At 72.3% G+C, this 57,671-nt stretch carries 46 protein-coding genes, 1 tRNA gene and 1 riboswitch (1 of these 48 running past the window's edge); of the genes, 19 read left to right on the forward strand and 28 right to left on the reverse strand.

Features of this window, described 5'->3' with window-relative positions; genetic code table 11:
* Positions 1-218, forward strand: the 3' portion of a protein-coding gene (locus DEJ51_RS12820) for a diaminopimelate decarboxylase (protein ID WP_411757306.1). It extends 1,138 nt beyond the left edge of the window; 218 of the gene's 1,356 nt are visible here — the last part of the coding sequence; its start codon lies off the left edge, out of view; the stop codon is at positions 216-218.
* 139 nt (positions 219-357) lie between these two features.
* On the opposite strand, the gene DEJ51_RS12825 is transcribed toward DEJ51_RS12820, so the two are convergent.
* Both DEJ51_RS12825 and DEJ51_RS12830 read right to left on the reverse strand, forming a co-directional pair.
* Positions 358-885 (reverse strand): hypothetical protein, encoded by a 528-nt coding sequence (locus DEJ51_RS12825; RefSeq protein ID WP_190620345.1) that lies wholly within the window; start codon positions 883-885, stop codon positions 358-360.
* 143 nt (positions 886-1,028) lie between these two features.
* The gene (locus tag DEJ51_RS12830) at positions 1,029-1,871 is read right to left on the reverse strand and encodes a MurR/RpiR family transcriptional regulator (RefSeq protein ID WP_150257708.1); all 843 of its coding nucleotides are present in this window, start codon (positions 1,869-1,871) and stop codon (positions 1,029-1,031) included.
* Between the two features lie 140 nt (positions 1,872-2,011).
* On the opposite strand from DEJ51_RS12830, the gene DEJ51_RS12835 reads away from it, so the two are divergent.
* Positions 2,012-2,395: a hypothetical protein gene (locus DEJ51_RS12835; protein WP_150257709.1), complete on the forward strand. Its 384-nt coding sequence runs from the start codon at positions 2,012-2,014 to the stop codon at positions 2,393-2,395.
* Between the two features lie 512 nt (positions 2,396-2,907).
* Here the strand turns inward: DEJ51_RS12835 and DEJ51_RS12840 are convergent.
* Positions 2,908-4,290, reverse strand: a complete 1,383-nt coding sequence (locus DEJ51_RS12840) for a cystathionine beta-synthase (RefSeq protein WP_150261873.1) — start codon at positions 4,288-4,290, stop codon at positions 2,908-2,910.
* A gap of 128 nt (positions 4,291-4,418) precedes the next feature.
* On the opposite strand from DEJ51_RS12840, the gene DEJ51_RS12845 reads away from it, so the two are divergent.
* The 3 genes from DEJ51_RS12845 to DEJ51_RS12855 all read left to right on the forward strand — a co-directional run bounded on the left by DEJ51_RS12845 (position 4,419) and on the right by DEJ51_RS12855 (position 8,074).
* A complete protein-coding gene (locus DEJ51_RS12845; protein ID WP_150257710.1) occupies positions 4,419-5,417 on the forward strand; it encodes an SGNH/GDSL hydrolase family protein in 999 nt (332 codons plus the stop codon).
* Between the two features lie 121 nt (positions 5,418-5,538).
* Entirely contained in the window at positions 5,539-6,759 is a 1,221-nt protein-coding gene (locus DEJ51_RS12850) for an acetyl-CoA C-acetyltransferase (protein WP_150257711.1), read from the forward strand.
* 499 nt (positions 6,760-7,258) lie between these two features.
* The gene (locus DEJ51_RS12855) at positions 7,259-8,074 is read left to right on the forward strand and encodes a hypothetical protein (protein WP_150261874.1); all 816 of its coding nucleotides are present in this window, start codon (positions 7,259-7,261) and stop codon (positions 8,072-8,074) included.
* Here DEJ51_RS12855 and DEJ51_RS12860 read toward each other — a convergent pair.
* The gene (locus DEJ51_RS12860; RefSeq protein WP_150257712.1) at positions 8,058-8,396 is read right to left on the reverse strand and encodes a hypothetical protein; all 339 of its coding nucleotides are present in this window, start codon (positions 8,394-8,396) and stop codon (positions 8,058-8,060) included. The two genes, DEJ51_RS12855 and DEJ51_RS12860, sit on opposite strands and share 17 nt — an antisense overlap.
* A gap of 101 nt (positions 8,397-8,497) precedes the next feature.
* Here DEJ51_RS12860 and DEJ51_RS12865 point away from each other — a divergent pair, with 101 nt between their 5' ends.
* Positions 8,498-8,728, forward strand: coding sequence for a DUF4287 domain-containing protein (locus tag DEJ51_RS12865; RefSeq protein WP_030010339.1), 231 nt, complete (start codon positions 8,498-8,500; stop codon positions 8,726-8,728).
* Positions 8,729-8,850: 122 nt separating this feature from the next.
* Here the strand turns inward: DEJ51_RS12865 and DEJ51_RS12870 are convergent, their stop codons facing one another.
* Together DEJ51_RS12870 and DEJ51_RS12875 are read right to left on the reverse strand one after the other, a co-directional pair.
* A complete protein-coding gene (locus tag DEJ51_RS12870) occupies positions 8,851-9,699 on the reverse strand; it encodes a Bax inhibitor-1/YccA family membrane protein (RefSeq protein WP_030724672.1) in 849 nt (282 codons plus the stop codon).
* 394 nt (positions 9,700-10,093) lie between these two features.
* Positions 10,094-10,178: transfer RNA gene (locus DEJ51_RS12875), tRNA-Leu, on the reverse strand.
* Between the two features lie 395 nt (positions 10,179-10,573).
* Here DEJ51_RS12875 and DEJ51_RS12880 point away from each other — a divergent pair.
* Positions 10,574-11,338 carry an ABC transporter ATP-binding protein gene (locus DEJ51_RS12880; protein ID WP_150261875.1) on the forward strand — a complete coding sequence of 255 codons (765 nt, stop codon included), beginning with the start codon at positions 10,574-10,576 and terminating at the stop codon, positions 11,336-11,338.
* Between the two features lie 55 nt (positions 11,339-11,393).
* A complete protein-coding gene (locus DEJ51_RS12885; RefSeq protein ID WP_150257713.1) occupies positions 11,394-13,949 on the forward strand; it encodes an ABC transporter permease in 2,556 nt (851 codons plus the stop codon).
* 65 nt (positions 13,950-14,014) lie between these two features.
* Here the strand turns inward: DEJ51_RS12885 and DEJ51_RS12890 are convergent, their stop codons facing one another.
* From DEJ51_RS12890 to DEJ51_RS12930, 9 genes are all read right to left on the reverse strand, one after another.
* The gene (locus DEJ51_RS12890; RefSeq protein WP_150257714.1) at positions 14,015-15,415 is read right to left on the reverse strand and encodes an SAM-dependent methyltransferase; all 1,401 of its coding nucleotides are present in this window, start codon (positions 15,413-15,415) and stop codon (positions 14,015-14,017) included.
* Positions 15,416-15,593: 178 nt separating this feature from the next.
* Positions 15,594-16,976: an NAD(P)/FAD-dependent oxidoreductase gene (locus tag DEJ51_RS12895; protein ID WP_150257715.1), complete on the reverse strand. Its 1,383-nt coding sequence runs from the start codon at positions 16,974-16,976 to the stop codon at positions 15,594-15,596.
* Positions 16,977-17,366: 390 nt separating this feature from the next.
* A complete protein-coding gene (locus DEJ51_RS12900) occupies positions 17,367-18,308 on the reverse strand; it encodes a Ppx/GppA phosphatase family protein (protein WP_150257716.1) in 942 nt (313 codons plus the stop codon).
* Positions 18,305-18,847 (reverse strand): DUF501 domain-containing protein, encoded by a 543-nt coding sequence (locus DEJ51_RS12905; protein ID WP_150257717.1) that lies wholly within the window; start codon positions 18,845-18,847, stop codon positions 18,305-18,307. The genes DEJ51_RS12900 and DEJ51_RS12905 overlap by 4 nt, the downstream gene beginning before the upstream one ends.
* Positions 18,848-18,919: 72 nt before the next feature.
* Complete coding sequence (locus DEJ51_RS12910) at positions 18,920-19,408, reverse strand: FtsB family cell division protein (protein WP_150257718.1); 489 nt, start codon at positions 19,406-19,408, stop codon at positions 18,920-18,922.
* Positions 19,409-19,507: 99 nt separating this feature from the next.
* Complete coding sequence (gene eno / locus DEJ51_RS12915) at positions 19,508-20,788, reverse strand: phosphopyruvate hydratase (protein WP_150257719.1); 1,281 nt, start codon at positions 20,786-20,788, stop codon at positions 19,508-19,510.
* 292 nt (positions 20,789-21,080) lie between these two features.
* Complete coding sequence (locus tag DEJ51_RS12920) at positions 21,081-21,806, reverse strand: transglycosylase family protein (RefSeq protein WP_150257720.1); 726 nt, start codon at positions 21,804-21,806, stop codon at positions 21,081-21,083.
* A gap of 3 nt (positions 21,807-21,809) precedes the next feature.
* A riboswitch (cyclic di-AMP (ydaO/yuaA leader) is annotated at positions 21,810-21,982 on the reverse strand.
* Between the two features lie 276 nt (positions 21,983-22,258).
* Positions 22,259-23,293: a transglycosylase family protein gene (locus DEJ51_RS12925; RefSeq protein WP_150257721.1), complete on the reverse strand. Its 1,035-nt coding sequence runs from the start codon at positions 23,291-23,293 to the stop codon at positions 22,259-22,261.
* 88 nt (positions 23,294-23,381) lie between these two features.
* Entirely contained in the window at positions 23,382-24,683 is a 1,302-nt protein-coding gene (locus DEJ51_RS12930) for a cytochrome P450 family protein (protein ID WP_190620347.1), read from the reverse strand.
* Positions 24,684-24,798: 115 nt separating this feature from the next.
* On the opposite strand from DEJ51_RS12930, the gene DEJ51_RS12935 reads away from it, so the two are divergent.
* Positions 24,799-26,010, forward strand: a complete 1,212-nt coding sequence (locus DEJ51_RS12935) for a globin domain-containing protein (protein ID WP_150257723.1) — start codon at positions 24,799-24,801, stop codon at positions 26,008-26,010.
* 74 nt (positions 26,011-26,084) lie between these two features.
* Here DEJ51_RS12935 and DEJ51_RS12940 read toward each other — a convergent pair whose 3' ends face one another.
* Complete coding sequence (locus DEJ51_RS12940; protein ID WP_150257724.1) at positions 26,085-27,128, reverse strand: nucleoside triphosphate pyrophosphohydrolase; 1,044 nt, start codon at positions 27,126-27,128, stop codon at positions 26,085-26,087.
* A 54-nt stretch (positions 27,129-27,182) separates the two neighbouring features.
* On the reverse strand, positions 27,183-27,806 hold the full coding sequence (locus tag DEJ51_RS12945; protein ID WP_150257725.1) for a SurA N-terminal domain-containing protein: 624 nt from the start codon (positions 27,804-27,806) through the stop codon (positions 27,183-27,185).
* Positions 27,807-28,096: 290 nt separating this feature from the next.
* Here DEJ51_RS12945 and DEJ51_RS12950 point away from each other — a divergent pair, with 290 nt between their 5' ends.
* Positions 28,097-30,532 (forward strand): YfhO family protein, encoded by a 2,436-nt coding sequence (locus DEJ51_RS12950; protein WP_150257726.1) that lies wholly within the window; start codon positions 28,097-28,099, stop codon positions 30,530-30,532.
* Here the strand turns inward: DEJ51_RS12950 and DEJ51_RS12955 are convergent.
* The 3 genes from DEJ51_RS12955 to DEJ51_RS12965 form a co-directional block, all read right to left on the reverse strand.
* Positions 30,516-32,024 (reverse strand): serine/threonine-protein kinase, encoded by a 1,509-nt coding sequence (locus DEJ51_RS12955; protein WP_150257727.1) that lies wholly within the window; start codon positions 32,022-32,024, stop codon positions 30,516-30,518. The two genes, DEJ51_RS12950 and DEJ51_RS12955, sit on opposite strands and share 17 nt — an antisense overlap.
* Positions 32,021-32,668 carry a hypothetical protein gene (locus tag DEJ51_RS12960; protein WP_150257728.1) on the reverse strand — a complete coding sequence of 216 codons (648 nt, stop codon included), beginning with the start codon at positions 32,666-32,668 and terminating at the stop codon, positions 32,021-32,023. Before DEJ51_RS12960 ends, DEJ51_RS12955 begins: the two co-directional genes overlap by 4 nt.
* Positions 32,669-32,779: 111 nt before the next feature.
* Positions 32,780-34,870 (reverse strand): N-6 DNA methylase, encoded by a 2,091-nt coding sequence (locus DEJ51_RS12965; protein WP_150257729.1) that lies wholly within the window; start codon positions 34,868-34,870, stop codon positions 32,780-32,782.
* A 215-nt stretch (positions 34,871-35,085) separates the two neighbouring features.
* On the opposite strand from DEJ51_RS12965, the gene DEJ51_RS12970 reads away from it, so the two are divergent.
* Positions 35,086-35,799 carry a hypothetical protein gene (locus DEJ51_RS12970; protein WP_150257730.1) on the forward strand — a complete coding sequence of 238 codons (714 nt, stop codon included), beginning with the start codon at positions 35,086-35,088 and terminating at the stop codon, positions 35,797-35,799.
* An 87-nt stretch (positions 35,800-35,886) separates the two neighbouring features.
* Here DEJ51_RS12970 and mfd read toward each other — a convergent pair whose 3' ends face one another.
* The gene (gene mfd / locus DEJ51_RS12975) at positions 35,887-39,420 is read right to left on the reverse strand and encodes a transcription-repair coupling factor (protein ID WP_150257731.1); all 3,534 of its coding nucleotides are present in this window, start codon (positions 39,418-39,420) and stop codon (positions 35,887-35,889) included.
* A 208-nt stretch (positions 39,421-39,628) separates the two neighbouring features.
* Between mfd and DEJ51_RS12980 the strand changes: the two genes are divergently transcribed.
* Positions 39,629-41,071 carry a DUF2079 domain-containing protein gene (locus tag DEJ51_RS12980; RefSeq protein WP_150257732.1) on the forward strand — a complete coding sequence of 481 codons (1,443 nt, stop codon included), beginning with the start codon at positions 39,629-39,631 and terminating at the stop codon, positions 41,069-41,071.
* A 112-nt stretch (positions 41,072-41,183) separates the two neighbouring features.
* On the opposite strand, the gene DEJ51_RS12985 is transcribed toward DEJ51_RS12980, so the two are convergent.
* Positions 41,184-43,778, reverse strand: a complete 2,595-nt coding sequence (locus DEJ51_RS12985) for an ABC transporter permease (protein ID WP_150257733.1) — start codon at positions 43,776-43,778, stop codon at positions 41,184-41,186.
* Positions 43,775-44,551 carry an ABC transporter ATP-binding protein gene (locus DEJ51_RS12990; RefSeq protein WP_245385273.1) on the reverse strand — a complete coding sequence of 259 codons (777 nt, stop codon included), beginning with the start codon at positions 44,549-44,551 and terminating at the stop codon, positions 43,775-43,777. The genes DEJ51_RS12985 and DEJ51_RS12990 overlap by 4 nt, the downstream gene beginning before the upstream one ends.
* 342 nt (positions 44,552-44,893) lie before the next feature.
* On the opposite strand from DEJ51_RS12990, the gene DEJ51_RS12995 reads away from it, so the two are divergent.
* Together DEJ51_RS12995 and DEJ51_RS13000 are read left to right on the forward strand one after the other, a co-directional pair.
* Complete coding sequence (locus tag DEJ51_RS12995; RefSeq protein WP_223835779.1) at positions 44,894-46,519, forward strand: MFS transporter; 1,626 nt, start codon at positions 44,894-44,896, stop codon at positions 46,517-46,519.
* A gap of 80 nt (positions 46,520-46,599) precedes the next feature.
* The gene (locus DEJ51_RS13000; protein ID WP_223835780.1) at positions 46,600-47,469 is read left to right on the forward strand and encodes a hypothetical protein; all 870 of its coding nucleotides are present in this window, start codon (positions 46,600-46,602) and stop codon (positions 47,467-47,469) included.
* A gap of 110 nt (positions 47,470-47,579) precedes the next feature.
* Here DEJ51_RS13000 and DEJ51_RS13005 read toward each other — a convergent pair whose 3' ends face one another.
* Entirely contained in the window at positions 47,580-48,134 is a 555-nt protein-coding gene (locus DEJ51_RS13005; RefSeq protein WP_150257734.1) for a CGNR zinc finger domain-containing protein, read from the reverse strand.
* Positions 48,135-48,215: 81 nt separating this feature from the next.
* Here DEJ51_RS13005 and DEJ51_RS13010 point away from each other — a divergent pair, with 81 nt between their 5' ends.
* The 3 genes from DEJ51_RS13010 (at position 48,216) to DEJ51_RS34995 (ending at position 50,270) form a co-directional block, all read left to right on the forward strand.
* Entirely contained in the window at positions 48,216-49,091 is an 876-nt protein-coding gene (locus DEJ51_RS13010) for an alpha/beta fold hydrolase (protein ID WP_150257735.1), read from the forward strand.
* Positions 49,092-49,167: 76 nt separating this feature from the next.
* A complete protein-coding gene (locus tag DEJ51_RS34990; protein ID WP_223835781.1) occupies positions 49,168-49,872 on the forward strand; it encodes an alpha/beta fold hydrolase in 705 nt (234 codons plus the stop codon).
* Positions 49,873-49,892: 20 nt separating this feature from the next.
* A complete protein-coding gene (locus tag DEJ51_RS34995; protein WP_223835782.1) occupies positions 49,893-50,270 on the forward strand; it encodes an alpha/beta fold hydrolase in 378 nt (125 codons plus the stop codon).
* 137 nt (positions 50,271-50,407) lie between these two features.
* Here DEJ51_RS34995 and DEJ51_RS13020 read toward each other — a convergent pair whose 3' ends face one another.
* The 4 genes from DEJ51_RS13020 to DEJ51_RS13035 form a co-directional block, all read right to left on the reverse strand.
* Complete coding sequence (locus DEJ51_RS13020; RefSeq protein ID WP_150257736.1) at positions 50,408-51,418, reverse strand: quinone oxidoreductase family protein; 1,011 nt, start codon at positions 51,416-51,418, stop codon at positions 50,408-50,410.
* Between the two features lie 173 nt (positions 51,419-51,591).
* A complete protein-coding gene (locus DEJ51_RS13025; RefSeq protein WP_150257737.1) occupies positions 51,592-52,464 on the reverse strand; it encodes a cellulose-binding protein in 873 nt (290 codons plus the stop codon).
* Between the two features lie 139 nt (positions 52,465-52,603).
* Entirely contained in the window at positions 52,604-55,153 is a 2,550-nt protein-coding gene (locus DEJ51_RS13030; RefSeq protein ID WP_150257738.1) for an SUKH-4 family immunity protein, read from the reverse strand.
* Positions 55,154-55,160: 7 nt separating this feature from the next.
* Entirely contained in the window at positions 55,161-56,156 is a 996-nt protein-coding gene (locus tag DEJ51_RS13035; RefSeq protein ID WP_150257739.1) for an SMI1/KNR4 family protein, read from the reverse strand.
* Between the two features lie 230 nt (positions 56,157-56,386).
* On the opposite strand from DEJ51_RS13035, the gene DEJ51_RS13040 reads away from it, so the two are divergent.
* Positions 56,387-56,965 carry a YwqJ-related putative deaminase gene (locus DEJ51_RS13040; protein ID WP_223835783.1) on the forward strand — a complete coding sequence of 193 codons (579 nt, stop codon included), beginning with the start codon at positions 56,387-56,389 and terminating at the stop codon, positions 56,963-56,965.
* Positions 56,966-56,967: 2 nt separating this feature from the next.
* On the forward strand, positions 56,968-57,474 hold the full coding sequence (locus DEJ51_RS13045; RefSeq protein WP_150257740.1) for an SUKH-3 domain-containing protein: 507 nt from the start codon (positions 56,968-56,970) through the stop codon (positions 57,472-57,474).
* Positions 57,475-57,671 lie beyond the last annotated feature (197 nt).

A 57,671-nucleotide genomic window follows, 5' to 3' on the forward strand; every position in this document is an offset into this window, starting at 1 on the left:
CGCTCGCCCCCGGCGACCTGATCGGCGTCCCGGACACCGGCGCGTACTTCTTCACGGCCCACTACGGCTACAACAGCCTGCCCCGCCCGGCGGTCCACGGGTTCACCCTCACGGCGTCGGGCGGGGTCCGCTTCAGCCTCGCCAGGCCTGCGCAGCACGTCCCGGCCATCGTCGCGGAGGCGGGGGGCGCCCTGCGGGACGCCTTGCTCGACCCTTGAACCCCCGCCGCCGGGCCAACGGGGGCGGGGACGGGGCGATGCGTCGCCCGTGAGCCGGCCGGTCCGTCGGTCTGCTCGCGCAGGGGTGGGGCCGTCGCTCCGGCGGACCCGCGCCTCGTGCCCGACCGCCTCGGCCTCCCTACAGCCGGTCCCCGTTGCCGGGTGACTTTGGAGGATGCGTCCCGCCACCGTCCTTGGTGTCCACGTCGCAGGTGCGTCGGTCGTAGGCCTGGTTGTTGGGTATCAACAACACTGCGGCAACCCGTCCGGGGTCCTCGACGGCGAGCCAGTCGTCACCCGTGTGCGGGTCGTCGGCCGGCCCGAACGCCTGGGACGAGCGAACCGTCCGACACCCCAACGCCACCCGCTCCTTGTCGACCGCGCAGGCGTCCACCGCGGGGCCGGAATACGTGGAAGCGCCGTCGAAGCGGAAGCGGAAGTGGACCCGGTCACCTTCGGAGGGCACCTGCGGGTGGGGCTCCAGGCGCCAGTCGACGACCTCGGCGGTGACGCCGAGAGGCCGCCCGCCCGTGTCCACGACCTGCACCCTGGCATCCGCCCTGCCGCGCTCCGCCGTCGTGTCGGTGCAGCTCCAGGAAGAGCAGCCGGACAGGGCGAGAACCACCAGAGCCAGCGGGGCGACGGCGAGTACCCGTGCGGGAAACACTGAGAAGACCTCCGGTCGGGGTGTGGTGCGGCAGGCCATCCGGGGCCTGCAGCTGCGGGTGACGGCGGCGAGCGCCTGCGGCGGGCCGGGCGCAGCTGCGCCGGACCGTCCGCGGTCCGGCGCTGCGCGACCACCGCCGGGGCTCACTCGACGAACAGGCCCCGGGCGGCCGCCCGCGCGTCGAAGGCCTCCAGCCGGGCCTGCGCGTCCGGCAGGGCGTCCGCCATCGACTCCAGCAGCACCCGGCCCAGCAGCATCGGCGCGCACGCCGTGTCGAAGGCCAGGCCGGTGCCGACCTGCGCCGGGATCAGCAGGTCCGAATGGCGGGCCACCGGGGCGAAGGCCGAGTCGGCGACCGTGACCACGGTCAGGCCGGCCCGCCGCGAGCGTTCCAGGGTGTCCACGACCTCCCTGGGGTGGCGGGGCAGCGCGAAGCAGAGCAGCGCCGTGGCCCCCTCGTAACGCGCCGCGTCGATCCGGTCCTCCATCATCGAGCCGCCCTCGTCGATGAGCCGTACGTCCGGGTGGACCTTCGACGCGAAGTACGCGAACCCGCGCGCCTGGGAGGACGCCGCCCGCAGACCGAGCACCAGCAGCGGGGTCGAGGCCGCGAGGAGCCGGCCCGCCTCCTGGACCGGCGCCGGATCGGCGAGCATCGCGGCCAGCTGCCGCAGGTTCTCGATCTCCCCCAGGACGGCCTGCTGGTACTCGTTGTACGAGTCCTCGTGCGCGGCCTCGGGCCGCTCGGCGGGGGCCACCTCGCGCAGGTGGCGGCGGAGCGCGGGATATCCGTCGAAGCCCAGCGCCACGGCGAACCGGGTCACCGAGGGCTGGCTCACCCCGGCCAGTTCCGCGAGCTCGACGCTCGACAGGAAGGGCACCTCCGCCGCCCCGCGCACCATGCAGTGCGCGATCCGCCGCTGGGTCGGCGTCAGCCGGTGCCCCTCGAACAGCTTCTGCAGCCGCGCGGCCGGGCTGTCACTCATCCCGTCCCCTCCGTCCCGGTGAGATATTCAGTCACGGAGCACTCTGCATGCGCTTATGCAGCGGAGCAAGCCGTGCCCGCGATCCGGATAGGGGTGCTAGCCCCAGTGCCGGGGCCCGCCGGGGTTCCTACGGTGAGGGCATGGACGCGCACACCCGAGAGCTGAAGAAGGAATTCGACGCGACGATGGACGCCCGGCGCGAGCTGGGTCCGGAGTACGAGGCCGCGCTCGTGGACTCGTTCGTCGAGAAGGTCGACACGCAGGTCCGGCGCCGGCTCGCGGAGGAGCGCCTGTCCGCCGCCCGCGGTGACGGCCGGGCGGCGTCCGCCGCCCCGGGGGACGGGAACTTCGGCGAACGCTTCGGCTTCGCGGTCATCACCCTGGTGCTGGCGATCCCGCTGTCGGCCATCGCCGCCACACAGGCGCGGCTGCCGGGGCTGATCGTCACCTGGGTGGGGATCGTCGGCGTGAACTTCATCCACGCCGCCCGCCTCCGGCGCGGTCGGCAGGCTCCCCGGGACTGATGCCCGTACGCCGGTGCGGCGCCGCCGCGGGGGCGAGTGAGCCGAAGGGGCGCGCCGGGGAGCGAGGGCGAGCGCGCGGAGGAAACCGTGAGGCACGAGCGGTTTCCGAGCACGTACGCCGCGTCACGAGCCGGCACGAGGCGCCACGGAGGCGTACCGAGCCCGCAAAAACGGGAACGCGCGGGGACCGCCGCACCCTCGGTCGCCCGAGGGGCGGGACGACGGCGGTCCCCGCGAAGGACACGGCCGGGTCAGGGCCGTCCGCGTCCGTGGCGTACGCGAGGTCCGGGAGCCGCTCCGGAGGTACGCACACGCCGTTCCGTGGTGCCGGCCGGGTCCCGGTCTCCCGGAGCTCCCTGCCGACGAGAACCACTGTGCCGGAGCCGTGTTAAGCGGGTGCTGCCGTCACGTGTCATGCCCGTACCGATTGCGCGAAGGCCGCGCCATCGGACGGGTACCCGGGGTGGAGGCGGGCGGTGGGTCCGCGCCTCCTCCCCCGAGCGGGCCGCGGGCTACTTCGGGGACTTGGCCAGGAAGGCCAGCAGGTCCTGACGGCTCACCACACCGGTGGGCTTGCCCTCGACCAGCACGATCGCCGCGTCCGCCTCGCCGAGCACCGACATCAGCTCGGACACCGGCTCGCCGGAGCCGACCTGCGGCAGCGGGGAGCTCATGTGCTTCTCCAGCGGGTCGGTCAGGGAGGCGCGCTGGGCGAACAGCGCCGCCAGGAGCTCCTTCTCGACCACGGAACCGATGACCTCGGCGGCCATCACGTCCGGGTGACCCGCGCCCGGCTTGACGATCGGCATCTGCGAGACGCCGTACTCGCGCAGGACCTCGATGGCCTCGCCGACGGTCTCCTCGGGGTGCATGTGGACGAGGGAGGGGATGCCGCCCTCCTTGTCGTTCAGCACGTCGCCGATGCGTGCGGCGGGGCCCGCCTCCTCCAGGAAGCCGTGTCCCGCCATCCACTCGTCGCTGAAGATCTTGCTGAGGTAGCCGCGGCCGCTGTCCGGCAGCAGGACGACGACCACGTCGTCCGGGCCGAGGCCCTCGGCGGCCTTCAGCGCCGCGACGACCGCCATGCCGCAGGAGCCGCCGACGAGCAGGCCCTCCTCCTTGGCGAGGCGGCGGGTCATCTGGAAGGAGTCCTTGTCGGACACCGCGATGATCTCGTCGGTCACGTCCGGGTCGTAGGCCGTCGGCCAGAAGTCCTCACCGACGCCCTCGACCAGGTACGGCCGGCCGGAGCCGCCCGAGTAGACCGAGCCCTCGGGGTCGGCGCCGATGACCTTGACCTTCCCGCCGCTGACCTGCTTGAGGTAGTTGCCGGTACCGGAGATCGTGCCGCCCGTGCCGACACCCGCGACGAAATGGGTGATCTTGCCGTCCGTCTGGTCCCACAGCTCGGGGCCGGTGGTCTCGTAGTGCGAACGGGGGTTGTTCGGGTTGCTGTACTGGTCGGGCTTCCAGGCGCCGGGCTCGCGCGCGAGGCGGTCGGACACGTTGTAGTACGAGTCCGGGTGCTCGGGGTCGACGGCGGTCGGGCAGACCACGACCTCGGCGCCGTACGCGCGCATCACGTTGATCTTGTCCATGGACACCTTGTCAGGGCAGACGAAGATGCACTTGTAGCCCTTCTGCTGGGCCACGATGGCGAGTCCTACACCCGTGTTGCCGCTGGTCGGCTCCACGATGGTGCCACCGGGCTTGAGGGCTCCGCTCTGCTCGGCGGCCTCGATCATCCGTACGGCGATCCGGTCCTTCACGGATCCACCGGGATTGAAGTACTCGACCTTCGCAAGGACGGTGGCCTGCAGGCCTTCGGTCACACGGTTGAGCTTCACCAGCGGGGTGTTGCCGACGAGGCTGATCATCGAGTCGTGGAATTGCACCATGTTCTCCAAGGAGGGGACTCCACGGGTTCTCCGGGAGGTCCGGCCAGAGTATGCCGAAAGGGATTGGCCGACCGTCCGTACGGGGCAGGTAGGGGTCAACGAGGACCGAGGAGGTGGCCTGAAGGATGTCCAGGGCGAGAACAGCCCGCCGGATCGCGGCGGGGGCAGCGTACGGCGGAGGCGGGATCGGACTGGTCGGGGCCGCCGCGGTCGGGCTGGTGGTGGCCGAGATGCAGTTCGCGAGGCGGGCGGTCGGGTCCGGACTGCCCGAGCCACCGCGTGCCGACGGGCTGTACGGGAGCGAGTTCGGCGGGCCGGAGCAGAGCCCGGGCCCGCTGCGCCTGGGCATGCTGGGTGATTCCACGGCCGCGGGACTGGGCGTGCGGCGGGCCCGGCAGACCCCGGCGGCCCTGATGGCCTCCGGGCTGGCCGCGGTGGCGGAGCGGCCGGTGGAGCTGCGCAACGTGGCCCTTTCGGGGGCCATGTCGGACGATCTGGACCGGCAGGTCGGTCTGCTGCTGGACGGCGCCGGCCCGCCCCCGGACGTCTGCGTGATCATGATCGGCGCGAACGACGTGACCCGCCGGATGCCGCCGACCCAGTCGGTGCGCCTGCTCACCTCGGCCGTGCGCAGGCTGCGCATGGCCGGTTCCGAGGTCGTCGTGGGCACCTGCCCGGACCTGGGCACGATCGAGCCGGTCTACCAGCCGCTGCGCTGGCTGGCGCGCCGGGTCTCACGCCAGCTGGCCGCCGCGCAGACCATAGGAGTGGTCGCGCTGGGCGCCCGTACGGTCTCCATGGGGGACCTGCTGGGCCCGGAGTTCGCCGCGAACCCGCGCGAGATGTTCGGCCCGGACTCCTACCACCCGTCGGCCGAGGGGTACGCGACCGCCGCCATGGCCGTGCTGCCGACCCTGTGCGCGACACTGGGCCTGTGGCCTGAGTCGGACCGGCTGGACGTGTCCCGGGACGAGGACATGCTGCCGGTGGCGAAGGCCGCGTCGGCCGCGGCGGGCCAGGCGGGTACGGAGGTCACGGCCGCCCGCGGTCCCTGGGTGCTGCTCAAGCACCGCCGCCGGCGGCGGGTGCCGGCCACGGACCCGGCGCAGACGACCGTCACCTGAGAGCGGCACCACGGGCCGAGTGCGGCCCGTGTCACACGCCCCGGCCGGTGACCTGGACCGTACGGGGCGGTAACTTCGCTTGCGGTCCCGCACAGAGCCGCAACACACCCTTGGAGTCCCGATGCCCGAAGCCGTCATCGTTTCCACCGCCCGCTCCCCCATCGGGCGCGCCTTCAAGGGGTCCCTCAAGGACGTGCGGCCGGACGACCTGACCGCGACGGTCATCCAGGCCGCGCTGGCCAAGGTCCCCGGGCTGGACCCGCGCGAGATCGACGACCTGATGCTGGGCTGCGGTCTGCCCGGCGGCGAGCAGGGCAACAACCTGGCCCGCATCGTGGCCGTGCAGATGGGCATGGACTTCCTGCCCGGCACCACCATCACCCGCTACTGCTCCTCCTCGCTGCAGACCTCCCGGATGGCCCTGCACGCCATCAAGGCGGGCGAGGGCGATGTCTTCATCTCGGCCGGTGTCGAGATGGTGTCGCGGTTCGCCAAGGGCAACTCGGACTCCTGGCCCGACACCCACAACCCGCTGTTCGCCGAGGCCGAGGCCCGCACGGCGGCCGTCGCCGAGTCGACCGGCTCCGGCTGGCACGACCCGCGCGAGGACGGCCTGGTGCCGGACGCGTACATCGCGATGGGCCAGACCGCCGAGAACCTGGCCCGCATCAAGGGCGTGACCCGTCAGGACATGGACGAGTTCGGCGTCCGCTCGCAGAACCTCGCGGAAGAGGCCATCAAGAACGGCTTCTGGGCCCGCGAGATCACCCCGGTCACCACCCCGGACGGAACGGTCGTCTCCGGGGACGACGGCCCGCGCGCCGGCGTGACCCTGGAGGGCGTGCAGGGCCTCAAGCCCGTCTTCCGCCCCGACGGCCTGGTCACGGCCGCCAACTGCTGCCCGCTCAACGACGGCGCCGCGGCGCTGGTCATCATGAGCGACACCAAGGCCCGTGACCTCGGCCTGACCCCGCTGGCCCGGATCGTCTCCACCGGCGTCACCGGCCTCTCCCCCGAGATCATGGGCCTGGGCCCGGTCGAGGCATCGAAGCAGGCCCTGAAGCGGGCCGGCCTCACGGTCGGCGACATCGACCTCTTCGAGATCAACGAGGCCTTCGCGGCCCAGGTCATCCCGTCGTACCGGGACCTGGAGATCCCGCTGGAGAAGCTGAACGTCAACGGCGGGGCCATCGCCGTCGGTCACCCCTTCGGGATGACCGGTGCGCGCATCACCGGCACCCTGATCAACGGCCTGCAGTTCCACGACAAGCAGTTCGGCCTGGAGACCATGTGCGTGGGCGGCGGCCAGGGCATGGCCATGGTCATCGAGCGGCTGAGCTGAGCCGTAGCGGAGGGTAGGGGTCGCACCGAGGAACGAGGGGCGGCACCTGCCCGCAGCGGTGGCGAAGCTCAGCGCGACCGACGAAGCGAGCGGCTGAGCTGAGCCGTAGCGGAGGGTAGGGGTCGCACCGAGGAACGAGGGGCGGCACCTGCCCGCAGCGGTGGCGAAGCTCAGCGCGACCAAAGAAGCGAGCGGCTGAGCTGATTGGATCAAGCGTGCGACCCAGGCGCCGCAAGGGATCCGGCCGGATCCCTTGCGGCGTACTGACACCGGATCTAACCCGGTCGCGGCCGAGCTGTGACCAAATTTCCCCCAGGATGTGACCTATCTCCTGGGGGATCGATGTTTATGCAGGTCAGGGCTGATGCGGATGCGGCGTGTGTGACCAAAGCCCTGTCCATTTCGTGACGTAATGCACTGCACGCCATTCCCAGGTCGGGACACTCTGATGTAGGAAGTCGGGGGATCGAATCACCTCAGGAGTTAGTCAGTGAGCGCCATGTCTCTTGCCCTGCTGCTGACCACGGCCGCTGCCACCGCCGTGGGCGCTGCTGCGCTGCACGCCGTCCACGGTCTGCGCAAGCAGGTCGCCGCCCTGCGCACCGAGCTGGCGGTGCCGGTCCACCCCCGCGGTGCGACCGTCCCGCACGCCCGCAGCGCCGTGGAGTCCCCCGCCGCGGAGATACGAGCCGCCGTGGCCGAGGCCCTCGCCGAGGAGCGCGAGCGCGAGCTCGCCGAGGCGCGGGCCTTCTGGGCCGCGCAGGAGGCCCGTGACGCCGCCGACGCCCCCTCGCTGCTGGGCGGCATGCCCGGGCTCGGCGAGGACAGCCCGGTCTTCCTGCCCCGGCAGGCCGACCTGGTGGGTCTGGAGCCCGTACTCGGCGAGGAGATCCTCGACGAGCTTCCCGGGTACCCCGAGGATTCGGCCGAGCTGGCCGCCGCGCGCCGGCGCCACCCCTCGCACCCCGACTTCGTACCGGTCCAGGCCTCGCACCCCGGCGCCGACCACGAGCGCACCGTGCACCGCCTGGAGGAGCTCGCGGAGGCCCGTACGGCCCTCGCGGACGTCCGCCCGGGCCCGCTCGGCACGCTCGACGTGTACGTCTTCACCGACGGCACGACGCTGTGCATGACCCCGGGGCACCGGGAGACCGCGGAGCGCCTCGCCGAGGCCCTGCGCTCGGGCACCGCGCCGGTCCTGCTGGGCGGCTCGGGGATCTCCGGCGCCTACGCGCTGACCTTCTCCTGCGGCGACTCCGAGGACCCCGACAGCAACGTCTACATCCTCGCGGACCGCGTCATCGCATCGCTCTGATCTCCGCCTGCTCCACCAGCCGCACGGCCTCGTCCAGTACCTCGGACGGGGCCTTCGCGCTGTCCGGGGCCGCGGTGCGCAGTGCCTCGGCGAGGTCCAGCCCGGTCACGGCGACCTGGTCGCCGACCACGAAGACGCCGGCGTCCGGCACCTGCTTCGGCTCCTGCCCGGGCGTCTCGATCCGCTGGGCCCGTACGGAGAGCTCGCGGGCCAGGTCCAGCGCCGCGGCGGCGGCGCCCTGCTGCAGGCGGCTCTGCGGCGCGGCCCGCAGCCGGTCGGCGAACCGTTCCACGACGGCGGTCAGGGGCGAAGTATCAAGCACCCGGCCGACCTTACGCGCCGGCCGGGCACCATTGCCAACGGGCGAACTCTCCGGCACGGTGGCGTGAAGAGAACAGCACGGCGATACCTCCGGAGGCGCCCATGTCCGTAGAGTTCTCCGAACAGACACACCGCAACATGATCGACAGAATCCCCCAGACCACCGGTCGTGAAGTCTCCGACTGGCTCCGCACCGTGGACGACGGTCCGTCGCTCGTCCGGTTCGAGGAGAAGGTCAGCTGGCTGCGCGGCGCGCACGAGCTGTCGTACGGCCAGGCGAAGGCGATCATCCACGAGTACGACCTGCGCAGAGCCGCACGCCGGTTCGGCTGAGCCCCCTTCCCCCGATACCCCGACCGCCCCCGCACCCCGAATGCGGGAAGGCCCCGCGAGCGGTGTGCTCGCGGGGCCTTCCCCGTGCCGTGCGCAGGCCGGTGGCCGGCCCGCGGGTCCTGCTAGTCGTCGCCCGAGAGGATCGAGAAGATGCGCAGCATCTCGACGTAGATCCAGACCAGGGTCATGGTGAGGGCGAAGGCCGCCAGCCAGGCCTCCTCGCGGGGGGCGCCGTAGGCGATGCCGTCCTCGACCTGCTTGAAGTCGAGGGCGAGGAAGCAGGCGCCGAGGATGACACCGATGGCACCGAAGAGCAGGCCGAGGCCGCCGCTGCGGAAGCCGAGGCCGTCACCGCCGCCGAAGACCGCGAACAGGGAGTTCACGAGCATGAGCAGGATGAAGCCCAGCGTCGCCGCCATCACGAAGCCGTAGAAGCGGCGGGTGACCCGGATCCAGCGCATCTTGTACGCGAACAGCACGGCGGCGAAGACGCACATCGTGCCCATCACGGCCTGCATGACCACGCCGGGGCCGAGGTACGTGCTGACGGCCGCGCTGATGACGCCGAGGAACACGCCCTCGAACGCCGCATAGGCCAGGATCAGGCCCGGGACGGGCTTGCTCTTGAAGGACTGGATCATCGCGAAGACGAAGGCGATGAGGCCTGCGCCGATGGCGATGCCGTAGGACATGCCGAGGTTGTCCGGGTCGACCGGCAGCGCCACCCAGGCGAGGGTCGCCGTCACGATGAGCGTGCCGAGCGTCATGGCCGAACGGCTCACGACGTCGTCCATCGTCATCACGTTGGCGCGGGCCGGGGCCTGGGGCATGCCGGTGGTCGGGTCGGCCGCGTACGGGTTCGTCGCGTACGGGTTGGTCCCGGCCTGCTGCGGCTGCGCGTCAAAGCCCGCGTAGCCACCGTTGTCGCGGCTGAACCCCCGTCGCGAGAAGACCGGGTTACTGCTCCTCATCTCACTCCTCCGTGGCCACCGAGCGCGGCCTTGCATCAAGAGTAATGCGCTCGCAAAAAAAGCACCCTACTGCTGGAGGAGGATCTTAGGAGAGGCCACGACGGAACGCTGTGAATAAAGGGGGAGGATCATGGAGGATTCCCCACGCCGTCCGCACCGGCCCGGAACGGACGACCCGGGTCGGACCACACCCCGTGCGCTCGCCCCCGCGTTCCACCCGGCCGGCGGGAGGCGGGCCCGCGCCTCGTCGACGGGGCCACGGAGGAATGCGGTCCGTCCGCGCCCGGGAGGCGCTCGCGCCGCGCGTGGCGCTGTGTTCCCGCCGTGTTCCCGATCCCGGGGACGGTCGTGTTCCGAGAAGGTCGCCCCTGCGGGCCGGACACCGTGCCATTGATGGTGCCCGGAGCCGGACTTGAACCGGCACGGCCCGAAGGCCAGCGAGGTTTAAGCTCGCCGTGTCTGCATTCCACCATCCGGGCAAGGCGTGGCGGCCCCCGTGAAAAAGCCTTGAACGCTAAGCCGAGCCTATCCGGATCAGACCCCCTGCCAACCTGCGAACTTTCCGATGTTGTCTGATTTTATTGGCGCTTGAGGGTTCGTCAGCCCGAGAACGCACGGTCCGCCCGTTGTGGACGTCGATCATCACCTGTACGGGAATGACGGGATTTCGACGGCCCACGCCACCCCCCGCGCCACCCCGGGTCAGAGCCCGCCGGACGGGCTCCTGTCATACCAGAGGAGGACACGCGCCCGCCCGCCGTCAGACTCCAGTGGGCCGGGGAACAGGCACGGCGGCTGATCCGCGACGGGGACACCCGGAGCGAGGATGGAAACGTCCCCGCACCGCAGACCGAGGAGCCGTCCCGTGACCACCATGAACTACGCCCCGCACACCACCCAGGCCGTGGCCGCCCGCGCCACCGGCCTCTCCAAGGTGTACGGCCAGGGCGAGACCCAGGTGGTCGCCCTCAAGAACGTCACGGTGGACTTCGCCCAGGGGCAGTTCACCGCGATCATGGGCCCCTCGGGCTCCGGCAAGTCCACGCTGATGCACTGCGTCGCCGGACTCGACACCTTCTCCGAGGGCTCCGTCCGCATCGGCGACACCGAGCTGGGCAGCCTCAAGGACAAGCAGCTCACCCAGCTCCGCCGGGACAAGATCGGCTTCATCTTCCAGGCCTTCAACCTGCTGCCGACCCTGACGGCCCTGGAGAACATCACGCTCCCCATGGACATCGCCGGCCGCAAGCCCGACAAGCAGTGGCTCGACTCCGTGATCGACATGGTCGGCCTCTCGGGGCGCCTCTCCCACCGGCCCACCCAGCTCTCCGGCGGCCAGCAGCAGCGCGTGGCCGTGGCCCGCGCCCTGGCCTCCCGCCCCGAGATCATCTTCGGCGACGAGCCGACCGGAAACCTCGACTCCCGCTCCGGCGCCGAGGTCCTCGGCTTCCTGCGCAACTCGGTGCGCGAGCTCGGCCAGACCGTGGTGATGGTCACCCACGACCCGGTCGCCGCCTCCTACGCGGACCGCGTCATCTTCCTCGCCGACGGCGAGATCGTCCGCGAGATGCTCAACCCCACCGCCGACAGCGTGCTGGACTGCATGAAGGCCTTCGACGCCAAGGGCCGCACCAGCTGATCCGGGCCACCCCCGCAGCCCTCCTCCAGACTTCCAGCCCCAGGACTCGAAACCCATGTTCCGTACAGCCCTGCGCAACGTCCTCGCGCACAAGGCCCGGCTGCTGATGACGGTGCTCGCCGTCACCCTCGGCGTCGCCTTCGTCTCCGGCACCCTCGTCTTCACCGACACCCTCAAGAAGTCCCTCTCCGGCCAGTCCGCCAAGGACTACGCGGGGGTGGCCGTCTCCGTCACCTCGTACGGCCAGCTCATGAACGAGAACGGCGAGAAGGAGGGCGAGCCCGGCCTGAGCCAGGCCACCCTCGACAAGGTCAAGGCGCTCCCGGGCGTCGCCTCCGTCTCCGGACGCGTCTCCGGCTTCGCCGGCGTCGGCGACGAGAACGGCAAGCTGATCGGTGCCGGCTGGGCCAACCAGGGCGCCAACTACACCCCCGTCAAGGACGAGAAGAACCCCCGCTACACCTTCGTCCAGGGCGCGGGCCCGGCCAAGGCCGACGAGATCGCGCTCGACAAGGCGACCGCGGAGACGGGCAAGTACAAGGTCGGCGACAAGGTACGCGTCGCCACCAACGGCCCGGTCAAGGAGTACTCCCTCGCCGGTGTCTTCACCACCGAGGACGGCGGCGTCACGGCCGGCGGCAGCCTGGTGCTCTTCGAGACCAAGGTCGCCCAGGAGCTCTACCTCAAGCCCGGCTACTTCCAGGAGATGTCGGTCGGGGCCAAGGACGGCACCTCCGCCGAGAAGCTGCTCGCCGACATCAAGCCGCTGGTCGACAGCAAGGGCACCACGGCGCAGACGGGCGCCGCGCTCGCCGAGAAGCAGGCCAAGGACATCGAGCGGGGCCTCGGCCAGCTGGGCAACATGCTGCTCGTCTTCGCCGGCATCTCGCTCTTCGTCGGCATCTTCCTGATCTACAACACCTTCACCATGCTGGTCACCCAGCGCACCAAGGAGCTGGCCCTGCTGCGCGCCGTCGGCGCCAACCGCGGTCAGGTCATGCGCTCGGTGCTCACCGAGGCCCTGGTCGTCGGCGTCGTGTCCGCCGTCGTCGGCCTGATCAGCGGCATCGGCCTGGCGGTCGGCATGCGCTCCGTGATCGGCTCCCTCGGTGCCAAGCTCCCGGGCGGCGGCGTCGTGGTCGCCCCGACCACGATCATCGCGGCCCTGGTCATCGGCGTCCTGGTCACGACGGTCGCGGCCCTGCTGCCCGCCTGGCGCACCGGCCGGATCGCCCCGGTCGCCGCCATGGGCAGCGCCCACCTGCCGGCCAGCGCGAAGTCGCTGGTCGTGCGCAACGTCATCGGCTCGATCATCAGTGTCATCGGCATCGGCCTGGTCCTGCTCGGGGTCTCCAACGGCGGCAACGCCGGCCGCATGACCATCGGTGCCGGCGCGTTCTTCATGCTCATCGGCATGATCGTGCTGCTGCCGCTGCTCTCCAAGCCGGTCATCGGTGCCGTCCGCCCGCTGCTGCAGAAGGTGTTCGGGATCCCCGGCAAGCTGGCCTCCCAGAACGCCGTCCGCAACCCGCGCCGCACCGCCGTCACCGCCGCCTCGCTGGCGATCGGCCTGACCCTGGTCACCACCCTGTCGGTGCTCGGCATCACCGTCGGCAAGGTCGTCGACCGGATGACCACCGAGAAGCTCAAGGCCGACTACAAGGTCTCCATGGCCGGCGACATGGGGGGCTACCTCGACGAGTCGGTGGCCGAGACCCTGGCCAAGACCCCCGGCATCAAGGCGGTCTCCCCGCAGACGGCCGGCTACTTCATGGTCGGTGACGACTTCCGGTCGGTCTCCGGGGTCAACCCGGCCGGCATCGGCCAGCTGCTGAACATCGAGACCGTCAGCGGCTCGGTGGACTCCCTCGCCAAGGGCGAGGTCCTGGTCGCCGAGAAGACCGCGAAGAGCAAGAAGCTCGACACCGGCTCCACGCTCCAGGTGAAGTACGAGGACGGCAAGCAGCAGACCCTCAAGGTCGGCGCGGTCTACAAGGACATGGAGGGCCTGCTCTCCCCGTACGTCCTCGACGACAAGATCCTCTCCCAGCACAGCGAGGAGAGCGCCGTCAGCGAGGTGTACGTCAACGTCGAGGGCGGGGGGTCCAAGGCCGCTCAGCAGAAGGTCGTCGACGCGCTGGGCAAGAACCCGGCCATCAAGGTCGCCACCCAGCAGGACATGCGCAACGAGATGGGCGGCCAGATCAACCTGATGCTGAACATCATGTACGGCCTGCTCGGCATGGCGCTGATCATCTCGGTGCTCGGTGTGGTCAACACCCTGGCGATGTCCGTCTTCGAGCGGACCCAGGAGATCGGCATGCTGCGGGCGATCGGTCTCGACCGCGGCCGGGTCAAGAACATGATCCGCCTGGAGGCCGTGGCGATCTCGCTCTTCGGAGCCGTCCTGGGCGTCGCCATCGGCGTCTTCCTCGCCTGGGCCGTCGGCAGCACGCTGGCGAAGGCCATGCCGAACTACGAACTGATCCTCCCGTGGGACCGGATCGGCGTCTTCCTCCTGCTGGCCGCCGTGGTCGGTGTCCTGGCCGCCATGTGGCCGGCCCGCAGCGCCGCCCGCCTGAACATGCTGACCGCCATCAAGACCGAGTAGCGGCAGGCACGCAGGAAGGGCCCCGGGGCACCGCCCCGGGGCCCTTCCGCGTTCCCGGTGTACTGCTAGACCGTTTCTGCATCCCAGGTGCGCAGCCGCAGGGGCAGCCGGGCGTCCCCGGCCGCCGTGGGCCGCACCGCGAGCACCTGGTTGACCCTGAGCCGGTTCCGCTCGAAGCCGAGCGCGCAGGCCGCCATGTAGAGCTGCCACACCCGGGCCCGGCCGGGGGAGGTCAGCCCGACCGCCTCCGCCCAGTGCTCCTCCAGCCGGGCCACCCAGGCCCGCAGGGTCAGCCCGTAGTGCTCGCGCAGGGTCTCCACGTCGCGGACCTCGAAGCCGGCCCGCTCCAGTTCGCCGACGGTGGTGCCGAGCGGGGAGAGCTCCCCGTCGGGGAAGACGTAGGCGTCGATGAACTCGTCGATCCGGTACGCCTCCTCGTCCGGCTCCGGCGGACGGGCGATCTGGTGGTTCAGCAGCCGCCCTCCGGGGCGCAGCAGGGCGTGGAGGGTGCGGGCGTAGTCCCGGTAGCGGTCGGCCCCGACGTGCTCGGCCATCCCGATGGAGGAAATGGCCTCGTACGGCCCGTCCTTGACGTCCCGGTAGTCCTGGATCCGGATGTCCACCCGCTCGGTCAGTCCCTCGTCGGCGACCCGTTTACGGGCGTACACGGCCTGCTCGCGGGAGAGCGTGACCCCGGTGACCCGGACGCCGTACTCGCGGGCGGCGTGCAGCGCCATGGAGCCCCAGCCGCAGCCCACGTCGAGCAGCCGGTCCCCGGGCCGCAGGGCGAGCTTGCGGCAGACCAGGTCGAGCTTGTCGTGCTGGGCCCGCTCCAGGGTGGAGCCGGGGCTCCAGTAGGCGCAGGAGTACACCATGGAGGGGCCGAGGACCCGTTCGTAGAAGTCGTTGCCGACGTCGTAGTGGTGGCTGACGGCCCGGCGGTCCCGGCCCTTGCTGTGGCGGGCTCCGCCGCGCCGGTCCGCCTCCTCGGCGGGGGGCGGGGGCGGGGGCAGCGGTCCGGCGAGGGCGATCAGCTCCCGTGCGGCGGCCCGCTGGGCGGCGTCGCGCCACCTGGCCCCCGGCAGGTCGGAGAGCGCGGGCAGCCCGGCGCGGCGCGCGATGTTCCCGAGGGCGGCGAGCGGCCCGGGCCCGGTCCGGGCGGTGGAGGCGGCGGGGCCGACGGGAGGCAGGTCCGGCTCGCGTTCCCACAGCAGGCCCGCCACCCGGTCCAGCAGGTCGAACAGGCTGCCTTCGACCGTGAGCTCGCCCGCCACCCAGGCGCGCGCCAGCCCCAGTTCGCCGGGCCTCCAGAGCATCCGCCGCAGGGCGCGGCGGTCGTGGATGACGAGCACGGGGCCGTCGGGCGGGCCTGCCTCGCTGCCGTCCCAGGCCCGCACGCGTACCGGCAGCGGGGCACCCAGCAGGGTCTCGGCAACAACGGCGAGCCGCGGCGCGGCGTCGGTCATGGCGCACCTCCACAAAAGCTCCGACCCCTCCGTCTACCCATCCCGGGCCCCGGGTACGCCGAAGGGGCCGCCCGCACCACGGATGGCGGGCGGCCCCTTCGGGGTCGTACAGGTCGTACAGGTGAAGCGGATGGAGCAAGTGGAGCAGGTGGAGCTCAGGCCCTGCCGGTCACACCGGTCAGGCCTTGGCCTTCGCGGCCGGGGCAGCGGCGGCGGCCGGGGCCGGCGCCGGCTTGGCGGCCTCGTAGAACTCCTCGCGGGGGGTCTCCAGGGCACCCAGGGAGACGACCTCGCGCTTGAGGAACATCGCGAGGGTCCAGTCGGCGAAGACGCGGATCTTGCGGTTCCAGGTCGGCATGGCCATGCCGTGGTAGCCACGGTGCATGTACCAGGCCAGCCGGCCCTTGAGCTTGATCTTCGTCTTGCCCATGACGATCATCGCGACGCCCTTGTGGAGGCCGAGGCCCGCCACCGCACCCTTGTTGGAGTGCGAGTACTCGGCCTGCGGGAAGCCGCGCATGCCCGAGATGACGTTGTCGCCGAGGACCTTGGCCTGGCGCAGCGCGTGCTGGGCGTTCGGCGGGCACCAGGCGTTCTCGACGCCGGCCTTGCGGGAGGCGACGTCCGGAACCTGGGCGTTGTCGCCGGCGGCCCAGATGTAGTCCGTGCCCGTGACCTGGAGGGTCGGCTGGGCGTCCACGTGGCCGCGGGGGCCCAGCGGCAGGCCGTAGCGGGCCAGCGCCGGGTTCGGCTTGACGCCGGCGGTCCACACGATGGTGTTGGAGTCGACTTCGAGGCCGTTCTTCAGCACCACGTGGCCGTCCACGCAGGAGTCCATGGAGGTGCTGAGGTAGATCTCGATGCCGCGGGACTCGAGGTGCTCCTTGCCCCAGGTGCCGAGCTTGGGCCCGACCTCGGGGAGGATCTTGTCGGCCGCGTCGACCAGGATGAAGCGCATGTCCTCGCGCTTGATCGTGGAGTAGTACTTCGCGGCGTCGCGGGCCATGTCCTCGACCTCACCGATGGTCTCCGCACCGGCGAAGCCGCCGCCGACGAAGACGAAGGTGAGGGCCCTGCGGCGGACGTTCTCGTCCGTCGTGGACTCGGCCTTGTCGAGCTGTTCGAGGACGTGGTTGCGCAGGCCGATGCCCTCTTCGACGCCCTTCATGCCGATGCCCTGTTCGGCGAGGCCGGGGATCGGGAAGGTGCGGGAGACGGCGCCGAGCGCGATCACCAGGTAGTCGAAGGGCAGCTCGTACGCCTCGCCGACGAGCGGCGTGACGACGGCGACCTTGCGGTCCTGGTCGATGCTGGTGACCCGGCCGGTGAGAACCTCCGCCTTGGGCAGCACGCGTCGCAGCGGGACGACGACGTGCCGAGGCGAGATGCTGCCTGCGGCCACTTCAGGGAGGAAGGGCTGGTAGGTCATGTACGAGCGCGGGTCGACGACCGTGACGGTCGCCTCGCCGTAGCGCATCTTCTTCATGATGCGCTTGGCTGCGTACAGGCCTACGTACCCACCTCCTACAACGAGGATCCTGGGACGCTCCGTGGTGCTCATGGAACGAGTATCCAGCACCCAAAGGGGTGTCGCTCGTGAGCCCCTTCACAAGGACTGAGGGACCCTCTGCTACACTCCGCCGCCCACGTGACGGAGGTCATGGCGCGCGACGGGAACCAGAAGACCTCCGGAGTCGTTGTTCACCCGTCCTGAACTGGCCTCCAGGGCCGGAAGCGGACTGGACCACAGGGCTTCGTCCATACCTCTGACGCGGATCCCGTCGCCTCCGCCGATCGCACGAACAGGCACGAAAAAGGGCCCGCAGGCCTCCGGAAGGTCCCAAAGGGCCCTTCCATTGACCCTGCGGGCCCTTTTTCCTTGTGAAGAACTTCACGAACTTGATGTGGATCACGGGCCCGAGAGGCCCTCACAACCTGCTTCGAAGGTCGTTCAGGCGATGGACCAAGCGATTCCATCGAGGATGTCGTGCTCCGACACGACAACCTCGGAAGCGCCGATACGCTCCATGATCGCCAGCAGGACCAGCGCGCCCGCCCCGATCACGTCCACCCGGCCCGGATGCATCACGGGGATCGCCGCGCGCTCGGCGTGCGTCGCCGTCAGCATCCGCTCGCTGATCGCGCGCACCTGCTCGTAGGAGATCCGGGAGTGGTGGATCGCGGACGACTCGTACGCCGCCAGCCCCAGCGCGATCCCGGCGACCGTGGTCACCGAGCCCGCCAGGCCCACCAGCGTGCGCGCCTCGGCCAGCGGCACGCTCTCGGCGGCCAGGTCCAGCGCCGCCTCGATGTCGGCGCGGATCGCGTCGACCTGCTCCGCGGTCGGCGGGTCGGTGACGACCCCGTCCACCACCAGGTGCCGCTCGGTCATCCGGACGCAGCCGATGTCCACGGACCGCGCGGCCCGCACGTGCTCCTCGCCGACCACGAACTCGGTCGAGCCGCCACCGATGTCCACCACCAGGAACGGCCGCTCAAGGTGCTCGTGCGCCGTCAGCTCCCTGGTCGCGCCGGTGAAGGAGAACTCCGCCTCCTGGTCACCGGAGATCACCTCGGGCTCGACCCCCAGGATGTCCAGGACGCCCCGGACGAAGTCCGCCCGGTTCTCGGCGTCCCGGGAGGCGGAGGTCGCCACGAAACGCACCCGCTCCGCACCGAACTCCTTGATCACTCCCGCGTACTCGCGGCAGGCGGCGAAGGTGCGCTCCAGCGCCTCCGGGGCCAGGCGCCCGGTCTTGTCCACGCCCTGGCCGAGCCGGACGATCGTCATCCGGCGGTCCAGCTCGGTCAGCTCGCCGGTGGCCGGGTCGCAGTCCGCCACGAGCAGCCGGATGGAGTTCGTACCGCAGTCGACGGCGGCGACCCGGGTCACCGGGACTCCTCTTCCTTCTTCTCGCCGCACGGGGTCACGCAGGCGCCCTTGGCCCACCACTCCGGCAGCATGGCGAGCGCCTCGTCGCCGAACGGGTTCACCCCGGGCCCGGCGGCCAGCGAGTGGCCGACCAGCACGTGCAGGCACTTCACCCGGTCCGGCATGCCGCCGGCGCTCGGGAAGCCCTGGAGCACCTCGATGGCGTCGCGCCGCTCGATGTAGTCCTCGTGGGCGGCCTGGTAGGCGGCGGCCAGTTCCTTGTCCTCGGCGAGCCGGGCCTGCATCTCCTTCATCACGCCGTTGGCCTCCAGCGTGCCGATCGCGGAGGCCGCGCGCGGGCACGTCAGGTAGTACAGCGTCGGGAAGGGCGTGCCGTCGGGGAGCCGCGGGGCGGTCTCCACCACGTCCGGCTGCCCGCAGGGGCAGCGGTGGGCGATGGCGCGCAGCCCGCGCGGCGGGCGGCCGAGCTGCTGCTGGAACGCGTCGATGTCCGCGTCGGTCGGCTCGGTCCGGTCGGTCTGGGGCGGGGGCGTCTGCATGCCTGGAGGAAGTCTCTTCGTTCTCGTGGATGGGTGCTGCGGTGCTGCGGTGCTGTGGCCCTGCGGGCCGGGTCACTCGCCGGGGCGGTCGGCCTTGTCGACGCCGTCCCAGACGTTGGAGTACCAGGGGCGGTCGGAGCCGGCGTGGCCGGTCCCGTGCGGCTGCGGGGGCTGGGCCCCGGGGTCGCTCATGATGTAGCCGATCTCCCCCGGGCGCAGGAAGTGCAGGTGCTTGCGCGCCTGCTGCTCCGCGTAGGCGTCGTCCTGCCAGCGGGCCTTCTCGTCGCGGAGCCGCTCCAGGCGGTCCCGCGCGGCCGCGGCGGCCCGCTGCTGCTTCGCGATCTCCGAGCGCTGGGAGACGTACTGGCGCATCGGATACGCGAGGGCGACGACCAGCGTACAGAGGACGAGCACCAGGAGTGCGGCGCGGCCGGTGAGCCGGCTGCGGCGGACCTGGCGCCGCGACTGCGACCGGTAGACGTGGGCGGCGGTCCGCTCGCCGAGCTGCTTGAGCCTGGTCGCGGTGGAGAAGGTGGAGAACCGATCCCGGTTCCCGGCCATTGGTCCGCCTCCCCTAGGTACGCACTACGCAATACGTCCCCGCACACGGTACGGGACCGAGTGCGGGGACGTACGGAGGCCAGCCCCTCAGGGGGGTGATTAGCCCTTGAAGCGCGGGAAGGCGGAGCGGCCCGCGTACACCGCGGCGTCGTCGAGGATCTCCTCGATGCGCAGCAGCTGGTTGTACTTGGCGACACGGTCCGAGCGGGCCGGGGCACCGGTCTTGATCTGACCGCAGTTCACGGCGACGGCGAGGTCGGCGATGGTGACGTCCTCGGTCTCACCGGAGCGGTGGGACATCATGCACTTGAAGCCGTTGCGCTGGGCCATCTCGACGGCGTCCAGGGTCTCGGTCAGCGAACCGATCTGGTTCACCTTCACGAGCAGGGCGTTCGCGGAGCCCTCCTCGATACCGCGGGCCAGACGCTCCGGGTTGGTGACGAACAGGTCGTCACCGACGATCTGGACCTTCGAGCCGAGACGGTCGGTGATGGTCTTCCAGCCGTCCCAGTCGTCCTCGAACAGCGGGTCCTCGATGGAGACGAGCGGGTACGCCTCGACGAGCTCGGCGTAGTAGTCGGTCATCTCGGCGGCCGAGCGGGACTTGCCCTCGAACTCGTACTGGCCGTCCTTGTAGAACTCGGACGCGGCGACGTCGAGCGCGAGCGCGATGTCCGTGCCCGGGGTGTAGCCGGCCTGCTTGATGGCCTCGATGATGAGGTCGAGCGCGGCGCGGTTGGACTCCAGGTTCGGGGCGAAGCCGCCCTCGTCACCGAGACCGGTGGAGAGGCCCTTGGTGTGGAGGACCTTCTTGAGCGTGTGGTAGACCTCGGCACCCCAGCGCAGCGCCTCGGAGAAGGACTCCGCGCCGATGGGGGCGATCATGAACTCCTGGATGTCCACGTTGGAGTCGGCGTGCGACCCACCGTTGAGGATGTTCATCATCGGAACGGGCAGCAGGTGCGCGTTCGGACCACCGAGGTAGCGGAAGAGCGGAAGGTCCGAGGCCTCGGACGCGGCGTGCGCGACGGCCAGGGACACGCCGAGGATGGCGTTGGCGCCGAGCGAGCCCTTGTTGTCGGTGGCGTCCAGGTCGAACATGGCCTGGTCGATCAGGCGCTGCTCGGTGGCGTCGTAGCCGACGAGCTCCGGGCCGATCTGCTCGATGACGGCGAGGACGGCCTTCTCGACACCCTTGCCCATGTAACGGTTGGGGTCACCGTCACGGAGCTCGATGGCCTCGAAGGCACCGGTGGAGGCGCCGGACGGAACTGCAGCACGGCCGGTGCTGCCATCGTCGAGGCCCACCTCGACCTCGACCGTGGGGTTGCCTCGGGAGTCCAGGATTTCCCGGGCTACGACGACGTCGATGGACGGCACGAGCATCTCCTTCTGGGATGTGACGCTGAGTGTGCGGTGGCATGTCAGGCCGTGGGATGGCCTTGCCGCCTAGAGCCTAACCGGCTCCGGGCACTGGGCCGCCCGACCGCCCGGACCCTGGGACGAAAAAGGGACCGAATACCCCTCTTCCGGGACATACGGAGCTTGATCATCGGCCTTCGGGGGCCACACGCAGCACCGCCCGGCGCGTGGGGCACGCGCCGGGCGGTGGGAATCCTGCACGGGGTCAGCTGACGCCGCGTACAAGTTCCTGCGGCTTCTGCCGCGATGTTCAGCTGAGCTTCAGCTTCTGGCCGGGGAAGATCAGGTCGGCGTCCGAGACGATGTCCTTGTTCAGCTCGAAGAGCTGCTGCCAGCCGCCCTTGACGCCGTTGGCCTCGGCGATGGTGCCCAGGGTGTCGCCCGGCTTGACCTCGTACGAGCCGTTGCCGGTCTTCGGCGCGGCCGGAGCCTCGGCGCGCTCGGAGCGGGTGGTCGGAGCCTCGGGACGCGTGGCCGGCTTCGGCGCGGCCTTGGTCTCGGTCTTCTTGGTCTCGGTCTTCTTGGTCTCGGCCTTCGGCTTCGGCTTGGACTGCGGCTTGGAGGCCGGGGTCTCGGAGCCGCCACCGGTGTAGGAGGAGTTCGACAGACCCTTGCCGCAGGACGGCCAGGCGCCCTTGCCCTGGCTCTTGAGGACCTTCTCCGCGACGGCTATCTGCTGCGCCTTGGAGGCCTGGTTGGCCTGCGGGGCGTACGACTTGCCGCCGAAACCGGCCCACGTGGACGGCGAGAACTGCAGACCGCCGTAGTAGCCGTTGCCCGTGTTGATGGACCAGTTGCCACCGGACTCGCACTGCGCGACCTTGTCCCACTCGGACGAGGTGGCGGCGCTGGCGGTGCCTGCGGCCATCAGCGGGGCGGCCACGGCCACACCGGCCACACCGGCGAGCGTGACGATCCGGACAGACCGCTCGATTGCAGTACCGCGACGGTGCTTGCCCTTGCCGGAAAGCAGCATGGAGTTTCTCCTCACCGACGCCTACGAGGTGAGCTGTCGGGTTCGGGCGAGTGAGTTGCCCGGCCGTGCGACCTAGCGCACGTCTTAACCCCAAGCCGGTGGCGTGACCGTCTCTCAACGGCCGCTCCCGGCACCTACCTTGGTTCCCCCGCTCCTGCCTTCGGCGCTTGACGCGACGACTGTTCCCCCCGTCCGCCGGCAGGATTCGGCGATGCGGTCGAAGGAGCTCGCGGTGGCGAGCGATTCAGAAGGTAGACAGGTCCCTCCCCGATGTTCAACGAGGAACATCGGGGAGAAACGGCCCCTACTTGCGCCCTCCGCAGGGGTGTTTGCGCAGGTGAGGACGGGGTTTGCGGAAGCCCCGAGGCGGGACACGCCAGTTGACCGGAAGAGACACATGTCTCACTTACAGAAATCCGACATTCGACTCTTTCCGGATAACTGAACTGTCCTTATTGCACGGTTAGATCCAGGTTCTGTCCGGGCTTGATGAGGTCGGCGTCCTCACCGATGACTTGCTCATTGGCCTGGTAGAGACCGTTCCAGCCCCCCTTTACGCCCTTGGCAACCGCGATGGTCGCCAGGCTGTCGCCCGCCTGGACCGTGTAGGTGGGGTTCGACGCGGCGTCAGACGGGGCCGTCGGCCCGCCCTCCGGCGCACCGCGGTGCTTGCCGCTCCCCTCGACCGGAGTGGTGGCGGTGGTCTGCGGGACCTCCGGGGCGGCGGGGGCCGTCGGGTCGACCGGGGGCAGCCCCGGCGTGACGGGCGCCGTGGTGGGCGCGGTCGGGTCCACCGGCGCCGTCGGCGCCGTCGGGTCGACGGGGACCGGCGTGCCGGTCGGACCGCCCGGCTGGACCGGAGCCGTCGGGTCGGCCGGGGGCGTCGTCGGGACGTCCGGGGCGGGCATGACGGGCAGTCCGACGGACGGGGCGTCGGGAATCAACCACGGGGTGCTGGACGGGCTCGGCGCCGGGGCCGGGGTCGGCGAACCGTAGTCCGTGGACGGCTTGCCGCCCCCGGTGGACGGAACGACGTCGTCCGGGCGGGACGGCGCGGGGGCGAGGGGGCCCTGACCGCCGGGCAGACCCGGGTCCACCTGTGCGGCGGGGCCTTCCTTGACCAGACCGGCCGAGGCCGCGCACAGCGGCCAGGCCTGCGGTCCCGTCGAGCCCAGCACCCGCTCGGCGACGGCGATCTGCTGGGAACGGCTCGCCAGGTCGGGGCGCTCGGCGAAGTCGAGTCCGCCGGCGCTCTGCCACTCCTCCTGGGTGAACTGGAGTCCGCCGTAGGCGCCGCTGCCGAAGTTCGCGCTCCACGAGCCGCCGCTCTCGCACTCGGCCACCTTGTCCCACGTGGACGTGTCGGCGGCGGTGGCGCTGGTGGCGGCCAACAGCGGCATGGCCAGCGCAGAGCCAGTGACTCCGGCTGTGACGACCAGCGCGGGGACCTGGCGGGGGCGTCTGTGACGGCCGTTCCCGGAGAGCATGAGGGATCACCTTTCGCATAACAGCGGGGTAACGGCAGAACCTAGCGGCCTTCGAACGATTGTCACAAGTTCAAGCTGAACCTGACTTTTAATCAGCTTTCGCGCAAGTGTTTTGAGCCGCGAATCGAACGGGAAGAGTGCGTAGCCCTCGCATGATCAACCCGCCACGCCAGCGCAGGTCTTGGGGTGGAACGGCAAGTTCCAGATCGGGCAGACGCATCAGCAAAGTCGCGAGTGCGGTCTGCCCTTCGAGCCGGGCGAGCGGGGCACCCAGGCAGTAGTGGATGCCGTGCCCGTATCCGAGGTGCTGGTTGTCGGTCCGGGAGAGGTCGAGGGTGTCCGGGTCCGTGAAGCGCTCCGGATCCCGGTCGGCGGCCGCGAGGACGACCAGCACCGGGTCACCGGCCTCGATCGGCATACCGCCGAGGGTCAGCGGCTCGGTGGCGAATCGCCAGGTCGCCAGCTCCACGGGCCCGTCGTAGCGCAGCAGTTCCTCGACGCCGGTGGCCAGCAGTCCGCTCTCCCCGGCGGCGAGGGAGAGCTGGAGGCGCTCGCGCTGGCCGGGGTTCATGAAGAGGGAGTGGACCCCGTTGCCGATGAGGTTCACGGTGGTCTCGAATCCGGCGAAGAGCAGGATGAAGGCCATGGCGGTGGCCTCGCCCTCCGTCAGATGGTCGCCGTGATCGCTCGCCCGGATCAGGTCGGAAATGAGGTCATCGCCCAGATCATCCCTTTTGCGGTGAATGAGTTCACCGAGATAGGTCCGCATCTGCTTCACCGACCGGGCCACTCCGCCGCGCGGACCGCCACCGTGGCGGATCATCATGCCGGCCCAGTCGCGGAAGTCGTCCTGGTCCTCGCGCGGTACCCCGAGCATCTCGCAGATGGCGTAGATGGGGAGCGGGAAGGCGAACTCGTGAATGAGATCAGCCTCACCCTTCCCCGCGAAGGCGTCGATCAGGTGGTCGGTGAGGGCCTGCACCCTCGGGGCGAACTCGGCGACCCTGCGCGGGGTGAAGGCCTTCGACACCAGCCGCCGCAGCCGGGTGTGGTCCGGCGGGTCGATGTTGAGCAGGTGCGTCATCAGCTCCGCCTTGCGCTCCCCCGGGATCCCGGTCTTGCCCTTGGCGTGCGCCGGCTCCGCGTGGTGTGCCGGATTCTTGCTGAGCCGCTGGTCGGCAAGGGCCTGGCGGGCGTCGGCGTACCTGGTGACGAGCCATGCCTCGACCCCGCTGGGCAGCTTGGTGCGGTGCACCGGTGCGTTCTCGCGCAGCCACGCGTAGGCCGGGTAGGGGTCGGTCGCGAACTCCCAGTCGAAGAGGGTGGGGCCCTCGGCGGAAGGAGTGCCGGCGGGGGTTTCGGCGGGGGTCCCGGAGGTCTGCTCGTGCACCTGACGACCGTATCCCGGCACCGAACCCCCATCCGAAATGGGTGTTTCGTCGCGGCTGTCCGTGGATCGTCCATCCCTTGACCTGAACTTCTCCGGCATTCCTACTTTCGGTTTTGTGGATGTCAGGATCTTGAAGAGCAGTTTCGCGGTGGTGGAGCGACGGGCCGAGCACGCCGTCAAGTTCTTCTACTCCCACCTCTTCTGGCACAACCCCGGAGTCCGCGCCCTCTTCCCCGACTCCCTCCACGACATGGAACGCCAGCGGGACCGGCTCTTCGCCGCGCTCACCCACGTGATCGCCCACATCGACGACGAGACCCTCGGCCCCTACCTGCGCGACCTGGGACGCGACCACCGCAAGTTCCTGGTCCGGCCCGAGCACTACGCCGCCGTCGGCGCCAGCCTGCTCGCCGCGCTCGCGGAGACCTCCGGCGCGGCCTGGACGCCGCCCGTCGAGAAGGCCTGGGCCGAGGCGTACCAGGTGATGGCCGACGCAATGACGGCCGCCGCCCACGCGAGCGAGGACCCGCCGTGGTGGGACGCGGAGGTCGTGCGCCACCTCCAGTACGGACCGGACATAGGCGTCCTGACGCTACGGCCGCACGCCCCCTTCCCCTATCTCCCCGGCCAGTACACGAGCGTCAGCAGCGAACGGGTCCCGACGACCTGGCGCACCTACTCCATCGGCAACGCCCCCCGCCCCGACGGCACCCTCGACCTGCACGTCAGCCGGGTCGACCGGGGGCGGCTGAGCACCGCCCTGGTCCGGGAGACCCGGCCGGGCGACGTGCTGCGGCTCGGCGCCGCCGGCGGTCAGCTGACCTTCCGCCGCGAGGACCGCCCCGTCAGCCTGATCGCCGCCGGCACCGGTTGGGCACCCATCCGGGCCCTGCTGGAGGATCTCGCGGAGCATCCCCCCGACCAGGACGTGCGGCTCTTCGTGGTGGCCCGGGACGGCGCGCACCTCTACGACCGCCCGCTCATCGACGCGTACGCCGCCAGCTGCGGCTGGCTCGCCGTCACCTACATCACGCCCGCGCCAGGGCGGCACCGCTACCAGGCCACCGACCGGCTGGCGACCGCGCTGGGCAACCGGGGGCTGTGGCCGGACCAGGACGTCTACCTCAGCGGCCCGCCGCAGTTCATGGAGGAGACGGCCCGCCTCCTCCAGGAGCTGGGCGCCCGCCCCGGCCGTCTCTTCCACGACGCCGTGCCGGTCCGGAGCCCCGCGTACGCGGAGCGCCCGCTGGGCTTCGGCGAATGGTTCCTGGACCGCCCGGCGCCCCACTGGCTCGATCCCTCGGCCCGCGCGCCGAGGGAGTACTGAGCCCAGGGAGCACTGAGCCGGAGGAGCACCCAGGAGAGGGAGTACCAAGGGGAGGGAGTACCAAGGGGGAGCGGTTACCGCCCGTCCCGCTCCGCCACGCCCTCGGCCGCCCGGATCGCGTCCCGGTAGGCGCGGGCCGCCGCGCGCAGCGCGGTCTCGGGGTCGGTCCCCGCCGCCTCGGCGCGGGCCGCGAGCGCCAGCAGCTCGTACCCGATGCCCTCGCCCCGGGGCAGTTCCACCGCCACGCCGCCCGTACGGGCCCGGCCCGCGAGCTTGGCGGCGAGCGCGAGACCGGGCTGGCCCACCGGGATCCCGTCGGTGACCGACTCCCGCCGCTTCTCCACCGCCTTGGTGCGCTGCCAGTGCGCGCTGACGTCCTCCGGGGTCGCGGCCTCCGCGTCACCGAAGACGTGGGGGTGCCGGTGGATCAGCTTCGTGACGAGCGCCCCGGCCACGTCGTCGATGGAGAAGGCCTCGGCACCCTCCTCGCCGTCCTCGCCGTCCTCTCCGGCCACGTCGGCGTCCTCGGCGATCCGGGCGTGGAAGACCACCTGGAGCAGTACGTCTCCGAGCTCCTCCCGCAGCTCCTCCCGGTCCCCGTCCTCGATGGCCTCGACCAGTTCGTACGCTTCCTCGATCGCGTACTTGGCCAGGCTGCGGTGGGTCTGCCGGGAGGTCCACGGGCACTCGCGCCGGACCCGGTCCATCACCTGGACCAGGTCGAGCAGGCGGGCGCCGGGCAGGTCGTAGGAGCCGGGCAGGAGTTCCAGGTCGGGCATGGAGACCCGGCCCGAGCCGGCCAGCCGGGCCAGTCCGTCCGTGAGCCGCCGGTCGCCCTCGCCGGCGAGGAGCACCACGACCGTACGGCCGCCCGCGCAGGCCTCGACCAGCTCGTGCGCGTCCGGGCTGCCGAACGCGACCTCGATGCCGGCCTCCCGCAGGTACGGCAGCTGCGGGTGGCCGGGGTCGGCGCACAGCACCCGGTCCGCGGCGTGCAGGGTCTGCCACGCCGGCCAGGACAGCACACCGGGGGCGACCCGGTGGCTGGTGGTCAGCAGGACGATGCGGCCCGTGGGCTCGGCGGCGTCGGCGGCGGTGGGTTCGGAGTGGTCGGTCACCCTCCGAACCTACCTCCGGCACGCCGGCCCACGGCCCGGGGGGACCCCGGAGCGTCAGGCGCCGGCCGGGGCCGCCTCGGGCCGCGTCCGCTGGGTGATCCAGGGCGTGTCCCCGGTACCGAGCTTGATCTCCTTGGCGTCCCAGGCGCCGTAGCGCGGGTTCACCTCGATGTGCAGGGCCTTGACGGCGGCCCGGGCGGGCTCCTCCAGCTTCCCGGCCCCGTACTTGTCGGTGAGCGCGGTCAGGAGCACCCGGTCCCGCAGGAAGCGGTCGACCTGGCCGGGGGCCATGGCCCCCTTCTGCAGGAGCAGCGCCTCGAACTGCTCGGTGCCGCCGTTCTCGTCGACGTAGGCCTTGCGCTCGTCCTCGATGGCCTTCTGGGTGGCCGTGATCCCGGCGGTGTCGGCCATCTTGTCGATGATCCGGCTCTGCAGGAGCGAGTCGAGCTTCTGCCGCTCCAGGTGGGGGGTGCTCGCGATGAGTTCGGCGGCGGCCTGCCCGGAACGGTTCTGCGCCGCGCGGACGTCGTTGACCTGGGCCTGGAGCGCGGAGGTGGTGATGCGTTCGCCGCCCACGACGGCCGCGGTGCCGGGACGCGGCTCGCCCGAGCAGGCGGACAGCAGGGGCGCCGCCACGAGCAGGGCGGCGGAGACGGAGAGCGCTGTGCGACGGTGCAAAGGAGCCTCCAGGGCCGGGAGATTGTGCGTCGGTGCACAAAGGGCCGTGCGGTGATCGATGGTATGAGGTCACGGTGATCCGGACCACCGGTTCGACCAACGATTCACGCGCGGACCGAACACGCACCGTTCATAGGCGAGCCGGCGGGCACCGGCGGGTCCGGCGCGCCACCCGTCACCCGTTCTGGGGACCCCGCCCCTCGGGGATGCCCCGCCGGCCGGGCCGGATCGGCCACCGGCAACCCTGAGGCCACCCTTCGGTCACCCGGCCCTGCCAAGGTCGGCCCACCATGTCGACAACGCACCGCTCGCCGCGTCCCGCACCGCGTCCCGCGCCGTCTCCCGCACCGCCCCGCCCCCCGGGCCGCTCGCCGCGCCCGTCACCACGCCGCCGGAGTCTGCTCGGCTCGGGGCTCGCCGCCCTGCTCACGGCGGTGGCCGTGTGCGCCGGGGACGCCGCCGCCCGCGTGTTCCCCTACGGGCCGCGCCACCGCAGCATCAACGACCTCGGCAACCAGTTCGTCCCCTTCCACGCACAGCTGTGGGACCTGCTGCACGGCCGCGCGGAGGGCGGGCTGCTGTTCAACTGGCGCTCCGGTTACGGCATGAGCTTCCTGCCGGACCTGGGTACCTATCTGACCAGCCCGTTCGCCGTCCTCGTCGGGCTCTTCCCGCGCACGGACATCGACCTCGCCGTGTACGTCGTCACCGTGCTCAAGATGTCGGCCGCGGCGGCCGCGACGGCCTGGCTGCTGCGCACCCAGCGCCGCGGGCCCTGGTGGGCGGCCGGGCTGCTCGGGGCCTCGTACGCGCTGTGCGGCTGGTCGGTGATCGAGGCCTCGTACAACCCGATGTGGCTGGACGGGCTGATCGCCTTCCCCCTGCTGTGCCTGACCGGTGAATGGGCCCTGCGCGGGCGCCGGATCCTGCTTGCGCCGCTGGTCGTCGCGGTCTGCTGGACGGCGAACTTCTACACCGCCTACATGGCGACGCTGGGTGCGGCGCTGGTGCTGCTGGTACGGGTGGTCCTCACCCGGGAGGGCGCCCGGGCCCGGCTGGCGGTGATCGCCCGGGGCGCCGGGACGACCGTGCTCGGGATCGCGCTCGCGGTGCCCGTGCTCCTGCCGCTCTTCCTCAGCTCCGGGCAGGCCTACCCGGGGTGGGTCAGGGAGTTCCGGCCGGTGACCTGGGCGGACCTGTTCGCCCGGCTGCTGCCGGGGACGTACTCCTTCTCCTCCCCCGCCGTCTTCGTCGGCACCGGGACCCTGCTGCTGGTGGCCGCGCTCCCCTTCCACCGGGCGGTCCCCGCGCGCACCCGGCTGTGGTGGGCGGGGCTGACCGCGGCCGTGGCGCTGTCCCTGCAGTGGGCGCCCACGCACCTGGCCTGGCACCTGTTCGCCACCCCGAACGGAAGCCCGTACCGGCAGACCTTCGTGCTGGCCGGGATCGCCGTGATCGCCGCCTGGACCGGGCTGGCCGCGGGCCTGCCGAGGCCGCCGGCCCTGGCCGCGGGTACGGGCGTACTCGCGGCCGCCGTGCTGTGGGCGCACGACAGCCCCCTGGTGACGGCGGCGGGATACGCGCTCTTCGCCGGCGGGCTGGCGATGGCGGCCGCGGCCTGGTGGGCGCTGCGCCACCGGCGCCTCGCCCGGCCGGCGGCCGCACTGCTCGCGCTGGTCCTGCTGGCACAGGCCGCGGCGACCACCGCCTACGGCCACAAGGGCAAGCTGGGCGGCCTGGACGACTACCCGTCCTGGGGGCCTGCGCACACCGCGCGCGCCGAGGCCCTGGCCGGTGCGGACGGCTGGCCGGCGTACCGTACCGACCCGGGCCGGCCCGCCCTGACGGGCAACGACCCGCTGCTGCTCGGCGGCGAGGGCGGCGCGTACTACAGCAGCCACACCCCGGACGTGTTCACCCGCACGATGGTCGCACTCGGGGCGGGCTGGACCTCGCGCGGCCGCAACGTCCAGAGCATCGACAACCCGGTGACGGACGCCGTCTTCGCGGTCGGCGCACGTCTGCAGCCCGACGGCTCGGTCCGCCGGGCGCAGGTGCCCCCGCTGGTGACGACCCGCCCGCCCGGCCCCGCGCCCGCCTACACCGACGACTCCCCCTTCGCCAACCAGGAAGCGCTGCTCGGCGCCCGGGTGTACGAGGATCCGCTCGCGCCGGGGGTGTGCCGGGCGGGCACGGAGGCCTTCCTGTGGGCCCCCGAGTACAACGCGACGGCCCGCCTCGCGGACGGCCCCGCCTTCCGTCTGAACGGCAACGCGCCCCGCAACCGGGCCGCCCTCCAGCCGATGGGCCCCTCCCGCGGGGCCTCCTCGGCGCTGGTCTTCGACGCGGCCCCGCCCCCGCGGTGGGCCCTGTCCTGCCTGGACCGGGCCCGGCTCGACGCGGCGGTGGCCGGGCTGCGGGCGACGGCCGCGACCTCGGTCCGGGTCGGCTCCTCGGGGGTCCGGGCCGAACTGCCGCAGGGGGCCGCGGGGACGGCGGTCCTCTCGGTCCCCGCGATCGCCGGCTGGACCTGCAACGGCCGGCCGGCCTCCAGCCACCTGGGCCTGGTGGCGGCCCCGCTCTCCCCCGGCACCACCCGGGTGAGCTGCGCGTTCCGCCCGCCGGGGCTGGTCCCGGGGCTGGCGTCCCTGGCGGTCGCGCTGGGGATCTGGGCGGCCGTGGCCCTGCGGGGCCGGACCCGGCGGCGGGTCAGCGGACCTGGCTGAGCCAGTGCAGGGTGCGGCGTATCTCGGCCGGGAAGGGGTGGGCCGGGCCGTGCAGCCGTTCCGCGTCGAACAGCAGCCGGGCCAGGGTGTCGTGGGCCGCCTGCCGGTCGCCGAGGGAGAGCAGCAGGTGGGCGATCCGGCGGCGGACCTCCAGCGGCAGGCCCGGGTCCGGGTTGGCGTAGTGGTTCTCGAAGAACGGGAGCAGCGAGCGGTACTCCGCCAGGGCGGCGGCGGGCTCGCCCAGTTGCTCCAGGCACTGGGCCGAGTCGTAGCGGAAGCGCAGCGACTGGGGGTCCCCGGCCGGGAACTCGTCGGCGAGGCGGCGCAGTTCCGGCAGCGCGCGCCGGTACTGGCCGTCGTCCATGAGGGTGGCGGCGTACTGCTTGCGCAGGGAGCGGACCACCGGGGAGTGCTCCCCGTGCTCGGCGGCGGCCGCCGGGAGGATGCCGCCGAGGATGTCCACGGCCTGGGTGAGCTGCCCCTGGTCCAGGAGCTTGCGGGCCTCGTCCACGGCGCCGGGGACGTCGGCCTTGGGCGGGGCGGGCGGGGTGCTCGGCCGCGGCGGGACGACCGTCGCCCGGTCGGGCCAGGGGGCCTGCGGGCGCAGGAACGGGCGGGTCGGGTCGAGCGGGCCGGACGGGGTGCGGCTGCCGCGGGCGGGCAGCAGCGGGGCCAGGGCCTCGTAGACCTCCTGGGCGGAGGAGGGCCGGTCCTGCGGGTCCTTGGCGAGGAGGTGCAGCAGGAGCTTCTCCAGCTCCGGGGGGATCTCCGGGCGCATCTGGCGGACCGGCAGCGGGGGCTCGTACAGGTGGCGGTGCAGGACCCCGAGGGCGGTGGAGCCGGCGAAGGGGACGTTGCCGCTGAGGAGTTCGTACAGCAGCACGCCGAGGGCGTACAGGTCGGTGTACGGGCCCACGGCGCCGCCCATGGCCTGCTCGGGGGCCATGTAGGCGGGGCTGCCGATGGGTGAGCCGGTGCTGGTGAGGCGGGTGGTGTCGGTGTCCATGACCGAGGCCACGCCGAGGTCCAGGACGAGCACGGTGCCGTCCGGCCGGACCATCACGTTGCGCGGCTTCAGGTCCCGGTGCACGATCGGCACCGCGTGCACGGCCGACAGGACCGAGCACAGCTGCGCGACGACGGCGACCGCCCACTGCCAGGGATAGGGGTCGTGCTCGGCGAGGTGGTCGGCGAGGTCCGCGCCCTCCACGTAGCCCATGACGAGGAAGAGTTCGTCGCCGTCGCTGCCCGCGTCGTGCACGGTGACCAGGCCGGGGTGGTCGACCTGGGCGGTGACCCGGCACTCGCGCACGAAGCGGCGGCGCAGCTCCTCGGCGACGGTGCCGGGGCCGGCGACCTTGTCGGGGCGCAGCAGTTTGACGGCGACGCGGCGGTCGAGGCGCCGGTCGTACGCGGTCCACACCTGGCCCATGCCGCCCTGGCCGAGGATGGTCGCGAGCTGGTAGCGGTCGCCGATGAGCCGGTCGGTCACTGCTGCGGGTCCTGGAACGGGGTCTGGTGGGGATCCTGGCGGGGGGCCCCGGCCGGCGGGGTCTGCTTGCGCAGCAGCTCGCTGAGTTCGTCGAGTTCGGCGCGGACCTGCCCGATGCGCGGGGGCGGGGTCGGCTGCGGCGGCACCTGCGGAGGGGCCGGCGCCGGCGCGGGGGCCGGGGCCGGGGTGGAGGGCCGGGTGGTGGCCGTGGCCGGCGGGTACCCGTAGGCGGGCCCGGACGGCTGCGGGTGGACGTAGGGAGCGGACTGCGCCGGGTACCACTGCGCGGTCAGGGCCGCCCGCCGGGCCTCGTGGTGCTTGATGTCGGCGACGAGGAAGTACACGCAGATCGCGAGACCGCTGAAGATCGAGCCGCCGGCGCCCAGGTTGCCCTGCCAGCCGTTGACCTCGGGCGTCGGGTCGGCCTGGATGAGCGCCATCCACACGACGGCCAGCACACCGCTGACCACCAGCAGCGTCCAGTCACGGGACTTGCGGGTGACCAGGGCGAGCCGCAGCAGGGAACCCCAGGCGAGGAAGCCGCAGCTGAGGACGGGCAGCAGCACGAACACCACGCGCAGTGCCATCACGCCCCCGGAGTCGGACTGGGGGCCGTGCTGCGGCGGAAGGCCGGGGCCGTGCATCGCTGCTCCTGACGGGCCGTGCGGAAGAGGTTTCGGGTCTGAGGGTATACAGCGTTCCCGGCCAGGGGTGAGGGGATGCGCGCAACCGTTGCACGCTCGCTGCACGGCCGTTCACTCCGGCGTGACCGTGCCGTCGGAGAGGCCGTCGTGGAACCCCTGCACGAGTTGTTCGCCGAGCCGCCCCGCGAGCCGCAGCGCGTCCTCGAACTCGGCGAGCGCGCGGAAGCGGAGCCCGTAGCTCTGCTGCTGCGCCAGGGGCAGCCGGGGCAGCTGGAGCCGGCGTACGTCGAGCCGGGTGGCGGTGGAGGCGTGGCTGCTGGCGCGGCGGGTGTTGGCGGTGCCGCGCAGGAATCCGGCCAGGAACCACGGGTCGAGGGCGTCCGGGTCGGGGCGCAGCAGGGCCAGGCCGCGGCCCGGTACGGCGCCCGCGACGGCCTCGTCGACGACCCGGGCGACGGCCGCGCCGCCGACGAGGGGGACGAGCACGTCGCCGGGGGCGGTGAGCACGGGCTCGTCGGTTCCGGGCACGAGGGTGCCGGACGGGCCGCCTCCGGTGCAGACGTCCTGTTCGGTGAGGACGGGGGCGGATCCGGTGCCGCCACCGGTGCCGGTGTGCAGTTCCAGGGCTCCGGCGCGGGCGAGTTCGCCGACGGTGGTCATCGGCGGCCGGGCCGTGCCCCCGGCGGGCGCGGCCGCGGGCGGCGGGGTGAGCCGGGCGGCCCTGCCGAGGGTCTCGCCCAGCCTCTCCCGTACGGCGGTCAGTTCGGCGGGACCGCCGCCGGCGGCCGGCGGGGGCAGGTGGCGGGCGGGGGTGAGGTCCACGTCGTCGTCGAGCAGCTCGATGACGGGGACGACGCGGCGGACGCCCGGCGCCTCGGCCACCGATCCGGTGCGGTCGTACGCGCTCCAGGCGTCCGTCACCGCGCCGTGCACGGCGGGCCAGGCGGAACGCAGTCCCTCGTCGGCGGCGAGGGCCGCGGTGTCGACGAGCAGCAGCCCGGCCGGGGGCGCCGCGTGCGGGGCCGGCCGGCGCAGCACCCACACGTGCAGGGGGATCCCGTACGGGGGCGCGGCGCCGGCCGGGAGCGCGACGACGGCCCGCAGTGCGCCGCGGCGCAGCAGGTCGGCGCGGATGCGGCGGCCGGAGCGGCGGGCGGCGACGGCGGGCGGCATGAGCAGTACGGCGGTGCCGCCCTCGCGCAGGTGGGCCAGGGCGTGCTGGATCCAGGCGAGTTCGGATTCGGTGCGGGCCGGGAAGCCGTATTCCCAGCGCGGGTCGTAGGCCAGTTCCTCGTGGCCCCAGCCGCGTTCGTTGAACGGCGGGTGGCAGAGCACGGCGTCGACGGTGTCCTGGGCGAAGGCGTCGGCCCGCAGGCTGTCGGCGGCGGCCGCGCGGACCTGGGGCGTTCCGTTCAGGGCGAGGCGCAGGGCGGCGAGGGCGGCGAGTTCGGGCGCGGAGTCCTGCGCGTACAGGGCGGTGGCGCCGGGGACGGCGCGCAGCAGGGTGCCGGTTCCGCAGGCGGGGTCGAGGACGGTGCGGGAGGAGGGCCCGGCGAGGGCGGCCATGAGGGCGGCGAGGCCGTCCGGGGTGAGCGTGTACTGGCGGGGGTTGGCGTCGAGGTGGCGCCCGAGGAGGAACTCGAAGGCCTGGCGCGCCCCGAGTTCGGCGGCGAGTTCGGCGGCGGCCCGCAGCAGCGGCATGGCGGCCGGGTGCAGCGGGATCTCGGCGAGCGCGTGGCCGGGCCCGAGGCGCGCGCCGAGCACCTGGTCGAGGACGGGCCGCAGCAGGGTGGCCATGCGCTCGTCGGAGACGGCGGTCAGCTCCAGCCAGTGGGCGGGCCGGTCCCGTACGACGAGCAGGGCGCCGCCGGCCTTGACGAGTGCGGTGACGGCTCCGCCGGGGTGGGCGGTGATCTGCCGCCAGACGCGTTCGCGCAGCGGGACCTCGGCGAGCTTGCCCTGGGCGCGCAGCCAGTGCTCCACCTCGTCCAGGGAGAAGGAGGGGCTGGTCTCGGTGCCGCCGACGGGCTTGGGGAAGTCGGCGTGGCGGCGCCGCCAGTTGCTCACGGCCGCGCGGCCGACTCCGGCCAGGCGGGCGACCTCGGCCGAGGTGACCTCGGCCGCAGTGGCCTCTGCTGCCGCTGCCTCTGCTGCCGCTGCGTCTGCTGCCGTGGCCGGTGCTGCGGCGTTCTCCTCGGACATGCGGGGGAGCATACCCGCTCACACCGAAGAGGCCGATTCACAGCGTGAACTGAAGAACTTCCGTGAATCATGTTGACTCGGTTCACGAACATCTGCTGTGATCGGGGCGTCTTCACCCGCCGGATCCTTGCGTTCCGGGCTGGGCGGAATACAATCTTCCGCTTCTCCTTTAATCTTCCTTTACCGCCGCCTTCCAGATGCCCTAGAGAGTCCCCATGCGCACCGCTCACCGCTTCACCGTCACCGCCGCCCTCGCCTGCGCCGCCGCCGTCGGCCTGACCGGGTGCTTCGCGTCGGGCCCGTTCGCGGACCTGTCCGGCTCGGAGGTGGCGGACAAGTCCGTGGACGCCCTGCGCGGCGCCTCCTCGCTCACCGTCAGCGGCAAGGTCTGGGACGGGGGCAAGCCGCTGGAGCTGAACATGGCGGTCAGCAAGACCGGCGACTGCCGGGGCACGATCGCCGGCCAGGAGGGCGCCTTCGAGCTGATCCGCAACGCCGAGTTCGTGTTCATCAAGGCGGACGAGCCCTTCTACCGCGCCCAGATGAAGGACCTGCCCAAGGACCAGGCGGACGAGGCGGTCAAGATGCTGGCCGGCCACTGGCTGAAGTCGAAGACCACGGACGCCGACGCGAAGGAACTCGCCTCCCTGTGCGACCTCGACGAGCTCCTCAAGGAGTTCGACGACAGCAAGGGCGCGGAGAAGGGCAAGGTCACCTCGGTCGACGGCCGCAAGGCCCTCACCCTGACCACCAAGACCGACGAGGGCACCGAGACCCTGCTGGTGGCCACCGAGGGCAAGCCGTACCTGCTCAAGGCGAGCGTCACCGGCAAGGAGCCGGCCGAGGTCTCCTTCACCGGCATCGACAAGCCGGTGAACGCCGAGGCGCCGACCGGCAAGGACGTCATCGACGCGGACCAGCTCGGCTGAGCCCGCGCACACGCGAGAACGGCCGTGGCCGGGGACCTCACAGGTCCCCGGCCACGGCCGTTCACGCACCGCGCCCGCCGACGGGCGCTACGAACCGAGGATGGTGGTGAGGAACTCCCCCGTCCAGGCCAGCAGTTCCCGTCCGACCACCGGCTTTCCACCGATCTTGCCCGCCTTCGGACGCGGGACCAGCACCTGCGCGGTGGCGGGCTTGAGCACCGTCCCCGGGTAGAGCCGCTTGAGCCGCAGCTCCTGCGACTCACGCAGCTCCACCGGCCCGAAGCGGACGTTGTTGCCCTGGAGGGTGATGTCCCCGACCCCGCAGGCCCGGGCCAGCATCCGCAACCCGGCCACCAGCAGCAGGTTCTCCACCGGCTCCGGCAGCTTGCCGTAGCGGTCGGTGAGCTCCTCCCGTACGGCCTTGATGTCCGCCTCGGAGGTGGCGGAGGCGATCGACCGGTACGCCTGCAGGCGCAGCCGCTCGCCCGGCGCGTAGTCGTGCGGGACGTGCGCGTCGACCGGCAGCTCGATCTTGACCTCCAGCGGCGGCTCCTCCTCCACCCCTCCCTCGACGGCGGCCCGGTAGTCGGCCACGGCCTCGCCGACCATCCGGATGTAGAGGTCGAAGCCGACGCCCGCGATGTGACCGGACTGCTCGCCGCCGAGCAGATTGCCCGCGCCGCGGATCTCCAGGTCCTTCATCGCCACGTACATGCCGGCGCCCATCTCGGTGTGCTGGGCGATCGTCGCGAGCCGCTCGTGCGCGGTCTCCGTCAGCGGCTTCTCCGGCGGGTACAGGAAGTACGCGTACCCGCGCTCGCGGCCGCGCCCGACGCGGCCGCGCAGCTGGTGCAGCTGGCTGAGGCCGAAGTTGTCGCCGCGCTCCACGATCAGGGTGTTGGCGTTGGAGATGTCGATGCCCGACTCGACGATGGTGGTGGAGACGAGCACGTCGAACTTCTTCTCCCAGAAGTCCACGACGACCTGCTCCAGGGCCTGCTCCGACATCTGGCCGTGGGCCGTCGCGATCCGCGCCTCGGGCACGATCTCACGCAGCTTCGCGGCCGCCCGGTCGATGGACTCGACCCGGTTGTGGATGTAGAAGCACTGGCCCTCGCGCAGCAGCTCGCGGCGGACGGCCGCGCCGATCTGCTTCTCCTCGTACGGCCCGACGAAGGTGAGCACCGGGTGCCGCTCCTCCGGCGGGGTGGTGATCGTCGACATCTCGCGGATGCCGGTCACCGCCATCTCCAGGGTGCGCGGGATCGGCGTCGCGGACATCGTGAGCACGTCCACGTTGGCGCGGAGCTTCTTCAGCTGCTCCTTGTGCTCCACGCCGAAGCGCTGCTCCTCGTCGACGATGACCAGGCCCAGGTCCTTGAACCGGGTCTCCTGGGAGAACAGCCGGTGCGTGCCGATGACCACGTCCACCGAGCCCTCCTTCAGCCCCTCCAGGGTGGCCTTGGACTCGGTCTCGCTCTGGAACCGCGAGAGCGCCTTCACCTTGACGGGGAACTGGCTGTAGCGCTCGGAGAAGGTGCCGAAGTGCTGCTGCACGAGCAGGGTGGTCGGGACCAGGACGGCGACCTGCTTGCCGTCCTGCACCGCCTTGAACGCGGCGCGCACGGCGATCTCGGTCTTGCCGTAACCCACGTCGCCGCAGATCAGCCGGTCCATGGGGACGGACTTCTCCATGTCCTCCTTGACCTCGGCGATGGTGGTGAGCTGGTCGGGCGTCTCCGCGTACGGGAAGGCGTCCTCCAGCTCCCGCTGCCAGGGGGTGTCCGGCCCGAACGTGTGGCCGGGGGCCGCCATGCGCGCGCTGTACAGCTTGATGAGGTCGGCGGCGATCTCCTTGACCGCCTTCTTCGCGCGCGCCTTGGTCTTGGTCCAGTCGGCGCCGCCGAGCCGGTGCAGGGTCGGGGCCTCGCCGCCCACGTACTTGGTGACCTGCTCCAGCTGGTCGGTGGGGATGTAGAGCCGGTCGCCGGGCTGCCCGCGCTTGGCCGGCGCGTACTCCACCAGCAGGTACTCACGGGTGGCGCCCTGCACCGTGCGCTGGACCATCTCGACGTAGCGGCCCACGCCGTGCTGCTCGTGGACGATGTAGTCGCCGGCCTCCAGGGTCAGCGGGTCGATGGTCTTGCGGCGCCGGGTCGGCATCCGGCCGAGGTCCTTGGTGGCGGTGCGCTGACCGGTCAGGTCGGTCTCGGTGAGGACGGCCAGGCGCAGCACCGGGTCGACGAAGCCGTTGTCGAGCGAACCGCAGGCGACGTGCACCAGGCTCGGCTCCAGCACCCGCAGTTCCGGCTCCAGCCGGGCCGCGATGCCCTCGCCGCCGAGCACCTCGACGGTACGGGCGGCCGGGCCGTGGCCCTCGGTGAGGTAGACGGTGTGCCAGCCGTCGGCGATCCAGCCCTTGGTGTCGGCCAGTGCCCGGGCGGTGTCGCCGCGGTAGGCCTCCGGGGCGTGCATGCCGAGCTTGAGGGTGTCGCTGCCGCCCGCGCTCTCGTCGGCGGCGAAGGGGGACACGGACCACCACATCATGCCCAGCTCGCGGGCCCGGTCGCGGACGTCCGCGATCCCGCGCAGCGAGGCCGCGCCGACGTCGATGGGGGCCTCGCCGCCGCCCGCGGTGGCCGCCCAGGACGCCATCAGGAACTCCTGGCTCGTCGCCACGAGGTCGGCGGCCCGGGTCCGGACCCGCTCCGGGTCGCAGACCACGGCCATCGACCCGGCCGGCAGCACGTCGATCAGCAGTTCCATCTCGTCGACGAGGACCGGGGCGAGGGACTCCATGCCCTCCACCGCGATCCCCTCGGCGATCTTGTGCAGCAGTTCGCCGAGCTCGGGGTGCGCCTCGGCGAGGGCCGCCGCCCGCTCCCGTACCGCGTCGGTCAGCAGCAGCTCACGGCAGGGCGGGGCCCACAGCCCGTGCTCGGCGATCTCCAGGGAACGCTGGTCGGCGACCTTGAAGTAGCGGATCTCCTCGACCTCGTCGCCCCAGAACTCGATGCGCAGCGGGTGTTCCTCGGTGGGCGGGAACACATCGAGGATGCCGCCGCGGACGGCGAACTCCCCGCGCTTCTCGACGAGCTCGACCCGCGCGTACGCGGCGGCCGCCAGCGCCTCGGTGACCTCGCCGAGGTCGGCGGCGCCACCGTGGCGCAGGCTGACGGGCACCAGGTCCCCGAGCCCCTTGACCTGCGGCTGGAGCACGGACCGGATGGGCGCGACGAGCACGCTCACGGGACCCGCCGCCGGGTCGTCCTTGCTCGGGTGCACCAGGCGGCGCAGGACGGCGAGCCGGCGGCCCATGGTGTCGCTGCGCGGGCTGAGCCGCTCGTGGGGCAGGGTCTCCCAGGACGGGTAGTCCACCACCTCGTCGGGGGGCAGCAGGGAGCGCAGCGCGGCGGCCAGGTCCTCGGCCTCACGCCCGGTGGCGGTGACCGCCAGGACGGTCCGCCCGGTCTGCCGGGCCAGCGCGGCGATCGCGAAGGGACGTGCGGCGGCGGGGCCGACCAGGTCCACGTGCATGCGCTTGCCGTCCCCGGCCGCGCCGACCGCCTCGGCGAGGGCGGCATCACGGGTGACGGCGTCGAGCAGTCCGTGCAGGCTCATGAAGAGGCTTTCCGTCCGGTGAAAGGGCAACGCGAAGGACCCGACACGTCGTACGGGCCGGGGGTTCCCACCCTACGACGGCGGCCCCGGCGACGCGCGAGGGATTCGGGGCACGGCGCCGGCTCCCGGCCCTCCTCGCCCTTGTGACGTTGCTCCCGCTTTACGATGTCGACGTAACCACCGCCTGAGCTCGCCGCGTCCCTTCCGTATGAGTTCACGCCGAACGGCCGAGGAGCACGAGTCCGTGACGAGCGATGCGATAGCCCGCCCGGCGCCGGTGGTACCGGCATCCGCGAAGCCGGACCGGTACGCATGGGCACCGCCCTGGCTCGTCGCGGCCGGGATGTTCCTCGTCTACCTGATCCTTTCCGTCGGGCGGTTCCGGCGGATGGACTGGGCCTCCTGGGACCTGGGGATCTTCGAGCAGGCGATCCGCGCCTACGCGCACCTGCAGGAGCCCGTCGCCGACCTGAAGGGTCCCGGGGCCAACATCCTCGGGGACCACTTCAGCCCGATCATCGCGCTCGTCGCCCCCGTCTACCGGGTCTTCCCCGGGCCCGTCACGCTGCTGGTCGTGCAGTCGGCGCTGTTCGCGCTGTCCGCCGTGCCCGTCACCCGGGCGGCCGTACGCTTCCTCGGCCGGGCCCGGGGGCTCGCCGTCGGCATCGCGTACGGGCTCTCCTGGGGCATCCAGCGGGCCGTCGAGTTCGACTTCCACGAGATCGCCTTCGCCGTGCCCCTGCTGGCCTTCGCCCTGGAGGCGGTCCTCGCCCGGCGCTGGCGGGCCGCCCTGCTGTGGGGGCTGCCCCTGGTCCTCGTCAAGGAGGACCTCGGCTTCACGCTCGCCGCACTGGCCGTGGTGGTGGCCTGGCGGGCCCGGACCACCGACCGGCGGACCGCCCTGACCGCGCTCGGCGTGGCCGGCGCGGCCTGCGTCTTCGCGGTCCTGGTGTTCACCGTCCTGATACCGGCCTTCGCCACCGCGGGATACGGCTACTGGGACAAGATCGACGGGGCGGGCCCGCTCGGCGGGATCGGCACCAAGCTCACCACCCTGGCCTGGGTGCTGATCCCCACCTCCGGGCTGCTCGCGCTGCGCTCGCCGCTGCTCCTGGTGGCCGCACCGACCCTCGGCTGGCGGTTCCTGTCCGGGGACGACCACTACTGGTCCACGGACTGGCACTACAGCGCCGTCCTCATGCCCGTCGTGGCCCTCGCCCTGGTCGACGCCATCGACACCGTCCGGCGCGGCGAGCGGCCCTGGCTGCGCTCGTACGCCCTGCAGCTGCCGGCCGCCGTCCTGGCCGCCGCCCTCGCCCTGAGCGCGACCGCCATGCCGACGGCCAAGCTCGCCGAGGCCCGTACGTACGAAAAACCCGAGCGGGTCACGGCCATCGAACGGCTCCTGGCCCGGATCCCCGACGGGGCGACCGTGGAGGCCGACACCACCCCGCTGACCCGGCTGACCTCCCGCTGCCGCGTGCTGTGGATCGGCGGCAGCAAGGGCGTGGTCCCCGACTGGATCACCATCGACAACTCCTCGAAGTGGGCCGGCGAGGACCCGACCGGCTACGCCCGCCAGCTCCACCCCGACGAGCGGTTCACCCTGGTGGGTGAGGCCGCCGGCATCGTCCTGATGCAGCGGCAGTGACCGGGGGCCGGCCCCGGCCCGGACCGGCCCCGGGAACGACCGGCCCCGGGAACGACGCCGGTCCGGGACCCGAGGTCCCGGACCGGCATTCCCCCGGACGAACGCGGAACGGTTACTCGCTCGCGATCGCGTTCAGTACGTTCATCCGCCCTGCCCGGAAGGCCGGGACCAGTGCGGCGAACAGGCCCACGAAAGCCGACGCGGCGAACACCCCGAGGATCGTCGGCCACGGGATCTCCAGCACCTTGAGGCCTTCGAGCGCGAGCAGCTGCTGCGCGGTCGCGCCCCAGCCCATGCCCAGCCCGAGGCCGAGCAGGGCGCCGAAGAGGGCGATGACCACCGACTCCAGGCGGATCATGCGGCGCAGCTGGCGGCGGGAGAGGCCGATGGCGCGCATCAGGCCGATCTCGCGGGTCCGCTCGACCACCGAGAGGGCCAGGGTGTTCACGACGCCCAGGACCGCGACGACGATCGCGAGGCCGAGCAGCCCGTAGACCATGTTCAGCAGCTGGCCGACCTGGTCCTTCAGGGCCTGCTTGTAGTCGGCCTGGTTGCGCACGGCGTACTGCGGGTACTGCGCCATCGCGGCCTTGACCGAGGCGTAGGCGGTGTCGGCGGCCTGACCGTCCTGCGCGCTGGCGAGCAGCATGAAGGGGAGCGGCATCCGGTCCGCCGGCACGTTCGCCCGTGCGGTCTCGGTGCTGATGTACTTCATGCCCTTGTCGAGGTTGCCCTCGTCACTGGTGATCGCCGCGACCTTCAGCGCGACCGTCTTGCCGCCGGTGAAGGCGACCTTGATCTCGTCACCGGTCTTGATGCCGTGCGCGGTGGCGTAGAGGGAGCCGACCGACATGGAGCCGGCGCCGTAGGCGGCCGCGTGCTCGCCGGCCGTCATCTTGCGCCGGATGTCCTTGGCGTACGTCGGGTCGGTCGCGCCGAGCTCGGTCTTCTCGGTGGTGCCGTCGGGCGCGGTGAGCGTGGCCTCCAGCTGGCGGTAGGCGGTGACGTGGTCGAGGCCGGCGGTGGCGCGCAGGGCCTGCTCGGCCAGCGGCAGGACGGGCTGGCCGGACTCGGAGGCGACGATGTAGTCCGCGCCGACCGACTTGTCGAGCTCGTCGGTGGCGGAGGCCACCATCGAGGAGCCGACCACGGACAGGCAGGCGACCAGCGCCAGGCCGATCATCAGCGCGGCGGCGGTGGCACCGGTGCGGCGCGGGTTGCGCAGGGCGTTGCGTTCGGCGAGCCGGCCCACGGACCCGAAGGGCCGCAGGACCACACCGGAGAGCACCCGCACCACGCCCGCGGCGAGCAGCGGGCCGATCACGATGAAGCCGATGAGGCTGAGGACGACGCCCAGGCCCAGCCACATCGATCCGGGTCCGGCCTTCTCGGCGGCGGTGGCGAGGTAGAGCGCCGCGCCGCCGATGCCGGTGAGGACGAGGCCGAGGACGGCGCGCACGACGCCGGCCTTCTTGTCGCCCGGGGTTCCGGACTCGCGCAGTGCGGCCATCGGGGAGACCTTGCCGGCCCGGCGGGCCGGGACGAAGGCGGAGACGACGGTGACGATGACGCCGAGGACGATGCCGGCGACGGGCGTGGTCCAGGCGACCGTCAGGTCGTCGGTGGACAGGTGCATGCCCATCTGGCCCATGAGGGCCATCAGGCCGACGGCCAGGCCCACGCCCGCGGCGACGCCCAGGACCGAGCCGACCACGCCGAGCAGGAAGGCCTCGACGACCACGGACTTGAGGACCTGCCCGCTGTCGGCGCCGATGGCACGCATCAGGCCGATCTCGCGGGTGCGCTGGGCCACCAGCATGGAGAAGGTGTTGAAGATCAGGAAGATGCCGACGAGGAAGGCGATGCCGGCGAAGCCGAGCATCACGTACTTCATGACGTCGAGGAAGGAGCCGACGTCCTTGCGGTTGGCGTCCGCGGCTTCCTTGGCGGTCTGGAGCTTGTAGGTGTCCGCGCCGGCAGCCTTGAGGGCGCTCGCGACGTTCTGCTTGAGCTGCTCGTCGCTCACCCCGTCCACGGCGGTGACGTTGACGTGCGTGAAGGAGTCGGGGGAGCCGAGCAGCGACTTCTGCGCGGTGGCCGTGTCGAAGTAGACGACGGCCGCGCCCGGGTTGGTCACGGTGAAGGTGGCGATACCGGTGATCCTGGCGCGGATGTCGCCGGTGATGGCGATCGTGCGCAGCTCGTCACCGAGCTTCAGGTGGTGCTTCTCGGCGGTGTCGGCGTCGACCATCACCTCGGTCGGGCCGCGCGGCGCGTTGCCCGAGGTGATCTTCATGGACTTGAGCTCGTTGTCGCTCCAGTTGCCCGCGATGGTCGGGGCGCCGGTGGTCGAGCCCAGGTTCTCGTTCTTGGCGTTGACGATCGTGACGGACATCGACACGACGCCGCCCTCGGCGCTCTTGACGCCCTCGGCCTTCCTGACCTGCTCGACGACCGAGCCCGCCAGCGTCTCGGGACGGCCGCGGTCGGAGGTCTCCTCCCCTTCCTCCGCCTCCTTCGGGGTGACGGTCACATCGGAGTTGGTGACGGCGAACAGCTTGTCGAAGGTGGTGTTCATGGTGTCGGTGAACACGAGGGTGCCGCAGACGAAGGCGACGGAGAGCATGACCGCGACGGCGGAGAGCGCCATCCGTCCCTTGTGGGCGATGAAGTTGCGCCGCGAGGTCTTCAGGACGGTGTTGCTCATGAGGTCCGCCCGCGCGCGTCGAAGTCCTTCATGCGGTCGAGGACCTGGTCGGCGGTGGGTCCGTACATCTCGTCGACGATCCGGCCGTCGGCCAGGAAGATGACGCGGTCGGCGTAGGAGGCGGCCACCGGGTCGTGCGTGACCATGACGATCGTCTGGCCGAGCTCGTCCACCGAGCGGCGCAGGAAGCCGAGGACCTCGGCGCCGGCCCTGGAGTCCAGGTTTCCGGTCGGCTCGTCGCCGAAGATGATCTGCGGGCGGGCGGCGAGGGCGCGGGCGACCGCCACGCGCTGCTGCTGACCGCCGGAGAGCTCGGTCGGTCGGTGCTTGAGCCGGCCCGCGAGGCCCACGGTCTCCACGACCCGGTTCAGCCACTCCGCGTCGGGCTTGCGGCCCGCGATGTCCATGGGGAGCGTGATGTTCTCCAGGGCGTTGAGCGTGGGCAGCAGGTTGAAGGCCTGGAAGATGAAGCCGATCCGGTCGCGGCGCAGCTGCGTGAGCTTCTTGTCCTTCAGTCCGGTGATCTCGGTGTCGTCCAGGTGGATCTGGCCGCTGGTCACCGTGTCGAGACCGGCGAGGCAGTGCATCAGCGTGGACTTGCCGGAGCCGGAGGGGCCCATGATCGCGGTGAACTGGCCGCTCATGATGTCCACGTCGACGTCGTCGAGGGCTACGACGCGCGTCTCCCCGGAGCCGTAGGCCTTGACGACCTTTCGTGCCCGGGCCGCGACGGCTGCATGCCCTCCAGTACCCCCGTGCCTGGTTTCGGTCATAGCCGTTGTCACGGTCTTTCTCCCTCTTCGAATGCGTACGTCTGCGTCGGTGCCTGCGTCGCCGTCATGAGTCTCCGCCGGGCGGAGGCGTGGCGCGCTGGTGCCCATCGCCGTATCCGCCCGGGGGTTACCCCCACCCCCGGCGTCTGGTGCGTAGGTTCCAGTTAAGGAGGCATCGGGGCCGCTCACCTCCTCCGACGGGAGGAACGGCCCCTGGCCCTCTGTGCGGAGGGACCCCTAGGGGAAGTGCGTCCTTCGGCGTACCGGCCCTGGGGGATACCGCCCGCCACGCGGCGGTGAGATGGTGTTCCCCGCAGTTACGTGCAGGGGGAAGGAATCTCGGTGGCATCGGCGGAGAGCACCGGCGCGAACCCGGACGGCATACCCCCGGGCCCCGTGGCCGGCACCCCCGGGGACACGCCTGCGGCCTCGAACGCGGCCGGCGGCGCGCCCGCGGCCCGGCCGGCCGCACGGCCCCCTGCCCCGGTGGTCGCCTCGCTGATGCTCGGCATGGCGCTCGTCGCCCTGGACAGCACCATCGTGGCCACCGCCGTCCCGCAGATCGTGGGCGAACTCGGCGGATTCTCCGTCTTCTCCTGGCTCTTCTCCGGCTACCTGCTCGCGGTGACCGTCACCCTGCCCGTCTACGGGAAGCTGTCCGACACCTTCGGCCGCAAGCCCGTCCTGCTCTTCGGCATCGGCCTCTTCCTCATCGGTTCGCTGCTGTGCGCGTCCGCCTGGAACATGGCCGCCCTCATCGCCTTCCGCATCGTCCAGGGCCTGGGCGGCGGCGCCCTCCAGGGCACGATCCAGACCCTGGCCGCCGACCTCTACCCGCTCAGGGAACGGCCGCGGATCCAGGCCCGGATGTCCAGCGTCTGGGCCACCTCGGCCGTGGCCGGCCCGGCGCTCGGCGGACTGCTGGCCTCGTACGCGCACTGGCGCTGGATCTTCCTCATCAACCTGCCGCTGGCCGGCCTCGCCCTGTGGATGATCGCCCGCCACCTGACCGAGCCCGAACGGTCGCCCGGACGCCGGGGACGGGTCGACTGGGCGGGTGCGCTGGCCGTCTTCGCCTGCGGTGGGCTGCTGCTCTTCGCACTCGTCCAGGGCGGTGTCGCCTGGCCCTGGCTGTCCGCGCCCTCCCTCGGACTGCTGGGCGCGAGCGCGCTGCTGGCCGTCGTCGTGGTCCGGGTGGAACGCCGGGCCGAGGAACCGATCCTGCCGGGCTGGGTGTGGCGCCGGCGCACCATCGCCGCCGTCAATCTGGCCATGGGGGCACTCGGCCTGCTGATGGTCGCCCCGATGGTGTTCATGCCGACCTACGCGCAGTCCGTGCTCGGTCTCGGCCCGGTCGGCGCCGGCCTGGTCATGTCGGTGATGACCCTGAGCTGGCCCGTCACCGCCGCCTGCAGCCAGCACGTCTACCGGCGCATCGGCTTCCGCAACACCGCGGCCCTCGGGATCGCGCTCGCCGCGGTGATCCTGTTCTCCTTCACCCTGCTGCCCTACCCCGCCCGGCCGTGGCAGCCCGCACTGATCATGCTGCTGCTGGGCGGCGCCCTCGGTCTCTTCCAGCTCCCGCTGATCGTCGGCGTCCAGTCCACGGTGGGCTGGGCCGAGCGCGGGACCACGACCGCCTCCGTGCTGTTCTGCCGGCAGGTCGGCCAGAGCGTGGGCGCCGCCCTGCTCGCCGCCGTCGCCAACGCCACCATCGCCGCGCGCCTGGCGCAGGCCCCCGTACCCGGTCTCCCGGAGCACCTGGACGACGTGGCGAAGGCGCTGGACCGGCCGGAGCCGCTGCCCGCCGCCGCGGCCGGCTACCTGCGCGAGGCCGTGGCCGCCGCCGTGGAGCACATCTTCCTCGGCGCGACGGCGGCCGCCGTGGCCGCGCTGCTGGTGCTGCTGCTGGTGGCGCCGCGCCGGTTCCCCGTCCTGCCGGAACTGCGCGAGCAGCAGCAGGACTAGGCGTCTGCGGAATGTCGCCTTGTCATGGCCGGGCCATTGAGTGACCCTCGTGCCAGGACCGTTTCCGGGGGGACGACGACATGGCATCCGCACTCTGCGCACTCGCGTTACTGGCCGCGCTGGCCGGGCCGATCTGCCTGCGGCTGCGCCGCAGCCCCGGCTTCGTCACCGGCCGCGACGGCCGCCTCTCGACCTCGACGGCGCTCGCCCTCGCCTGGACGGTGATCCTGCTCTGGCTGCTGCTGGCGATCCTCAGCTACGGGCTCACCGCGGGCGGCGGCGTCGCCTACTTCCGGGGCGCCGACGGCCCGCTGTCCACCCTGACCACGGTGTACCTGCCCCTGCTCGGCGGCCCGTACGTGGCGCTGATCGCCGCGAAGGCGGTCGTCGGCCTGCGCGTGGAGCACGGCAGCATGGCCAAACCCGCCGCGAAGCCGACGCCGACGGGCCGGCGGCCACTGCGGGAGCTGATCGCGAACGACAGCGGACGCACCGACCTCGTCGACCTCCAGTACGTCGCCCTCAGCGCGGTCACCATGCTCTACGTGGTGCTGTTCTACCTCGCCGACGTGGGCGGCGGACTCCCGCGCCTGCCCTCCGAGATGTGGGCCCTGACGGGCGCCCCGGCGGGCGCGTACCTGGTCAACAAGATGGCCGTCCGCGCCAACCCGGTGATCACGCACGTCACGCTGGAGGACCGGAGCCTGACGGTCGAGGGCGGCGGCTTCACCCCGGACGCGGCGGGCCCGCCGCCCCTGCTCACCGTCGACGACGTCCCCCTGCCGGCCCTGGCCGACCCCCTGACGGGCGCCCTCACGGCCACCCTCCCGGCCCCGGGGACACCCCCGTTCACGGTGGTCGTCACGGCACGCGGCCTGCGCAGCGACCCGTACCGCTACGAGCCCGGGGCGAAGCCCGCCGTCCCGGCCCAGCAGCAGCCGGCCGGCTGACCCGTGCCCGCAACCCCTCCGGCCCCGTCCTGGCGCAGCCGTTGGCGGACAGGGCTCCAGCCCTCGCACGCGCGCGAACGGCACGCCCCGATCCCGACGGCCCTCCTGGCCTAGTCCCCCTTGTGGCGGGCGTAGTAGCGCGCCACCCGGGCCCGGTTGCCGCAGACCGACGCCACGCACCAGCGGCGGCGGGGGTGCGCCGGCAGGAAGAGCAGGACGCAGTCGTGGGCCTCGCACGCGCGGACCTGCGCCACCCGGGGGTCCGTCAGCAGCTCGGCGACCGCGTCGGCCAGCTCCGCCGCGAGCCGCCGGGCCGGGTCCGCCGGCCGGTGCGGGGCGGCGGCGATCGTGCCCGCCTCCGTCCAGGCCAGCACGCGGTGCGCGGGCGCCGCGGCCAGGGCCTCGTTCAGCACGGCGAGGGCGTCGGCCGGGGGCCGTTCACCGCGCCGCACCGCGTCGAGTGCCGGGCGCGCGGCCTCCCGTACGGCCCGTACCGCGGCCACCTCGCCCTCACCCACGGCGTCGACGGGGGTCAGCCGCCCGGCCTGCGCGGCCAGCCAGGCCGTGAGCCCGGCCGGGCCGGCGACGAGATCACCCACCGCGGCCTCGGTGTTGAGCAGGTCCAGCGCGAGGGGCTCACCGGTGAGCGGGAAGGTCACTGTCACCCGACTAATGCTACTGCAATCCCTTGACCCATTAGCGATCACCGGCAAGACTAATGGAAACAAGGACGCAGGAGGCATGTGATGACCGTTCGCCGCACCATTCCGACCATCCGGCACCGCACCGTCGACGTGGACGGAGTCCGCGTCGCCTACCGCGAGAGCGGCCCCGCCGACGGTCCCGTCCTGCTGCTCCTGCACGGCTTCCCCACCGCCTCGCACCAGTTCGCCCGCCTGATGGACGCCCTCGGCGACACCCCGTACCGCCTGATCGCCCCCGACCACCCCGGCTTCGGCCGCACCGAGGCGCCGGCGGGCTTCACGTACACCTTCGACCGGCTCGCCGACATCCTGGAGGGCTTCACCGACGCCCTCGCCCTGGACCGCTTCGCCCTGTACGTCTTCGACTACGGCGCCCCGATCGGACTGCGGCTCGCCGCACGCCGGCCGGAGAGCGTGACCGGCCTGATCGTCCAGAACGGCAACGCCTACGAGGAAGGCCTCTCGGACGCGGCCCGCGCGTTCGCCGGACTCCGGCGCGAGGTCCCCGGCGACGAGGAACGCGTCCGGGGGCTCTTCACCCCGGAGGGCACCCGCTTCCAGTACGAGGCCGGCGTCGCCGACACCGGCCTGCTCTCCCCCGACGACTGGACCCTCGACCTGCACCACCTCGGCCTGCCGGGCCGCGCCGACGCCCAGGCCGACCTCGCCTTCGACTACGCCTCGAACTTCGCCCACTACCCCGCCTGGCAGGCCTGGCTGCGCGCCGCCCGCATCCCGGTGCTGGTGGTCTGGGGTGCGGGAGACCCCTTCTTCACCCCGGCGGGCGCCAAGGCCTACCTCCGCGACGCCCCGGAAGCCGAGGTGCACGTCTTCGAGGGTGCGGGCCACTTCGCCCTGGAGACCCACCTCCCGCAGATCGCCCCGCTGATCGCGGACTTCCTCACCGAACTCCCCTGACGCCGGAGGGGTTTACAGATCGCCGGAATCACGTACTCTTCCCCTGTCAGCAAAACAGTGTCTGGGGGAAACAGTTATGCTCGGCATCATCCTCGCCGCCACCACCGCCGCGCTCGCCGCGCCCGCCGCAGGGCTGCTCGGCCACCGCGCCGTGCGCCGCTCGGCAAACGCCGCGCTGATGCGGATCGACACCCCGGCCGGCATCGACGAACAGGGCCTCGTCCGCATCGGCGGCATCGAGCAGTGGATCTCGATCCGCGGCGAGAACCGCGCCAACCCCGTGCTCCTGGAGGTCCACGGCGGCCCCGGGGCGGCCAACTCCCCCTACGGGGCCCGCACCCGGGAGTGGGAGAAGCACTTCACCCTCGTCCGCTGGGACATGCGCGGCGCCGGCCTGACCTTCGCCCACTCCCCCGGGGACCAGGGCGGACCGGTCACCTTCACCCGGCTCTACGAGGACGCCCTGGAGGTCACCCGGTACGTCCTGGACCGGATGGGCGTGGACCGGGTCGTACTGATGCCGAACTCCTTCGGCACCACCCTCGGCCTCCGGCTGGCCCGCAACCACCCCGAGCTCTACTCCGCGTACGTCGGCACCGACCAGAACGTCCAGGAGGCGGGCCGGGACACCTCCGCCTACGCGGCCACGCTGGAGCGACTGCGGTCCGCGGGCCGGAGCAAGGACGTGGCGGCGGTCGAGGCGATGGGCCCCGACCCCCGGCACGGACCTCCGCGCAGCGGTCCTCGTACGACAAGCTGTGCGCGGGCAGCGACCCGCTGACCCTGGACACGGTCAAGAAGGTGATCATCGGATCCCTGTGGCTGTCACCGCTCTACACCCTCGGCCGGATCAAGGCGTACTTCGGCGGCCAGGGCTTCTCGGAGTCCGTCACCGAAGGGGCGTCGGAATGCGACGACTGGGCCGACGGGACCCGCTTCGAGATGCCGTTCTTCATCTTCCAGGGAGCACTCGACGTGATCACCCCGGCGGCGCGCGCCCAGGCGTACTTCGACGCCGTCGAGGCCCCCGTGAAGGCATTCGAACTGATCGAGGACGCCAGCCACTTCGCGGCACTCCGCCGCCCGGACCGCTTCCTGGACCTCCTCCTGACCCATGTCCGTCCGGTGGTCACGGCCGGCGACCGTCAGAACGAGGGAACCGTCACCTCCACTCGCTGAGTCCGTATCGGACCGTCAGACGCCGGCCCCGACGCCCGTGTCACGTACTGGAACCGCGACCTCGGCACGATCGAGGACCTCCTGTCCAGGTCGGGCACCAGCCAGGTGTTCCGTCCCGGGAGGTCGTGGAGCCGCGATCAGCTCTGCGTCTCCTCGCGGTGTCCGACAGCAGCCGCATCGGGTACGAGGATCAGCTTGCCGGTGGTACGCCGGGCCTCCAGATCGCTGTGGGCCCGGGCGGCCTCGGACAATGCGTAGCGGCCCGTCACGGTGACCTCAAGCGCCTTGGAGCGCACCCACTCGAACACGTCGGCGGCCCGTCGGAGCAGTTCGGACCGATCGGCGATGTAGTCCCCGAGGCTGGGCCGGATCAGGGTCAGCGAACCGCCCTGGGCGAGCCGCATCGGATCGAACGGCGGCACGGCACCACTCGCCGCGCCGAAGAGCACGAGATGGCCGCGGGTCCGCAGGCTGGCGAGGCTCGCGTCGAAGGTGTGCGCGCCGACGCCGTCGAAGACGACCGGCAGTCCCTGACCGCCGCCCAGCCGCCTCACCTCGGCCGCGAGATCGTCGACCGCGGACGAAAGGATCACCTCAGCGGCCCCGGCACGCTTCGCCAGCTCGGCCTTCGCCGTGGTCGACGCCGTGCCGATCACCCTGCCGCCGAGATGGGTGACGAGCTGGGTCAGCAGCAGCCCCATGCCACCGGCAGCCGCATGCACGAGCACCGTGTCGCCCTCCTGAACCGGGTAGGCGTCCTTGACGAGATAGTGCGCGGTCATGCCTTGGAGGAGCACGGCGGCGGCCGTCTCGAAGCCGATGTCGTCGGGCAGCGGCACCAGCCGGGAGGAGTCCACGACCGCCCGCTCGGCATACGAACCGGGAAGCTCCACCCAACCGACCCGGTCCCCGACCGCGACGTCAACGACGCCGGGTCCGACTTCGACGACCGTGCCGGCGCCCTCGGCGCCCGGGGTGAAGGGCAGCGGGAGGGTGTACCGGCCTTCGCGGTGGTAGACGTCGAGGAAGTTGACCCCGGATGCGGCGACCTCCACGACCGCCTCGCCCGGCCCCGGCCGCGGCTGGTCCACCTCGGCCTCCCGCAACACCTCGGGACCGCCCACCTCGTACACCTGAATCGCTCGCATGACCCCTCCTATAACGGTTGTCCCCAGCAACCCCGTTGACGGCGATCCGATTCCCGGCAAGCGGACCAGCCCTCCGCCCACGCCGCATCGTGCCGCATCGTGCCGCATCGTGCCGCCCGAGATCATGCCGCGAGGCAGAAGGCCCGCGTCCCCGACCCGACGAGGCGATACGCCTAACCCTCCGCCGGAGCCCGGCCCGTCAACGCCGCGAGGCTGGCACGGACATGGTTCATGTGCGCCCGCATCTCCTCCGCCGCCTCCCCGTGCTCCCGCACGATCCCCCGCGTCTCGCGCCCGACCCGCTCCTCCGCCACCCGCGCCTGCGCCACCAGCTCGGCCGCCCGCGCCTCCGCGTCCTCCTGCCCGTGCCGCGCCGACTCCTCCGCCTCGGCGAACTCGCGCCGCGCCTCGGCCAGACGCGCCTCGACGAACCGCTCCAGCTCCGCGTGGCGCGCCTCCAGCTCAGCCTCCCGCGCCGCCAGCTCCCGCTCCGCCGCCTCCCGGCGCGCCGCCCGCTCCCGCTCCTGCTCCGCCCGCTCCGCCTCAGCCCGCCGCCGGGTGTCCGCCAGCGCTGCCGCCGCCTGCTCCCGCCACGCCGCCGCGTCCTCCCGCGCCCCCGACCGCACGTCGTCCGCCTCGCGCTGCGCCCGCAACAGCCCCTGCCGGGCCCGGACCTCCGTCTGCTCGCGCACCGCCTCCGCGTCACCCCGCGCGAGCTCCGCCGCCCGGTCGGCACGCGCCTCGGCCGCACCCAGCGTCGCCGAGGCGTCCACCCGCGCGTCCGCCCGTACGGCGTCCGCCTCCTCCTCCGCCAGCAGCAGGATCCGCCGCGCCCGCTCGCTCAGCTCGTCGTACGTCTGCGGAGCCAGCGCGGAAACGGCAGCCCGCAGCCGCGCCGCGTCCGCCTCCATCTGCTTGGCCAGGACCGTCAGCCGCGCCACCCGCTCCCAGGCCTCGTCCCTGCTCCCGGAGAGCCGGGCGAGATACCGGTCGACCTCTTCCATGCGGTAGCCACGACCGCGCACGGTCGCAATGGGTGCACTCATCCTGGATGCGCCTCTCTCGCGGGGATTCCCGTCAAGGATGCGCCATTTGACCGCAGAAGCCTGAATGGCCGGGCCGAGACCCTGTTCGAAGGTCCCGACCCGGCCACCCGGACGATCGCACGATCAGCCAGTCAGCCGATCAGAGCAGCCCGTCCCACATCTGCTCCAGCAGCACCGACCACCAGCTCTCCGGCGAGGACAGCGCGGCACTGTCGAGCCCCGCCAGATTCGCCTGGAAGTCGACCGTCCAGCGCCCCGCCTGTTCCGGCGTCAGATGCTGCCGCAGCCGCCACATGTGCCCCAGCATCGCGACCGACCGCACGAACTGCGGCAGGCTCGAATTCACGAACTGCGGCGGTACGGGAGCACCTCCCGGGCCACCCTCCACCGGCACAGCCACGATGTGCGCGGTCCCGTACTGCACACACAGCGCCTTGCCGAAGTCACTGCCGATCACGAGGTACGAGCCCGCGTCCGAGGCCGGCTGCACCTGGCGCTGCTGCGCCAGCTCGGCCAGCGTCGGAACCGGCTGGCCCGGCACCGCCTGCGCCCAGAAGAACGGCCCGAAATCGACGGGCAGACCCGCCCACATCAGCGTCTGCGCCACGATCTCCGGCACACCCTGACGCGACACGGCCCGCTGGTCGAAACGGAACACGCCCTGCGGACCGAACGCCGCCGCCAGCTCCTGCCCGATGGCCTCCAGCGGGATCGCCGGCTGCAGCGGAACCTGCGGCAACGGCGCCCGTACCGGCGCGGGGCGCGCCGGACCGTCCGCCACCTGGTGCAGCTCGCCCTGGTGGGTGAGCAGGTGCCGCATGCCCTGCTGACGGCCCGCGTGGTCCTTGCCGTACGGAGCCACGCTCGTGATCCGCACCTGCGGCCAGGTCTCCCGGATCATCCGCGCGCAGTAACCGCCGGGCAGCTCGCAGGACTCCAGCTCGGTGTGCAGCTCCAGCACCTGCTGCGGCGGCACGTTCATCGCGCGCAGCTCGTAGAGGATCTGCCACTCCGGGTGCGGGGTACCGGGCGCCGAGCGGCGGATGAGCTGCTGCTCGGAGCCGTCGGGCGCACGGTAGCGGAGCACCGCCTGGTAGCCCGGGCCGACCGTGGGCGCACCGGTGGGAGCCGGAGGCTGCGCCGCGGGACCACCGGGCACGCCGGGCGGCGGGCCGGGGGGCCCGGGCTGCTGCGCCATGGCCGGACCGGCCAGCATCGTGGCGGCATGGTCGATCCCGCCGCCGGGGGTGCCGGGCGCACCGGGGGCCGCAGGCGCACCGGGCGGACCGGGAGGCTGCGGTACGCCGGGACCCGCGAGCATCGTGGCAGCGTGATGGGCGCCACCACCTGGAGCCCCGGGAGCACCCGGAGCGCCGGGCGGACCGGGAGGCGCCGGCGGCTGACCGGTCACAGCCGGACCGGCCAGCATCGTCGCCGCATGATCCAGCCCACGGCCCAACGACCCAGGAGCCCCCGGCGGACCAGGCGGACCAGGAGGCTGCGGAGCACCCGGAGCACCGGGCGGACCGGGAGGCGCCGGCGGCTGACCCGTCACAGCCGGACCGGCCAGCATCGTCGCCGCATGATCCAGCCCACGGCCCAACGACCCAGGAGCCCCCGGCGGACCAGGCGGACCAGGAGGCTGCGGAGCACCCGGAGCACCGGGCGGACCGGGAGGCGCCGGCGGCTGACCCGTCACAGCCGGACCGGCCAGCATCGTCGCCGCATGATCCAGCCCACCGCCCAACGACCCCGGAGCACCCGGAGCCCTCGGCGGACCGGGAGGCGTCGACGGCAGACCCGCACCCGGACCGGAACCGCCCGGCCGGGACACCTGAGCCTTGCCGGTCGGCGCGTCCGCGATGTCACCCGCCGCCGAACCATCCTGCGAACCGCCCGCCGCGTCCCCCGGCGAACCCAGCGCCGGAACGACCGCGGTCCTCGGAAGCTGACTGCCGCCCGGCATCAGCGTCGTCTTCGCCTCCGGAGCCACCCCGGACGACGGCGCGTCCTCCAGGTCCGACCCCGACAACGGCGGCGCGAACACGGTCGCGGGCAGTGGCACGGACGCGTCGTCCGTACCCGAGTTCACATCGGTGCCCGCCCACGGCGTGGCCCCGACCGGCACCGCGGGCGCAGCCGGAGGCGCGGCCGGCACCCCGTCGTTGGCCGTGGGCTCGTACGGAATCTCGCCCCCACGCCGCAGCGGCACCGCCTCGACGGGCGCCGCGACCACCGGAGCCGGCGCCTCAGCAGGCTCGGCCACGGCCTCGACAGGCGCGGCCGGAACCGGCGTGGACGTCGCCCTGGGCGCGATCCCCGCCCGGTCCGCGGCCTCCTGCAGCCACTCCGGCGGACTCAGCATGAACGACGTCTGCTCCGAGTCGATCCGCGGCGTCGGGACCGAAGCCTCCGAAACGGCCGCGGCCACGGCCCCGTACTCCTCCTCGTACCGGCGGATCACCTCACCCACCGGCAGCCCCGGCCACAGCGTCACCTCACCGCTGTCCCGCGCGATGACCAGCCGCTGCCGCCCACCACCGGACACCGGACCCGCCGCACGGTCCTCCGCCCACACCACGAACCCGAGCCCGAACTCCCGTACGCGCACCTCCCGGTGCTGGTACGCGGGCACGTCCCCGTTGATCCACTCCTCGGCGCGCTCCTGCGCCTGCGCAAACGTCACCATCGCGCGCTCACCCCTCCACCGGTGCCGGACCCGACACCGGAACCGAACGTGCGAATCCGCCGTCCACCATCAGACCGGCCACGGTCTCCAGCTCCGGCGGGTTGCCGGCCAGCCTCTCGAGGAAGGCGTCGAAATCAGCACCGCACGGCAGCAACAACCGCTCCACGCGCTCCTGGACCGACCAGCCGTCCCGGTCGCGGGCATCGTCGTACGGGGAGAACCACACCGAACCGATGCCCTCACCCTTGACCTTCAGCGCGAGCAGCCCGCCCTGGGCGAAGGCCACGCACAGGTAGTCCTTCGTCAGGTGGTCCCGCAGGCACTTGTTGACGTACACCAGGTCATTGACCGCCGCCTCCTCACGCACCGTGAAGAACGGCTGGTCCACCAGCAGACCAAGGGCCACGTCCAGGCCAGCGCCCACCGGCGCACAGCCGCCCGCGGCCTTCAGGAACGACCGGTACGCCTCCGGCAGCCGGTAACCGAGGTCCTCCTCGACACCCTGCACCAGCTCCTCGGAGACCGACACCACCGACTTCGGCAGCCCCAGGTGCGCCGGACGCACCTCCTGCAACGGCCGAGTCCCGCGCTTGTCGTGGTCCACCGGAGCCGTCGCCAGACCCGCGTGATGCCGCAGCAGCGCCTTCACCTCGACCGGAACCAGCTCCATGCGCCGCGAACCCGCCACGTGGTGCCACGTCCAGCCGTGCGGCGTCGCCACCGGCCCGACCGTGTCCCACAACTCGTGCCCGGCGGCCTTCATCGCCGCGTTCGCGGACACGTAGTCCGTGAGCCGCAGCTCGTCCACGCCGAAGCCCTCCGGCGGTTCGGCGATCTCCACCGCCGCACGCGCGTACGCGGAGAAGTCCGGATGCCCATTGCCGTCCATCCGCACCCCGAGAGGATGCCGAGCGGCCCGGACCGGGTCCGGGAAATGCACGACCTGCCCCGAGTAAGCGGCGTTGGGTGGCGCGGCCTGCTGCCCGAGCCGACCTGTCGTCATGGCGGTAGCCCCCTGCTGGATCTGGCTGGTTCACCACAGCCTATGCGCTGGGGCAAGAGCCTTACCCGCGCCCGACCGGCACACCCGCCCAAGGGCCAGGAACATCCGAATTGATACGAATATTCGACCCCGCTACCGCATGACAGGTGACATTTGGCAGGCTGTCCCCGCAGCACGGGGGCGTGCGCGACAGCGGTCACCACCGCCGCCACGGGAGGGAAAGCGCGACCATGCACAACACGGCAACACGCACAGAACCCGGCGACAGCACGCCGGACACACCAGGCGCACCCGGCGCCACAGGACCCGCCGGCGAGACCGCCGGCCCCACCGGCGACCCCCGCCTGCGCTGGAGCAGCACCGACGGCCGCCCCGCCGCACCCGTCCTGCGCTTCCGCCGCGACGGCATCCTCCCCACCGTCGCCGCCGCCCTCTCCGTACGCGGCGAAACCCTCACCGGCACCGCCGGCAAAGCCGACCAGCCACCCGGGCTCCACCCCCTCGTCCAGGACTTCCTCGACACCCTCACCAGCGGCCAGCGCGAACGCTTCACCGGCCGCTGCCCCGAAGCGATCCTGCTCTCCCGCCACCTCGCCGCCGTCGAAGGCGCCCGCTCCCGACGCGCCTCCCGCAAACCCCTCTCCCCCAGCGAGGCCCGCCGCTCCCTCAAACACGCGAAGATCACCGCCCGGCACATCCGCGAGGACGGCGACCCCCTCCACGGCAGCTACGCACCACCCTGCCGCTCCTGCGACGCACTCCTCGCCCACTTCGGCGTACGCCCCGTCGACCTCACCCCAGCCGAGTAGCCATGACCACCGCTTCCGCCTCCTACGACCGCTCCTCGGCCACCCGCTTCCCGGTCGCCGTGGACTCCGCCCTGCGCACCGCCGGCTGGGAACCCGGCCGGTGGGACATCAAACAGGCCGAGTACTGGGCCGACGCCCTGCGCGACCACACCACACCCGCCGGCCACCGGCACACCGTCTTCCCCGCCGCCGTCGAGGCATGGGCCGAGTTCGGCGGCCTCACGATCGCCGCCCACGGCCCCGGCCGCCAGATCGCCCCGACCCCGGTCCGGATCGACCCGCTCCCCGGACTCCACCTCGCGCGCACCTTCGCCGACCTCGGCCGGGCCCTCTCCACCCAGCTCTGCCCCCTGGGCGTCGAGGCCGACGGCGGCTCCCACCTCGCACTCGACCGCGAGGGCCGCGTCTACGGCATCGACCACACCGGCGACTGGTACCTCGGCCCCACCATCGACGAGGCCCTCACCCTCCTCCTGACAGGCCTCCAACCCACCCGCCTGACCACCTAGTCCGCTCCCGCGGCCGTCGCCCTGGCGGGGCGGAGAACAGCGGCGTACGAGCCGGGTCGCGGGGCCGGGCGGACCCCCGAAGCCCTGCCGTGGGGCGGGGACACGGCGGAGTGTCCCCGCAGGACGAGGCGCGACCACCGGCCCACAACCGAGACACGCCCGCACGCGCCGAGCCGAGGAGACACTCCGGCGGGGCA

This window comes from Streptomyces venezuelae (assembly GCF_008642275.1).
GTDB classification, from domain to species: Bacteria; Actinomycetota; Actinomycetes; order Streptomycetales; family Streptomycetaceae; genus Streptomyces; species Streptomyces venezuelae_E.

Bases quoted from the DNA above. Each gene is read 5' to 3' on its own strand.
- DEJ51_RS12830 (WP_150257708.1), bottom strand. From the start codon at position 1,871: ATGAGTGACAGCCCGGCCGCGCGGCTGCAGAAGCTGTTCGAGGGGCAC.
- DEJ51_RS12835 (WP_150257709.1), top strand. From the start codon at position 2,012: ATGGACGCGCACACCCGAGAGCTGAAGAAGGAATTCGACGCGACGATG.
- DEJ51_RS12845 (WP_150257710.1), top strand. From the start codon at position 4,419: ATGTCCAGGGCGAGAACAGCCCGCCGGATCGCGGCGGGGGCAGCGTAC.
- DEJ51_RS12850 (WP_150257711.1), top strand. From the start codon at position 5,539: ATGCCCGAAGCCGTCATCGTTTCCACCGCCCGCTCCCCCATCGGGCGC.
- DEJ51_RS12855 (WP_150261874.1), top strand. From the start codon at position 7,259: ATGTCTCTTGCCCTGCTGCTGACCACGGCCGCTGCCACCGCCGTGGGC.
- DEJ51_RS12865 (WP_030010339.1), top strand. From the start codon at position 8,498: ATGTCCGTAGAGTTCTCCGAACAGACACACCGCAACATGATCGACAGA.
- DEJ51_RS12870 (WP_030724672.1), bottom strand. From the start codon at position 9,699: ATGAGGAGCAGTAACCCGGTCTTCTCGCGACGGGGGTTCAGCCGCGAC.
- DEJ51_RS12880 (WP_150261875.1), top strand. From the start codon at position 10,574: ATGAACTACGCCCCGCACACCACCCAGGCCGTGGCCGCCCGCGCCACC.
- DEJ51_RS12885 (WP_150257713.1), top strand. From the start codon at position 11,394: ATGTTCCGTACAGCCCTGCGCAACGTCCTCGCGCACAAGGCCCGGCTG.
- DEJ51_RS12890 (WP_150257714.1), bottom strand. From the start codon at position 15,415: ATGACCGACGCCGCGCCGCGGCTCGCCGTTGTTGCCGAGACCCTGCTG.
- DEJ51_RS12895 (WP_150257715.1), bottom strand. From the start codon at position 16,976: ATGAGCACCACGGAGCGTCCCAGGATCCTCGTTGTAGGAGGTGGGTAC.
- DEJ51_RS12905 (WP_150257717.1), bottom strand. From the start codon at position 18,847: ATGCAGACGCCCCCGCCCCAGACCGACCGGACCGAGCCGACCGACGCG.
- DEJ51_RS12910 (WP_150257718.1), bottom strand. From the start codon at position 19,408: ATGGCCGGGAACCGGGATCGGTTCTCCACCTTCTCCACCGCGACCAGG.
- DEJ51_RS12920 (WP_150257720.1), bottom strand. From the start codon at position 21,806: ATGCTGCTTTCCGGCAAGGGCAAGCACCGTCGCGGTACTGCAATCGAG.
- DEJ51_RS12925 (WP_150257721.1), bottom strand. From the start codon at position 23,293: ATGCTCTCCGGGAACGGCCGTCACAGACGCCCCCGCCAGGTCCCCGCG.
- DEJ51_RS12950 (WP_150257726.1), top strand. From the start codon at position 28,097: ATGTCGACAACGCACCGCTCGCCGCGTCCCGCACCGCGTCCCGCGCCG.
- DEJ51_RS12960 (WP_150257728.1), bottom strand. From the start codon at position 32,668: ATGCACGGCCCCGGCCTTCCGCCGCAGCACGGCCCCCAGTCCGACTCC.
- DEJ51_RS12965 (WP_150257729.1), bottom strand. From the start codon at position 34,870: ATGTCCGAGGAGAACGCCGCAGCACCGGCCACGGCAGCAGACGCAGCG.
- DEJ51_RS12970 (WP_150257730.1), top strand. From the start codon at position 35,086: ATGCGCACCGCTCACCGCTTCACCGTCACCGCCGCCCTCGCCTGCGCC.
- mfd (WP_150257731.1), bottom strand. From the start codon at position 39,420: ATGAGCCTGCACGGACTGCTCGACGCCGTCACCCGTGATGCCGCCCTC.
- DEJ51_RS12980 (WP_150257732.1), top strand. From the start codon at position 39,629: ATGAGTTCACGCCGAACGGCCGAGGAGCACGAGTCCGTGACGAGCGAT.
- DEJ51_RS12985 (WP_150257733.1), bottom strand. From the start codon at position 43,778: ATGAGCAACACCGTCCTGAAGACCTCGCGGCGCAACTTCATCGCCCAC.
- DEJ51_RS12990 (WP_245385273.1), bottom strand. From the start codon at position 44,551: ATGACCGAAACCAGGCACGGGGGTACTGGAGGGCATGCAGCCGTCGCG.
- DEJ51_RS13000 (WP_223835780.1), top strand. From the start codon at position 46,600: ATGGCATCCGCACTCTGCGCACTCGCGTTACTGGCCGCGCTGGCCGGG.
- DEJ51_RS13010 (WP_150257735.1), top strand. From the start codon at position 48,216: ATGACCGTTCGCCGCACCATTCCGACCATCCGGCACCGCACCGTCGAC.
- DEJ51_RS34990 (WP_223835781.1), top strand. From the start codon at position 49,168: ATGCTCGGCATCATCCTCGCCGCCACCACCGCCGCGCTCGCCGCGCCC.
- DEJ51_RS13020 (WP_150257736.1), bottom strand. From the start codon at position 51,418: ATGCGAGCGATTCAGGTGTACGAGGTGGGCGGTCCCGAGGTGTTGCGG.
- DEJ51_RS13025 (WP_150257737.1), bottom strand. From the start codon at position 52,464: ATGAGTGCACCCATTGCGACCGTGCGCGGTCGTGGCTACCGCATGGAA.
- DEJ51_RS13030 (WP_150257738.1), bottom strand. From the start codon at position 55,153: ATGGTGACGTTTGCGCAGGCGCAGGAGCGCGCCGAGGAGTGGATCAAC.
- DEJ51_RS13035 (WP_150257739.1), bottom strand. From the start codon at position 56,156: ATGACGACAGGTCGGCTCGGGCAGCAGGCCGCGCCACCCAACGCCGCT.
- DEJ51_RS13040 (WP_223835783.1), top strand. From the start codon at position 56,387: ATGCACAACACGGCAACACGCACAGAACCCGGCGACAGCACGCCGGAC.
- DEJ51_RS13045 (WP_150257740.1), top strand. From the start codon at position 56,968: ATGACCACCGCTTCCGCCTCCTACGACCGCTCCTCGGCCACCCGCTTC.